The sequence below is a fragment of the Bradyrhizobium sp. LHD-71 genome, from assembly GCF_031157255.1.
Classification (GTDB): domain Bacteria; phylum Pseudomonadota; class Alphaproteobacteria; order Rhizobiales; family Xanthobacteraceae; genus P52-10.
The window spans coordinates 1-44,627 of sequence record NZ_JAVIFX010000047.1 but is presented as its reverse complement, the minus strand read 5'-3'; the positions used below and the strand labels follow the sequence as shown (position 1 = coordinate 44,627).

38 protein-coding genes are annotated in these 44,627 nt (G+C 61.1%); 16 read left to right on the top strand and 22 right to left on the bottom strand.

Going from position 1 to position 44,627, the window contains the following annotated elements; translation table 11 throughout:
- Positions 1-303 precede the first annotated feature (303 nt).
- Together RCO31_RS32945 and RCO31_RS32940 are read right to left on the bottom strand one after the other, a co-directional pair.
- Positions 304-1,416 carry a polysaccharide biosynthesis/export family protein gene (locus RCO31_RS32945; protein ID WP_308972614.1) on the bottom strand — a complete coding sequence of 371 codons (1,113 nt, stop codon included), beginning with the start codon at positions 1,414-1,416 and terminating at the stop codon, positions 304-306.
- Positions 1,417-1,667: 251 nt separating this feature from the next.
- Positions 1,668-3,014, bottom strand: a complete 1,347-nt coding sequence (locus tag RCO31_RS32940; protein ID WP_308972613.1) for an undecaprenyl-phosphate glucose phosphotransferase — start codon at positions 3,012-3,014, stop codon at positions 1,668-1,670.
- 200 nt (positions 3,015-3,214) lie between these two features.
- Between RCO31_RS32940 and RCO31_RS32935 the strand changes: the two genes are divergently transcribed.
- The 4 genes from RCO31_RS32935 to RCO31_RS32920 all read left to right on the top strand — a co-directional run bounded on the left by RCO31_RS32935 (position 3,215) and on the right by RCO31_RS32920 (position 6,513).
- On the top strand, positions 3,215-3,898 hold the full coding sequence (locus tag RCO31_RS32935; protein ID WP_308972612.1) for a hypothetical protein: 684 nt from the start codon (positions 3,215-3,217) through the stop codon (positions 3,896-3,898).
- Positions 3,899-4,018: 120 nt separating this feature from the next.
- On the top strand, positions 4,019-5,494 hold the full coding sequence (locus RCO31_RS32930; RefSeq protein WP_308972611.1) for a hypothetical protein: 1,476 nt from the start codon (positions 4,019-4,021) through the stop codon (positions 5,492-5,494).
- Positions 5,495-5,500: 6 nt separating this feature from the next.
- Positions 5,501-6,145, top strand: a complete 645-nt coding sequence (locus RCO31_RS32925; RefSeq protein ID WP_308972610.1) for a hypothetical protein — start codon at positions 5,501-5,503, stop codon at positions 6,143-6,145.
- Between the two features lie 71 nt (positions 6,146-6,216).
- Entirely contained in the window at positions 6,217-6,513 is a 297-nt protein-coding gene (locus tag RCO31_RS32920) for a hypothetical protein (RefSeq protein WP_308972609.1), read from the top strand.
- Positions 6,514-7,095: 582 nt separating this feature from the next.
- Here the strand turns inward: RCO31_RS32920 and RCO31_RS32915 are convergent.
- The 5 genes from RCO31_RS32915 to RCO31_RS32895 are packed head-to-tail and all read right to left on the bottom strand — an operon-like array spanning position 7,096 to position 12,367.
- Complete coding sequence (locus RCO31_RS32915) at positions 7,096-7,863, bottom strand: amino acid ABC transporter ATP-binding protein (protein WP_308972608.1); 768 nt, start codon at positions 7,861-7,863, stop codon at positions 7,096-7,098.
- A complete protein-coding gene (locus RCO31_RS32910) occupies positions 7,860-8,963 on the bottom strand; it encodes an amino acid ABC transporter permease (protein ID WP_308972607.1) in 1,104 nt (367 codons plus the stop codon). Before RCO31_RS32910 ends, RCO31_RS32915 begins: the two co-directional genes overlap by 4 nt.
- Complete coding sequence (locus RCO31_RS32905) at positions 8,960-10,099, bottom strand: ABC transporter permease subunit (RefSeq protein WP_308972606.1); 1,140 nt, start codon at positions 10,097-10,099, stop codon at positions 8,960-8,962. Before RCO31_RS32905 ends, RCO31_RS32910 begins: the two co-directional genes overlap by 4 nt.
- A gap of 21 nt (positions 10,100-10,120) precedes the next feature.
- Positions 10,121-11,152, bottom strand: a complete 1,032-nt coding sequence (locus RCO31_RS32900) for an amino acid ABC transporter substrate-binding protein (RefSeq protein WP_308972605.1) — start codon at positions 11,150-11,152, stop codon at positions 10,121-10,123.
- 9 nt (positions 11,153-11,161) lie between these two features.
- Positions 11,162-12,367: a PLP-dependent transferase gene (locus tag RCO31_RS32895; protein ID WP_308972604.1), complete on the bottom strand. Its 1,206-nt coding sequence runs from the start codon at positions 12,365-12,367 to the stop codon at positions 11,162-11,164.
- A gap of 110 nt (positions 12,368-12,477) precedes the next feature.
- Between RCO31_RS32895 and RCO31_RS32890 the strand changes: the two genes are divergently transcribed.
- Positions 12,478-13,377, top strand: a complete 900-nt coding sequence (locus RCO31_RS32890) for a LysR substrate-binding domain-containing protein (protein WP_308972603.1) — start codon at positions 12,478-12,480, stop codon at positions 13,375-13,377.
- Positions 13,378-13,443: 66 nt separating this feature from the next.
- Here the strand turns inward: RCO31_RS32890 and RCO31_RS32885 are convergent, their stop codons facing one another.
- The 5 genes from RCO31_RS32885 to RCO31_RS32865 form a co-directional block, all read right to left on the bottom strand.
- Entirely contained in the window at positions 13,444-15,792 is a 2,349-nt protein-coding gene (locus RCO31_RS32885; protein ID WP_308972602.1) for a Tex family protein, read from the bottom strand.
- Between the two features lie 226 nt (positions 15,793-16,018).
- Positions 16,019-17,308 carry a siderophore utilization protein FsrB gene (fsrB, locus tag RCO31_RS32880; protein WP_308972601.1) on the bottom strand — a complete coding sequence of 430 codons (1,290 nt, stop codon included), beginning with the start codon at positions 17,306-17,308 and terminating at the stop codon, positions 16,019-16,021.
- Between the two features lie 97 nt (positions 17,309-17,405).
- A complete protein-coding gene (locus tag RCO31_RS32875; RefSeq protein WP_308972616.1) occupies positions 17,406-19,397 on the bottom strand; it encodes a TonB-dependent siderophore receptor in 1,992 nt (663 codons plus the stop codon).
- A 583-nt stretch (positions 19,398-19,980) separates the two neighbouring features.
- Positions 19,981-20,568, bottom strand: a complete 588-nt coding sequence (locus RCO31_RS32870) for an ANTAR domain-containing protein (RefSeq protein WP_308972600.1) — start codon at positions 20,566-20,568, stop codon at positions 19,981-19,983.
- Positions 20,565-21,737: a transporter substrate-binding domain-containing protein gene (locus RCO31_RS32865; RefSeq protein ID WP_308972599.1), complete on the bottom strand. Its 1,173-nt coding sequence runs from the start codon at positions 21,735-21,737 to the stop codon at positions 20,565-20,567. The genes RCO31_RS32870 and RCO31_RS32865 overlap by 4 nt, the downstream gene beginning before the upstream one ends.
- Positions 21,738-22,154: 417 nt before the next feature.
- Here RCO31_RS32865 and RCO31_RS32860 point away from each other — a divergent pair, with 417 nt between their 5' ends.
- The 8 genes from RCO31_RS32860 (at position 22,155) to RCO31_RS32825 (ending at position 30,440) form a co-directional block, all read left to right on the top strand.
- On the top strand, positions 22,155-23,555 hold the full coding sequence (locus RCO31_RS32860) for an amidase (protein WP_308972598.1): 1,401 nt from the start codon (positions 22,155-22,157) through the stop codon (positions 23,553-23,555).
- A gap of 18 nt (positions 23,556-23,573) precedes the next feature.
- The gene (locus tag RCO31_RS32855; protein ID WP_308972597.1) at positions 23,574-24,572 is read left to right on the top strand and encodes an acetamidase/formamidase family protein; all 999 of its coding nucleotides are present in this window, start codon (positions 23,574-23,576) and stop codon (positions 24,570-24,572) included.
- 30 nt (positions 24,573-24,602) lie between these two features.
- On the top strand, positions 24,603-25,841 hold the full coding sequence (locus RCO31_RS32850; RefSeq protein WP_308972596.1) for an urea ABC transporter substrate-binding protein: 1,239 nt from the start codon (positions 24,603-24,605) through the stop codon (positions 25,839-25,841).
- 366 nt (positions 25,842-26,207) lie between these two features.
- On the top strand, positions 26,208-27,074 hold the full coding sequence (locus tag RCO31_RS32845) for a branched-chain amino acid ABC transporter permease (RefSeq protein ID WP_308972595.1): 867 nt from the start codon (positions 26,208-26,210) through the stop codon (positions 27,072-27,074).
- A 12-nt stretch (positions 27,075-27,086) separates the two neighbouring features.
- A complete protein-coding gene (locus RCO31_RS32840) occupies positions 27,087-28,160 on the top strand; it encodes a branched-chain amino acid ABC transporter permease (RefSeq protein WP_308972594.1) in 1,074 nt (357 codons plus the stop codon).
- A gap of 2 nt (positions 28,161-28,162) precedes the next feature.
- Entirely contained in the window at positions 28,163-28,882 is a 720-nt protein-coding gene (locus tag RCO31_RS32835; RefSeq protein WP_308972593.1) for an ABC transporter ATP-binding protein, read from the top strand.
- The gene (locus RCO31_RS32830) at positions 28,872-29,597 is read left to right on the top strand and encodes an ABC transporter ATP-binding protein (RefSeq protein WP_308972592.1); all 726 of its coding nucleotides are present in this window, start codon (positions 28,872-28,874) and stop codon (positions 29,595-29,597) included. Before RCO31_RS32835 ends, RCO31_RS32830 begins: the two co-directional genes overlap by 11 nt.
- A gap of 81 nt (positions 29,598-29,678) precedes the next feature.
- Positions 29,679-30,440, top strand: coding sequence for an SDR family NAD(P)-dependent oxidoreductase (locus tag RCO31_RS32825; protein WP_308972591.1), 762 nt, complete (start codon positions 29,679-29,681; stop codon positions 30,438-30,440).
- Between the two features lie 314 nt (positions 30,441-30,754).
- Here RCO31_RS32825 and RCO31_RS32820 read toward each other — a convergent pair whose 3' ends face one another.
- The 9 genes from RCO31_RS32820 to RCO31_RS32780 all read right to left on the bottom strand — a co-directional run bounded on the left by RCO31_RS32820 (position 30,755) and on the right by RCO31_RS32780 (position 40,562).
- A complete protein-coding gene (locus RCO31_RS32820) occupies positions 30,755-31,729 on the bottom strand; it encodes a tripartite tricarboxylate transporter substrate-binding protein (RefSeq protein ID WP_308972590.1) in 975 nt (324 codons plus the stop codon).
- 52 nt (positions 31,730-31,781) lie between these two features.
- Positions 31,782-32,495 (bottom strand): GntR family transcriptional regulator, encoded by a 714-nt coding sequence (locus RCO31_RS32815; protein ID WP_308972589.1) that lies wholly within the window; start codon positions 32,493-32,495, stop codon positions 31,782-31,784.
- Positions 32,496-32,591: 96 nt separating this feature from the next.
- A complete protein-coding gene (locus RCO31_RS32810; RefSeq protein WP_308972615.1) occupies positions 32,592-33,365 on the bottom strand; it encodes an SDR family oxidoreductase in 774 nt (257 codons plus the stop codon).
- Positions 33,366-33,377: 12 nt separating this feature from the next.
- On the bottom strand, positions 33,378-34,613 hold the full coding sequence (locus RCO31_RS32805) for an ABC transporter substrate-binding protein (RefSeq protein WP_308972588.1): 1,236 nt from the start codon (positions 34,611-34,613) through the stop codon (positions 33,378-33,380).
- Positions 34,614-34,648: 35 nt separating this feature from the next.
- On the bottom strand, positions 34,649-35,893 hold the full coding sequence (locus tag RCO31_RS32800) for an ABC transporter substrate-binding protein (RefSeq protein ID WP_308972587.1): 1,245 nt from the start codon (positions 35,891-35,893) through the stop codon (positions 34,649-34,651).
- Between the two features lie 39 nt (positions 35,894-35,932).
- Positions 35,933-36,640: an ABC transporter ATP-binding protein gene (locus RCO31_RS32795; RefSeq protein ID WP_308972586.1), complete on the bottom strand. Its 708-nt coding sequence runs from the start codon at positions 36,638-36,640 to the stop codon at positions 35,933-35,935.
- Positions 36,627-38,414 carry an ATP-binding cassette domain-containing protein gene (locus tag RCO31_RS32790; RefSeq protein WP_374991569.1) on the bottom strand — a complete coding sequence of 596 codons (1,788 nt, stop codon included), beginning with the start codon at positions 38,412-38,414 and terminating at the stop codon, positions 36,627-36,629. Before RCO31_RS32790 ends, RCO31_RS32795 begins: the two co-directional genes overlap by 14 nt.
- Positions 38,411-39,358 carry a branched-chain amino acid ABC transporter permease gene (locus tag RCO31_RS32785; RefSeq protein WP_308972584.1) on the bottom strand — a complete coding sequence of 316 codons (948 nt, stop codon included), beginning with the start codon at positions 39,356-39,358 and terminating at the stop codon, positions 38,411-38,413. Before RCO31_RS32785 ends, RCO31_RS32790 begins: the two co-directional genes overlap by 4 nt.
- A 247-nt stretch (positions 39,359-39,605) precedes the next feature.
- Positions 39,606-40,562: an NAD(P)-dependent oxidoreductase gene (locus RCO31_RS32780; RefSeq protein WP_308972583.1), complete on the bottom strand. Its 957-nt coding sequence runs from the start codon at positions 40,560-40,562 to the stop codon at positions 39,606-39,608.
- Positions 40,563-40,691: 129 nt separating this feature from the next.
- Here RCO31_RS32780 and RCO31_RS32775 point away from each other — a divergent pair, with 129 nt between their 5' ends.
- The 3 genes from RCO31_RS32775 to RCO31_RS32765 are packed head-to-tail and all read left to right on the top strand — an operon-like array spanning position 40,692 to position 43,314.
- Complete coding sequence (locus tag RCO31_RS32775) at positions 40,692-42,041, top strand: MmgE/PrpD family protein (RefSeq protein WP_308972582.1); 1,350 nt, start codon at positions 40,692-40,694, stop codon at positions 42,039-42,041.
- Positions 42,042-42,075: 34 nt separating this feature from the next.
- Entirely contained in the window at positions 42,076-42,453 is a 378-nt protein-coding gene (locus RCO31_RS32770) for a carboxymuconolactone decarboxylase family protein (RefSeq protein WP_308972581.1), read from the top strand.
- Positions 42,454-42,480: 27 nt separating this feature from the next.
- On the top strand, positions 42,481-43,314 hold the full coding sequence (locus RCO31_RS32765; RefSeq protein WP_308972580.1) for an N-acyl homoserine lactonase family protein: 834 nt from the start codon (positions 42,481-42,483) through the stop codon (positions 43,312-43,314).
- 61 nt (positions 43,315-43,375) lie between these two features.
- Here the strand turns inward: RCO31_RS32765 and RCO31_RS32760 are convergent, their stop codons facing one another.
- Positions 43,376-44,347 carry a tripartite tricarboxylate transporter substrate-binding protein gene (locus RCO31_RS32760; protein ID WP_308972579.1) on the bottom strand — a complete coding sequence of 324 codons (972 nt, stop codon included), beginning with the start codon at positions 44,345-44,347 and terminating at the stop codon, positions 43,376-43,378.
- Positions 44,348-44,627 lie beyond the last annotated feature (280 nt).

The window sequence follows — 44,627 nt, the reverse complement described above, 5'->3', positions numbered from 1 at the left end:
TTGCAGCGAGCTCAGAGCGAACTTCGGATTCGATCAGGACACTAGCAAGTTTATGATTCTAGTGTCGTTTATGGATCAGAAATTCGCACGATGGACTCGCGGCAATGATGGTGCGAATTTCTGATCCACGATACTAGAGCGCTTTCCGATTAGTTTTGAATCGGAAAGCGCTCTAGATTCGTTTGTCTGGTCGCATTTTCTGCGAAAAACCGGTGTCCACTTTTCCGGAAAATGCTCTAGCCTGGTTGTTCTTCAGCCATTGGCAAGCCGAGAGCGCTTAAGCTCCCAGCGCTCTCATGAGTTTTACGGCACGCGCAGATTAAGCTTGAGGATGTGAGCCTGGTTGGCTGCGATGGCGCCGTCCGCGGCCGTTGCAACGATCAGGCGGACGAACTGCAGGAATTTGCCGGTTTCAACCGTCGACGCATTAGCGGCAAAGACAATGTCTCGGTCCTGCATCTGGAACTTCGTCGCGAGAAAGTATCCCGCTGGATCTCTCAAATCAGCGTTGTAGATCACAGGAACCGTCGGACCGCTGAAACGGGAGCAATCCACGCCGAGTTTCTCGGCAAGCTCACGCGGCTCGCGGCGGTACACAAACAGCGACGACGGCTCCGCCGCGCTGTCCAGAAGCCCGCCGGCCTTCGCCACGGCCTGCGCGAGGTTGATCCGCCACATGTCGAACGGGAATTGGCCCTGCTGGCCAGCCGCGCCAAAGGCGAGGAACACCTGCGGCTCGCGATAGACGTAGATGGTATCGTCGGGATGGGCCCAGATGTTGTTCGCTGGCTCGTAGACGATCGCGCCAAACGGAACCGTGACACGGCGGCCGCCGCGCTCCACCGTGACCCAGGTCTCAAAGCCCTGTCCCCGGATGCCGCCGGCGCGGGTGATAACGTCGAGAATGCGCTCGCCCGCGGCATTGGCTTGCAGGCGCGTCGGCACATTGACTTCTCCGAGCACGCTGATCAGCGACGTTCTCTGGTCCGCCAGAACAACCACGGCCTGCGGGTCGATGGCCCGATTCTGGATCGACGCGACGATATCCGCCTGAACCTGGGTCGGCGTCCGGCCCAGGGCCCGGATCGCGCCGCCGTAAGGAACGGTGATGTTTCCGGACGAGTCCACATGCTGATTGGGCAGCGTCACGAAATTTCCGGGCCGCACGCCGGCCTCGGACGGAATGAACAGGCCGCCCGCGGCCGCCTCGAAGATCGTCACGCCGACGGCATCACCAATACCGAAGCGAATGGTTTGCGGTGGCCGGCGGTCGGGAAAATAGCCCGACAGCACCTTGGGTCCGAACTCTCCCAGAACTCCCAGCGTCGCTGGCGTCAGCTTCACTAGTCCGTATTCCGGTCCTTCGGTCGTGGAGCCGGTTTTGACGCGGATCTCGGAGGGACCCGCTGTGGGCATGATGCAACCGCCACACAGCAAGCAGGCCATGACCCCAATGACGCGCCAGAAATTACTCAATTTAATCCCCACGCAACTCTAATTAATGGCCATTTCAACCAAAGACGTGCCCGCAGATAAACCGGCTGTCAATTATCACGAAACTTTCAGGCACGGTTTAGCGGAGGAGCGTGGCAATTCAGCCACGTGATTCAGCCAGTTCGCTAGGTTGAGTTTGCAGGCTGTGATGCAGGCATGAGATTCCCCCCTCATTAATAGGCATTCTGCGACCGAATGACCGCCACGCATGTTCGTACGAGAATGGTCAGATCGAGCATCAGGCTCCAGTTATTGATGTACCAGAGATCGTGCGCCACGCGCTGGCGCATCTGCTCAATTTGGGCCGTCTCGCCACGGTAACCATTCACCTGCGCCCAGCCGGTAATCCCTGGCTTCACGTGGTGCCGAAAAGCGTACTCAGCGACAATCTCGCTGTAGTGACTGTCATGGGCCAGCGCATGCGGACGCGGCCCGACCAGCGACATGTCACCCTTCAGAACGTTCAGGAGTTGCGGCAACTCATCAATGCTCGTCTGGCGCAAAATGCGACCGATCGTCGTAATCCTCGGATCCGATCTCCTCGCCTGGATCAGCTTGGCGTCGTCTTCCATGACTCTCATGCTGCGGAACTTGAATATGAAAAACTCCTTCCGATTGAATCCATTGCGACGCTGCCGAAACAGAACCGGACCTGGCGAGTCGAGCTTAATGGCAATAGCGGTGACGGCCATGAGCGGCGCAAACAGCAACAGGCCGATCAAGGCGCCGGCGATGTCCAGCGCCCGTTTTGACGCCTTCTCCACCGTCGATAGTGGTGCGCGCTGCACTTCAACCGCGAAAGAGGACCCGACGCGGAACGAGGGGTTGAACGCAAAATTGCGGATGCGACGGTCTGGCAGCAGCTGAACCGGCAGCGGCGACGTGCGCAGGGTCTCGCGGAACAGCTCGATCTGACGTGTCTCGCTCCAGGGCAAGGCAAGCACGATCTCGGTGGCCCCTCCCTGGCGCGCCGCGATAAGGGCCTGGCTCAGCACCGCCTGACTGGCGGCCGAAAGGGAGAAGCCATTGCCCTTGTCCGTCGGCACCTGGCTTCGGGCGATCTCCGTCAGTCCATAGTGCCGCAACAATGCGACGCTATCGACGGAGGCAAGCTCTTCGCGTGCGCCAATGACGACCACGCGCCGACCTTCGATCCACTGCTGGGCCATCGCGAAGACGATGAACGCACGCAGCGCTGCTCGCCCCGCCAGCAGCAGGATGAGCGCGAGCACCGAGAAACAAACGATCGAGCCTCGCGAATACTGCGCTCCCACCTTGAACAGAAACGCCATAAGCGTCAGCAAGAGCAACACCAGTACCCAGTTGCCGATGACAAGTCTGCGCGACCGCGCCGGAGACAGGATGTTGGCGAGCTGGTACAGACCGAGCGTCTTCGCGCTGAACCCGAACAAAACCGCCGCCAGCACCCCGGCGGCAAGGAATTGATTAGCCTGCCCAAGCGTATCGTTCGCGAGCAACTGATAGGCGCCGCCCCCCAGGACACTCGCCGAGACGATCATCAAGCCGTCCGCAAGCCCGCAAAGCACGTTCAACGCATAAAATGGAACATGAAAGCGATGGCGACTCGACGGGAACGGTTCCTGCGCCGAGCTTGCATCCGCCTCAAGTGTCAATGAACGCCCGAACCCCACGGTTTTCGACATGACGATCCGCGAACCCTTTCGGCCACCCTATTGGCAATTGGGCAAGGATAAATCCATTGAATGATATTAATCTGAAAATAATGATCATTCTTGGTCCGTTGCTGGTCTTAAAAATGTCACATAAAATATATCGCGCCGCAACATGGATCGGCACATTTAATACCCTGGGTTGGCTGATCATCGCGAGCGCTGCCCTTGCGCAGCCCTCGACCAATCCGCCCTCTTTGCAATCATGCGGGGCACTGCCGACCGAAGCATTGCGCCTGGAGTGTGCAAACCGACTGGCCGGCAAGGCTGCATCTGCGACACCATTGAGCGGGGGCTGGCGGCTCTCACGCACCTCGGACCCGCACAGCGGCACGCCGCAGACAGCGGTCACGCGCACAGCCGATCTCCAGGCATCGGATGCCGGCTTCGCCGGATTGATGTTTCGCTGCACGGCTTCGCGCCTGGAAGCCTTGCTGGTCATGCTCGATCCCGTCCCGCCGGGCTCCAAACCAAAGGTGACGATCCGCGTCCACGGAAAAGAGACGCCGTTCGTCGCCCAAGTGCTTCAGCTTGGCGAATTGCTCCTGTTGCCGGATCCGGCGATAAGCTTGGCGGCCACGACATGGTCGACCGCACCGGACATTTCCGTCGAAATCGACAATGGCGCGTCGACCGTGCGGGGTGTTGTTCCTGCGAGCGGGCTTGCCGGGGCCCTTCAGCTGCTCCGGTCAAGCTGCGGCGCATCGCCATAGCGCCGTAGCGAGCCTTCTCGGGGCCCGTCCGGACCAATCCGATGCAAATCGCCGATTGCGGACACGAGGCGTTCAACATAAGGATTAATTCGCCAGACCCTATTAAATCAGCTTCCGAGATTGTCGATCGCGTTCAACCTTATCATTGCGCTTGTCGCCACAGCGCCGATCCTTGTGCTGATGCAGGGACCGACTGAACTGGCGTTCGTTGCATTGATTTCCGCGCTGGCACTCGTGCTCGGCGCCTCGACAACTCCGGTCGTCGAGTTCGAAGCACTGGCCAAGACCTTGCGGCGCATCGGGGTGCTGCTTGCCGTACCAGCTGGATGGATGGTCGTTCAGCTCCTGCCGCTTCCGCTTGCCCCTCCATCGCACCAGATCTGGACCAGCGCCGCCGCCGCGATGCCGGACTTGTCGTTCGGACATATTACGGTGAACGTCATCGATACAGTTCGCGCATTGGCTCTCTATTGCAGCTGGATCGTCCTTGCGCTGGCAACGATGGTGGCGACCACCGAAAGACGGCGCGCAGAGCTCTGTCTTGTCACGCTCGTGCTGGTGACGACCGTCATCGCGGCCGCAGGCATTGCCTTCAGCTTCGATCCGAGCACGCTTACTGTCGAGGCGAAAGAAACTTTCAGCGCGGCAGCTTCAGCCGCTGTATTCGGCTGCGTGCTCAGCCTCGCGGCTGTTCAGCGGTTGATCGAACGGCGCGAGGCTCAGCGGCCAAGCACCCGTCGTCAAGCGGTATCGAGCATACTGTTGACGATCTGCAACGTATCGGCATTCGCGATTTGTTTTGCGGCAGCCGCGCTGCTTTCGCCGGCGGCGTGGATCGCGGCATCGCTCGGCAGTCTGACGTTTGCAGCCATTGCGCTGACGAACCGTCTCCGTTCCTTCAAAGGTGCTCAGTACGTAATCATGACAGTGTTCGCCCTGACGGCCGCCATCGTTCTTCTGGCGAAGTCAGCAGGCACGCCAACCGGCGCCATTCTGACAGATGTTGTCTCGTCAGCGTCAGCCGAATCCATCGCCGCGGCGGAAAGGATGCTGAAGGACACCACCTGGCTCGGTAGCGGAGCCGGCACCTATCAAACGATGATTCCCGTTTACGAGGAACTGGGTCGACCGCCGCCGGCCATCGCACCGTCGCTCGCATTGAAGCTCGCCATCGAGCTGGGATGGGTTTTTGCCGCGGTGCTGACATTTGGCACGCTTCTGCTGGCCGCCAAGCTCATTGACGCAGCCATGACGCGCAGGCGGGATTCGTTCTACCCGGCAGCTGCCGCGGCCTGTCTCGCAAGCCTCACATTACAGGCATTTGGCGATGCCAGCCTTTTGAATCCTGCAATCGGCTTGTTGTGCGCAGTCATCGTTGGCTTGGCTCTCGCTCAAGCGGCCCGAACGACCGTCAGCCGAACTACGCGCCAGACGGCAGAAGGTTACCGTTCGCGATCAAGCGGCGGCAGGTCGAGATCCCTCGTTGGCATCCAGTGCTTCGCCCTCGCCTTTCTGACGGCCGTCACCTGTGATTTGTTCAACAACCAAAGCAGTCAGTTGCTCGTCAACTTAGCGATCACGGTAGGGAAAGGCTGATATTCAATGACCGCCGCCGCAGGGTTGAGATCTATCCTCCTTACCGTCGGTCTTATGGCAGGCTTCATCTCGCTGAGTGTCCTGACGACGGAACTCGCGGCCACTGTCATCGAACCGACCAACAGATCGTCCGAGGTACCGCTGGCACTCGTCGCACCGTTGGCCTTGATCAATCCGTCCTATGCGCGCCAGCAAACGCTTGCTGCTGTTCCGGACCCACGGCTTCCCGCCGGATCACGACCATCAAGAGCGGAGATTGAACAGACGAAAGCCATGATCTCGACATTGTCGGCGTTGTCACCGACCAATCCAGAACTTTGGATCATACAGGCACAATTGGCCGCTTCGCTGCGCGCTGACGACCAGCGGATCGCCGAGATGCTGAAGATGGCTTATCTTACCGCGCCGAGCAATTTCGCGCTGATGCCCTCGCGCCTGGAGATCGCCATGACGACAAGCGCCGTGTCCGATCCGGTGCTTGAGGTCCTGGCCGAAGGAGACATTCGCGCCATTCTGCTGAAAAGAATCGAGTTGTCTGATGATCTCCTTGCAATCTACCAGCGCGCTACCGAGCCCGGCAAGGCGTTCCTCATGCGCGCTGCCGCGAGTGACACGCCACTCTCCGCGCGGCTGACCGCGGCGAACCGTTAGCCTTTAAATTCATCTTTGCCATCGCCACCGTTGGCGCTACAAATGCGACCTGAAGAACGGAGCCGGATGAAATGAGGCGACGACCGATTTCTTTCACGCTTGCATGCGTCACTCTCATCATCGGCGCCGTAGCCGGCTCGGCTGAGGCAGCCGAGCTCGCAGTCCCGCTCAAAGCACCTGCCGTGGTTTCACCAGCAGGCCCATGGTGCGGCCGCTGTGGAGAGCTGATCGTCACGCGTGTTCGCCACCGCCAGCTTGCGATGACCTACGGACCGTATTTCGATCCGCGAGAGCGTGACGAGCCTCGCTATTACTGGGGAGCGGTCCGTTCGTTTCCGCGCTATCAAACCGTTTATCCGGTTCGCTAGCGAATACCCATTTAAATCAATCATTTCTGTCGACCGCGCCGCGGTTGAAGGCTGCGGCCTGTCGTGTTCCGGAGCCCGACGCCAAATTGAACTCCAAAGGTTCCCCGACGTGCGACGCTCAGCCGAGAAAACCAACAAATTAAATAACATTAGGCCAAGCTTCTTGGTTTTGTCGCAAGCTTGGTTAAAATCTTCGAAAGGGGCGCAAAACGAGGTTCACCGATGGCAGGACTCGTTCTCTTGGTGCTGATGCTCGCGGCCAGTTTTGGCGCAGGCTATGCATTTCGTGCCGATATCTCTCGAAGGCGTCGCGCAAAGTATCTCGAGCGCATGGCCTATCGGCAGGCGACGGGCCAGACATCGGAGCCGCGTGAGCGAAGCCGCGCGGCAAGCCCGGCTCCAGCCTTGTTGTCAAATCTGACGCCGCCAGGACGACCTCAGAGTTCGGCGGCTAGCGCATCACCGATGCGTCCATCCATACGACAGGCTGGTACCCAGTATGCCCGCTCGACCGCCGGCTGACCTTTAGGGAATGCGCCGCTGACGGGCCGGACAGTGCTCGTCGATAACGGCTGTGCGTCGCTAATGAAGAATTTGCCGAAGGAAAGCCTTCGTTCGTTCATTACGCGGATGCGAGAAGAATTCGTCGGGCACAGCGCTCTCGACGATCTTGCCATGGTCCATGAAGACCACGCGATCCGCGACGCGTCGTGCGAAGCCCATCTCGTGCGTCACCACGATCATGGTCATACCGTCATCTGCCAGGGCGACCATGGTGTCCAGGACCTCCTTGACCATTTCGGGATCGAGCGCCGAGGTCGGCTCGTCGAAGAGCATGATGCTCGGTTGCATGCATAGCGCCCGCGCGATGGCGACACGCTGCTGCTGTCCGCCAGAGAGTTGACCCGGAAACTTGTCGGCCTGTTCGGGTATGCGCACGCGCGTGAGGAAGTGCCTGGCCTTGGCTACGGCCTCCGCACGCGGCGTTCCTCGCGCGAGCACGAGCGGCGTGACGCAGTTTTCCAGCACACTGAGATGCGGAAAAAGATTGAACTGCTGAAAGACCATGCCGACTTCGCGCCGGACTGCATCGATGTTGCGCAAGTTTCCCGTAAGCTCGACGCCGTTCACCGTGATGCGTCCCCGCTGGTGCGCCTCCAAGCGATTGACGCAGCGGATGAGCGTCGATTTCCCGGAACCGGAAGGACCGCAGATGACAATTCTTTCGCCGCGCCGGATCGCGAGGTCGATGCCCTTCAAGGCCTGATACTCGCCAAACCATTTGTGGACGTCCTCGATCAGCACGGCCGTATTGTCAGGCGCATCCTGCAAGCGATGTGCAGTCGTCATTGATAGTCCTTCTCGCGCACGCGACGCTCGAGCCAGAGTGAGTACCGCGAAATACCGTAGCAGATGACGAAATAGATCGAGGCGACAAACAGGTAGATTTCCGGATAGGGCGCCGGCCAGGCTGGATCCGTCGCCGCGGAGCGGCCGGCGCCGAGCATGTCAAAGACGCCGACGATCATGACAAGGCTGGTATTCTTGACCATGATGATGGCGGTGTTTGTGAGCGGCGGAATAACCTTCTGGATGGCTTGCGGCAGAACGATGTAGCAAACCGTCTTCCAGTAGGGGATTCCGAGCGCCCGCGCCGCCTCCTGCTGTCCGACCGGCACGCCTTGCAGACCACCGCGCACGACCTCGGCAAGATATGCCGCAGCAAACACCGTGAGCGCTGCAACAGTCCGGCCGAGCTTGTCGATGGTCCAGTCCGCCGGCAGCAGCAGCGGCAACAGGATCGAGGCAACGAACAACAGTCCGACCAGCGGCAGACCGCGCACGATTTCGATCGTGAAGACGGACAAGAATCGCGTGACGGGCCAGGCCGAACGCCTGCCGAGCGCGAGCAGCACGGCGAACGGAAAACCGAGGCCAAGCGACACCACTGCCAGCAGCAGAGTGACCGGCAGTCCACCCCAGCGACTCGTGGGCACGAACGAAAGCCCAAGGAACCCGCCCCACATCAGGGCAAGCATAACCGCGACGAGAACGGTCCACCCAATAATGAGTCGGCGCCCCCAGAGTGCCGGCGCCAAGGTCATGAGCACGCCTAAGAGAACGAGCCCGATGACAACCAGCGGACGCCACTGCTGCTCCGGTGGATAGACCCCGAAAAGAATGAAACGCAGCTTGTCTGCGATGAAGGCCCAACATGCACCCGCCTGCTGGCAAGCGCTTGGATTGCCCGTCGTCCAGACCGCGTCGATGATCGCCCATTTGGCAATTGCGGGCGCTGCGAGCAGGATCAGCCCGCCGGTCACAATCGTCAGCAGCGCGCTGGTAAGATCACCAAACAGGATTCCGGCGGTGGATCGCCGCGGCACCGGCGGCGGACGCGTCGCCCGCCTGTCGACGAGCAGAGACGGCGTGAACTCAATCGGCGTCATGGCTGCACGAGCGCGATCTTGCGATTGTACCGGTTCATAACCAGTGAAACCGCAATACTGATGGTGAGAAAGACAGCAAGCATGATGACGATGCTTTCGATCGCCTGACCCGTCTGGTTGATCACCGTGCCGACGATCAATCCGAGCTCCGGATAGCCGACTGCAAGAGCAAGCGTCGTATTCTTCACGGTGGAAAGGTATTGCGTCGTCAGCGGCGGAATAATGATGCGAAGGGCTTGCGGGATGATGATCCTGCTCAGTGTTTTTCGCTCATTTAATCCGAGCGCCCTCGCCGCCTCCCACTGACCCTTGCCGATCGCGTCGATCCCACCGCGAATGATTTCACCGATGAAGGCCGACGTATAAATGACGAGGCCGAGCATGAGTGCCGTGAATTCGGAGGACAGTCTGAAGCCACCGACGAAATTGAGGCCACGCAGCTCTGGCGTCGAAACGGAGATGCGTATGTCATTGACGGCGGCCACAGCGCCTAATGCCGTGACAACGGCGATCATGACGAGCGCCCCGCGCAGAGGAACGTTCCACCGTCGGGCGATACCGACCATCATCGTCGTCACGACGATGATCGACAGCGCCAATGCCGCGAACGTCGTGGTGTCGCCGCTCAGATGCACTTGAGGCAGGAATATACCGCGCAGCGAGATGAAAACGCCGTCGATCGGATTAAAGGCATTGCGCGGCGCGGGCAGAGCCGTCGTCGCCAGCGCGTACCAGAAGAGGAGCTGGACAATGAGTGGCGTGTTCCGAACTGCCGTGACGTAGCCACCTGTGATGCCAGCCAGGAGTGGATTTCCCGAGCGCCGGGCCAGGGCGACGAGCAATCCGACGACGGTGGACGAGACGATGGCGAGAAGAGAGATGAACAGCGTGTTGGCGATCCCGACGACGAAGGCCCAGAGAAACGTGTCAGCCGGGCTGTACGGAATGACGCTCTCCGAGATTGGAAAACGCGCAGTCCGCCACAAGAACTCGTAACCAACGCGGATACCCCGCGCGGCAAGGTTCGCAGCCGTATTCCCGCAAACCCAATAGAGGAAGCAGGCGACACCTCCTAGCAACAAGCCCTGGATCAACCAGCTGCGCGCCCGCTCGCTGTACCAAAGGTGGGTGAGCATGAGGTCGCCTTCCTCGAGCCGCTATTGAAAGTCGAGCGGAAACATCAGGCCGCCATCCCGGAACAGCCGGTTCGGTCCTCGCTCTATTTTCAGCGGGCTGCCCTTGCCGAGGTTTCGGTCGAAAATCTCGGCGTAGTTTCCGAGTTGCTTGACGATGTTGTAGGCGAATTTTTCATCGAGCCGGAGTGCCGTACCGTTGCCTGGCTCGACGCCGAGGAAGCGCCTGATGCGCGGATCGGACGAGGTCAGCATCTGGTCGGCATTGGCTTGCGTAATGCCGTACATCTCGGCGGCCAGCAATGCCTGGATGGACCATTTGACGGTGTCGAACCACTGGTCGTCGCCGTGCCGAACGGCAGGAGCCAACGCATCCATGTACTGCGTCGCCGGGAAGATCACGTAGTCATCCGCGTTCTTGGCCTGAGTGGCTCGCACCGACGCGAGCGCAGCCGCATCCGTGATGAGGGCGTCACAGCGGCCGGAGAAGAATGCCTGGCGCGTCGCCGCGACGTTATCGAAGATCACAGGCTTCAGCCCAAGGTTATGCTTCGTCGAGACATCATTGACCACGACCTCAGTCGTCGAACCGGTCTGCACGCAGACCGAGGCTCCAGCCATCTCGTCGACCTTGGTGACACCGAGCGCCTTGGGCATCATGAAGCCCGTGTACTCATAGTAGTTGGCGAACGTCGGATTGATGCCATTGCCGTCCCGGCGCAGCGTCCAGGTGAGTGTCCGTGGCAGCACATCGATTTCGCCGGTCTGCAAGGCGGGAATGCGCTGCTGGCCACTGAGCGGCACGAACTCGATCTTGTCCCTGTCGTTGAAGATCGCGACCGCGATCGCACGGCAGGTCTCGACATCGAGACCGCGCCAATAGCCGTTGCTATCAGGCGCACCGAAACCGACGGTGCCCTGGCTCGCACCGCAGATCACATGGCCGCGCTTCTTGACGGTCTCGATCGTCGACTGTGCCTGCCCCGGCGTGCTGATCGTAGTACCGACCAGCAGCGCGCCGGCGAAAACAAGGATGGTCCAATCGTTTCCTCGCATTGTCCCCTCTCAGGTGGATCGAATGGCGGTCCGCTGTGCAGGCGCCTGCGCAGCGTCGGCTATCGTCGCGACGATCGGCGCAAGATCGGCCCAAAGGTCCTCAGGATCCTCCAGCCCTATGCTGATGCGCAGGATGGTGCCGGCATGCACGTTGGCGGTGACGGATCGATCGGAGACGACGTTCATAGGGGCCAGGAGACTGCGCGTTCCACCCCAGGAGGCACCAATCGCAAAGACTTTTGCCGCCGTGAGCAGCCCCGGAAGTGCGGCTTCCGCTCCCGACGGTACAACGACGCTGAACACGCCGCTGGAGCCGGCAAAATCGCGCTTCCAGACTGCATGGCCGGGACAGTGCGGCAACGCAGGATGCAGGACCAGTTCGGCAGGCGCGATCTTGGCCATCCGCTCGGCGAACGCGGTCGCCACGCGCGACATATGAGCGAGGCGTACACCCATGGTTTCGAGTCCGCGCACCGCGAGGCTCGCCTCATCAGGCGAGATGCCGATGCCCAGCATACGCAACGTATCCTTAAGCCGCCGGTGCAGGGCAAGCTCGCGTACGCTGATCGCCCCCATGAGCAGGTCGGAATGGCCTCCGACGTATTTCGTCAGCGCTTCGGCGACGAAGTCGACGCCATGCACAAGCGGCTTGAACAACAGCGGCGTGGCCCACGTATTGTCGCAGCCGACCAGCGCTCCATTCTTGTGGGCAGCCGCGACGATGGCGGGAATGTCCTGTACTTCCATCGTTGTCGATCCCGGTGACTCGGTCCAGATCAGCTTGACCGTCGAGTCCATCAGCGTCGCGATGCCGGCTCCGACCATGGGATCGTAGATGCGATAGTTGATGCCGCGCGGCTTGAGGAAGTTCTCACAGAAGCCTGTGACGGGCGGATAGACCGTATCCGGAATCAGCACGGTGTCACCGGGCATGAGTGCGGTCAGCATCACGACGGCGACTGCCGCCTGACCGGAGGGAACCAACGCCGTGCGAACACCCTGCTGCAGCTCCGTCAATGCCGCTTCCAGCGTGCGGGTCGTCGGCGTGCCGTGCAGGCCATAGGAATAGCCGTCCGGCCCACGATACTTGCGGTCGGCGTAGCTCTGCGCGTCGGGGAAGACGATGGTCGAGGCCCGATAGGTCGGTACGGAGAGACTCGCGAAGCCCTCCTGAGATACGGACGGACGGACAACGCAGAGTGTTTGGTCGCGCATAGAGTCTCCTGCAGTCAGCACTTGCAACTGCATTAACTCGCGAACACAGTAGAAGCACAATTGACAGGAAGACCGCAGACTATGCTCAAACCTTATAGGATGTACGGACCGTGAACTTGCGACAGGTCGAGGCGTTTCGCGCAGTCATGATCAGCGGCACCGTTTCGCGAGCAGCAGAACTGATGGGCATCACCCAGCCGGCGGTCAGCCGCAGCATCGGCGAACTCGAGGCCCATGTCGGATTTTCCCTGTTCGACCGAATCAAAGGTCGCCTCGTACCGACACCGGAAGGACAGCTCTTCTTTCGCGATGTGGACGCGAGCTTTGTCGGTCTCGACCGGCTGCGTGCCTCAGCCGCGCGCATTCGCGACTTCGGCTCAGGCAGTTTGAAGGTCGCAAGCCTTGCCGCGCTCGGTTCAACCCTGGTGCCGCGCGCCATCAAGCTGTTTCGCAAGGAGCATCCGTCCGCCACGATTACGTTGACGGTGATGTCGTCCTCTGCCGTCCGCAACCATGTCGCGGATGGGCAGTACGATCTCGGGCTGGCTGCGGACGAAGTGGACCTTTCAGGCGTCGACCATCAGCTCTTTGGCAGTTTCGCCGGCGTCTGCGCCATCCCGCCCGGCCACCCGCTAGCAAAGCGCGACGTCATCCGGCCCGCCGATCTTGATGGACGCGACTATATCGCCCTTTCACCGGAAGATCGGGCTCGTCTTCGGTTGCATCAGATCTGCGAGATGGTCGGCGCAAGACCACGGCTCGTAACGGAAACGCCAAACTCGGCAACCGTGTGCGCGCTGGCGCTCGAAGGCGTCGGCATTGGAATCGTCAATCCGCTCGCCACCGACGGCTTCCCACAGCGTGGACTGATCTTCCGCCCATTCAAGCCCGAGGTGCTTTTCAAGAGTCACCTCCTGTTTCGACCGGACATGCAGAGGGGCCGCATCGTCCGCTCGTTCGTCGCGGCACTCTTCAAGGCGCGCAATCGTCGTCCTGCGTTGATCCGTTGAGCGCAGCTGTCGAAAGGGCCGAGCCTCGCGCTAGGCTGCTCCAAAGCACAACTCGACCAGCCTCAACTAAACCCCGGTCTTGCCGTTCGCGCTCTTCTCTTGCGCGCGGCGTAACGCTTCGGCCAGCGCTCCCCCACTGCCCGAGGGCCGTTGCGGCGGGCGGGATGCCGACGATTTCATCGGCGCACGAGAATTGTCATGCGACTTGCCCTGCACCGGTCGCTCGCTCCGGTTGCCGCCGGCTTCGTCGTCGAGGCGCAGCGTCAGCGCAATGCGTTTGCGTTCGACCTCGACGTCCAACACCTTCACCTTGACGATATCGCCCGGCTTCACCACCTCACGCGGATCCTTGATAAAGGACTTCGACATCGCAGAAATGTGCACAAGGCCATCCTGATGCACGCCGATGTCGACGAAGGCGCCAAAGGCCGCAACATTGGTGACCGTGCCTTCAAGGATCATTCCCTGTCGGAGATCCTTCAGCGTTTCAACGCCCTCTTTAAACACTGCGGCCTTGAAGGCCGGGCGTGGATCACGACCGGGCTTCTCCAGTTCGCGTAGAATGTCGGTCACAGTCGGCAGACCAAACGTCTCGTCCACGAAATTCTGTGGCCTGACCTGCCGCAGAATCTCTGTATTGCCGATCAGCGCCTTGATGTCGCTTTTGGTCGCCGCAAGAATTTTTCGCACGATTGGATAGGCCTCCGGATGAACACCGGAGGCATCGAGGGGGTCCTCGCCGCCCGTGATGCGCAGGAAGCCGGCGCATTGCTCGAACGCCTTTGGCCCAAGCCTCGGCACCTGTTTCAGCGCCTTGCGCGATGTGAATGGCCCGTTGGCGTCGCGGTACTGGACGATCGCCTGCGCAAGCCCTGTGCCGATGCCTGAAACCCGCGCCAGCAGTGGTGTGGAGGCGATGTTGACATCGACACCGACCGCGTTCACGCAATCCTCCACCACGGCATCAAGCGAACGCGCCAGTTTGGTTTCTCCAAGATCATGCTGGTACTGGCCGACGCCAATGGCCTTCGGATCGATCTTGACCAATTCGGCCAGCGGGTCCTGCAACCGGCGCGCGATCGACACCGCACCGCGCAATGTGACGTCGAGTTCGGGCAACTCCTCCGAGGCGAAGGCGGAGGCCGAGTAGACCGAGGCACCGGCTTCCGACACCACGATCTTCGACATCTTCGGATCCGGCAGCAGCTTCACCAGATCCATGGCAAGCTTGTCGGTCTCGCGCGAAGCCGTTCCATTGCCGATCGCGATCAACTCGACGCGATGTTGCACGGCGAGCTTGCCCAAAATCGCCAGCGCTTCGTCCCAACGCCGCGCCGGCTCGTGCGGATAGATCGTCGTAGTCGCAACCACCTTGCCGGTCGTGTCGACGACGGCGACCTTGACGCCGGAGCGGTAGCCAGGATCGAGGCCCATGGTGACGCGGGCGCCCGCCGGCGCGGCAAGCAGGAGGTCGCGCAGGTTGGAGGCGAACACGCGCACCGCCTCCTGCTCGGCCGCCGTCCACAGCCGCATGCGCAAATCCAGGTTGAGATGCAGCTGGATCTTGGTACGCCACGCCCAGCGTACGGTCTCGGTCAACCATTTATCGCCGGCGCGCCCGCGATCGGAGATCGCGAAGCGCTGCATGATCTTCAGTTCATACGAACTGGCCGCGGTCGGGTTGGCGTTAAGCGGCTCGGGTAGCATCTTGAGATCGAGGATCTCTTCTTTCTCGCCGCGGAACATGGCCAGGATGCGGTGCGAGGGCAGTTTGACGAACGGCTCGCTGAAGTCGAAATAATCCTTGAACTTTTCGCCCTCGCCCTTCTTGCCGGTGCGCACAGTGGAGGTCATCAGCCCGTTCGACCACATCTGTTCGCGCAGCGCACCGATCAAATCGGCGTCCTCGGCGAAACGTTCGACCAAAATGGCGCGAGCGCCCTCGAGCGCGTCAGCGGCGCTGGCCACTTGCTTCTCCGCGTCGACGAAGCCTGCAGCCACGGCTTGCGGATCGTTCTCGGGCTGCGTCAGCAGCAAATCGGCAAGCGGCTCCAGTCCAGCCTCCTTGGCAATCTCAGCCTTGGTGCGGCGCTTCGGCTTGAACGGGAGATAGATGTCTTCCAAACGTCCTTTGCTGTCGGCCGCGAGGATTGTCGCCTCGAGCGCCGCGTCCAGCTTGCCCTGCTCGCGGATCGAGTTGAGTACAGAGGTACGACGCTCTTCCAGCTCACGAAGGTAGGTGACACGCCCCTCCAGCGTGCGCAGTTGGGCATCGTCGAGTCCGCCGGTTGCTTCCTTGCGGTATCGCGCGACGAACGGAACAGTGGCGCCGCCGTCGAGCAGTCCTACCGCCGCGTCGACCTGCTGTTCACGAATGCCCAGTTCTTCCGCGATCTGTCGGTTGATGTTTGCCACGTGCGATCTCTACTGAAGCGGCGGGCGAAACGCCCGCCGCGGGAAGGAGCTTATGGACCATCGCCGATTGATTCATCAACCCGCAGCGCGAAACAAATAATCTGCGGATAAGATCCCGCTCCTCCGCAGATCTCGAACGAATCGGCCGAGAAGTTCGATGAACGCGCCGGACGGGCGCAGCGGCCGCCTGCTTCCTGACAAGCCGAGCGCGACAAGATCGACTGAGCTACTCTGCGGGGGCGAGGTATCCGCTCGAGCGTGTTGCTGCGGTCTCACGCACCCGGAGACGAGCGCGGCGCTTGCGCCACCAGATCACGACGCCTGTCACCGACAACGCAGCAACCACCAACCCCATGATCGAGATCAGAATACGGCCGGGCAACCCGAGGATGCGACCGGAATGCACGGGGAACTGCGCCTGCACGAAGACGTCCGCCGCAGTGCCGACCCAGGGCAGTCTCTCGCCGATCGGGCGCCCGTCCTCGCTGTCAAAATAAAGCTGCGCCGGACCGACCCCGCCGGCGCCATGATCGTCGCCGGGATGGAAGAAGGCTGCGGCATAGACGCCGTGGGCCGGGCCGTAATTGATCGAGCCGACAGGTGTGGTCCACCCGCGGCTCCTGCCGTCGGCCGCCGCACGCGCGGCAATATCCGCATATGTAACCTTGGGTTCGATTGGATTGTCCAGATGGCGGTACGGGCGCTGTTCATAGGGCGTCGGGGTGTAGTCCGACACCGTCTTCATCAGCGGCGAGAACACTTCAAAATACAGGTTGAGCGAGAACGCCGTGAAGGCGATGACGAACAGCAACGCCCAGGTCCACAGGCTGAAGGCGCGATGGATGTCGAAATTGATTCGGTAAGCGCTGCCTGACGTCTTGATTTTCCAGGCCGGTGCCCAACGTGCCCAGAAACCGCGCCCGAGCTCACGCGCAACGGCTGGCGCCCTCTCCGCTCGAGCGCGACGCCGCGACGGCAGCGTCAGATAGAATCCGACGAAGCAGTCGATGGTCCAGATGATGGCGATGATGCCAAGCACCCGCATGCCCCAGCGATCGCTGCCCCAGAACTCCGGAATGTGCATCGTGTAGTGAAGCTTGTAGAGAAACGAGACGAAGTTCTCCCGCGTCACCGGCCATACGGCGCCCCAGTACCGACGCCCCAGCTCCTCGCCTGTGTTTGGATCGAGGAAGATCTGATTGTAGTCGATCTCAAAGCGCTTGCCGGTGGCAGGATCGATCCGCGGCAGCACGAAAAACCACAGCGAATGGCCTTCCTCCGGCGTCATGAACATGTGAATGACGCGCGCCCGCGGATCACGCTGCTCGATCAACTTCACAAGCTCGACTGAGGGCATCGCCGGGCCGCTGCTGCTCACGTCGAACAGATCCTTGTTCAACACGTCGTCAATCTCGTGATCCCACGAGATGATCGCGCCGGTAACGCCGGAAAAGAACAGAAAGGCGGCGGTGAGAAGGCCCACCCAGCGATGCAGCCGCCCGAAGATCGATCTCATGGTATACGCCCGTGCTGTTGGGGTTCCCTCAACCGTCACACCATCGGCGCCCGGTGGACCGACGGTGATATAGCCATCGCACCGTGTCGCTGTCCATTCACCACCGATAGGTCAGCTTCGCGACCGCCTTGCGACCTTCGGCATAGAAACAGCTCGTGGTCCCATAGCAGGCCGCGACATAGCGGGTGTCAGCGATGTTGGTAATGTTCAGAGCCAGGCGAAAGTTGTCCCTGGTGTAGGCAACCAGCGCATCGACCACCGTCGACGCCGGCACTTTGAACGTGTTGGCATCGTCGCCGAAGGTTGAGCCGACATAACGAATACCGCCACCGACCTGCACGCCGGCAAGCGGTCCATCCTGCAGCGTGTAGTCGGCCCACAGCGAGAACCGGTTGTACGGCACCGTGGTGGGCACCTTGCCGACGTTCACGGGATCCTGCGTCACGCGGGCATCGATGTAGGCGTAGGCGCCGCGAACGTTGAAGCCTTCCGTAAGCGTGGCAGTGCCTTCCAGCTCGACGCCCCGCGATCTCACCTCTCCTGTCTGCTCGGAAAAAATCGAACCTGGCACGAAGGTAACGACATTTGACCGCGTCAGATCGAACGCCGCCAGGGTGAACAACGCGTTGACGCCGACGGGCTGATACTTCACGCCGACTTCATACTGGACGCCGGTTTCCGGCTTCAGCAGCTCGTGCGCAGCGTTGATGCTGAGCACCGGCAAAAATGATTCAGAGTAGCTGAAGTACGGGGCGACACCGTTGTCGAAATTGTACATCACCGCCGCGCGAGTGGTGAACGCGGAGGCATCCGTACTCGTGACACGTCCGGCGATGTGATCGTCAAGGTCGGTGGTCGCGAAGTCCTGACGGCCGCCCAGCAGAAAGGAGAGTCGGCCGAGCTTGATCTGATCCTGCAGGTAGATCCCGAGCTGCGACTGCCTGACGTCCTTGTCGTCATACGAACCCTCATCGGTCCAGGCGTTCGTGTAGACCGGCGCAAACACGTTGATCTTGCCGGTGCTGTAGAATGAAGCCATATCCCGGAACGACGTGTTGCGGTAGTCGATGCCGAACAGCGCGGTGTGGCTCAGGATGCCGGTGACGAACTTGCCCTGCAGCTGATTGTCGACAGCGAAGGAGTTGATCGTCGATCCACCGGCGCTACCGCCGCGCGACATCACGCCTGCGGCCTGGTCGGCCGCCGAGTCATAGCCGGTGCCGTAGAAGCTCTTCTGCTCGTTCGACATCCACGAGTAGCGCAGGTTCTGCCGGAAGGTGATGGCCTCACTGATGTCGTGCGAAAGCAGATAGCCGGCATTCGCCAGCTCGGTGTTGAACTGGTTGAAATTCGGCTCACCGCCGAAGAACGTGTTCGGAATGTAGCGGCCAAGATTGGAATATGCCGTGCCCGCAGCCGGCAGGAACTGCAGGCCCCAGCCCGCGGTATCCTTTTGATAGTTGGCCAGCAGCGTGATGGTGGTCGCGTCATTGGGCTTGAACGTCACCGCAGGCGCGATGAAAATGCGGTTGTCCTTGGTGAAATCGACCTGGGTTTCGCCGTCGCGGACAACACCGGTCAGGCGCCACAGGACCGTGCCCTCCTTGTTGGCGGGACCGCCGATATCAAATTCGCCCTGGTAGCGATTGAAGCTGCCGCCTGCCACCGAAAGCTCGCCGAACTGATGGGCCGTTGGCAGCTTGCTGACATAATTGAGGATGCCGCCGGTGCCGCTGCCGCCATACATCACCGAGGATGGCCCCTTCAGCACTTCGAGACGCTCGGCGCCATAGGGCTCAAGCCCGAGAAAGTGAACGTAGGTGCTGCTGGGCACGCGCAGGCCATCGAGATAGAGGCCCGGCATGGTCATGTCGAAGCCGCGGATCTGCAGGCCACCGAAGCGGGTGTCGGAGCCACCGTTCACGTCGCCGCTGACGCCTGCGGTGTAGCGCAGCGCAGCGCCGACCGATTCAGCGCCCTGGTTTCTGACCTGGTCCGTGGTGACCACGGAAATCGACTGCGGGGTTTCAATGATCGGCGTGTCGGTCTTGGTTGCGGTGCCGGTGCGCGTCGCGACGAACCCCCGCACGGGACCATTGGCGCGCTCGCCGGCGCCAGGGCCCGATGCGGCCACAGCCGGTTCCGCCTGTGGCGCTTCAGTTGCACGATTGACGCGTGCGCCGCGCGTGGTTGCTGCGCGGCGTGATGGCCGGGCCGCAGCCGGACGCTCGCGCTGCTGCGGCGCATCCACAGTGACTGCAGGGAGCGACGTTTGCGCCAGCGCAACACCAGTTGGCAGGAGGAAGCTAAATCCACTGACGGACCCGAGGCAGATCGTTCGCAAGAGGAGTAGTCGATTGGCGGAGAGCGAAGGGAACTTTGTTCGTGTCAATCTGCGATACCCGAGGTCTGCCAGCTTGGCTGCATGATTCTTAAGGGTTCGCTCTAACGCAGGCATCCGCGCAGTTCGATGGGCGCTCGCTAGAATTGCTCCAGATTAGGTGTTCCAGCGCGGGCGAGTGACCCGCGCTTGTGGACGGCACCACGTGGGATCACACAGCCTTAATCATGCGATGTGCTTACGATTGAGATCGATCGATTCGACGATCTGCGCGGCGCCCGGGTGTTAACGGCCATCGCGCTCGGCCCCACGACTTCGCGAACGAAGCGCGCTATCCAGTCGCGCGAGGCAAGCTTCCATTTGCAGCGATCTCAGCTGACATCTGCTCGATGGTCTTGCGCTGTTCCATGGCAGCGCGCCGGATCAGGGCAAAAGCGGCCGGCTCCGCAACGGAATGCGAGTGCATCACGTGAAGCACGGCAGCGAGCACGACCCGACGCGATCGAAGACGTTCCTCCAGCTTGACGATCTGTTGCTTCAGCTCGTTCGTGCGCTCGGCCCCCTCGAACGCGATGACCAGCGCCGCGTAGATACCTGCGGACCGTAGCGGCTTGACGAGAAACGACGCCGGATTGAGCTCGAGCACCAGCTTCAGCCGGCTTGGCGTCTCTGTGCCCAGCAGCGCGATGACGGGGCATCGTGCAGGCAGCGTGCGCTGCGTCGCCGACGCGAGCGGTAAGAACTCATCGTCGATCAGCATCACGTCTGGACGGCACGGGAGGGAGCAACCCGGCTGCCATATGCAGATCTCGATGCCTAAGCGCTCGAACTGCCGCCTGACGATCGATAAGTCGCGCTCGTCCTTGATGGCGACAAGTGCTCTGCGCCCGCGGAGGGAAAATGAAGACGGCTTGCTCATTTCACAATCCGCAGGTGGGGCGGATTCGACGAGGATCTCTTCCTTGACGTTTCGCGTGCCGGTCCGGCGACATCGAGCTGCGTCAGGTAGGGATCCGGCTTCACGGGCGCGTCGGCTTCCCAGAAAAGGTCAAACTGCCCCTTCGCATTGGAGATGGCCAGACGCGGCGTCAGAACACAATGGTTATTGTCGCCATCGATCCAGACCGGTCCTTGCGGCGAATTGTAGCGGTAGCCGGCCGCTGCGCGCCGCACCTCGCCAACATTGGAAGTGCCAGCCCGACGCAGCGCGCGTGCCAGAAGATAGACTGCGACGTAGACGGACTGCCCGTCGACGGAAGGGCTGCTCGCCTCTCCGTACCTCGCCTTCCAGCGCCGAACGAACGCCCGGTTCTCTGGCAGGCGAATACTCTCGAAGTAGGCCGACGAGGTAATGCATCCAGCAGACGCCGGTCCGACGATCTTGAGCTCCGGTTCGCACAGGCTGCAGCTCAACATCGGAATGTCGAGGTTCGCGGCGGTGGTCGCAGCACGAAAGGCACGGATGAAATCGTAGCTGGAACTTCCGACGAGCGTGTTGAAGACGACCGGTGGCCTGCGTCGGACGATTTCGTCGACGATGTGTTCGACCGCGCTCTCGCCCAGCTCGAGCAGCCGTTCGGCGACAATGCTGCCTTGGGTCGCCGTCACCAGCTCACGGGTGACGCGATTGGTCTCCCATGTCCAAACGTAGTTGGATCCAACGCAGAAAACGTGCTGCGACACGTTGTCGAGCATGTAGCGCACGAGCGGCAAGACGTTGTGGTTGGGTGACGCGCCCACATAGATGACGTTGTCGGAGCATTCGAATCCTTCGTAGCGGGCGGGATACCAGAGCAGGCGATCGGTCCGCTCGACGATCGGCAGCACTTGCTTGCGCGATGCCGATGTGTAGCAGCCGATGATATGCTCGACCCCTGTGTTGCGAATAAGATCGTCGCAAGCCGTGTGGTATTCTGAAATGACACCCCGCGGATCACGAACATGCGCAACGAGCGCGAAGTCAAAGTCACGATGGCTGTTGATTTCGTCGACCGCCATCAAGGCGCTCTTGAGCATCTCGCGTCCCATGGCCTGGTAGGGCCCGGACTGCGAACATATGATGCCAACGGAAACCGACGGCTTCGCCATGGATGACTTTCGATGAAGCTGCGCCCTTGAGAAGATCATCATCGCCGACGCCTGGCTAGGAAGTCTTGCTCATTTGCTACGCATGAGGCCTGCGAAATTTGTGCATGCTCTCTCGTTGACAATGAGCAGGGCGCGAACCTAGACTTTTCTACGATAGGGCTGCCTGTCGAACCTTGCTTGCTTCGGTCGGGCCGATGACGTCCCGATCCCTGCACTGAGCGCTTCGTTCGATTTTAGCCCATGCGATAGATCATAGTTGCGGCATCAGAGCCATTCGTCGCCTCGCTCTAGGGGGACGGGTGGCTTTTTTCTTTTTTGCCGCAGGACGTGGGCGGTGCATGTCGCTAAGCCAGCGACGCAGACGCGGCGATGAAGCGCGCCTGTACTTCACAAGAGACGACGCGGGGGACGAGAGCAATGCCGACGACAGATCTTTGTTATCTCGGATTGGTTGAGGTTGGGCAGCGGATTCACGCCAAAAAGCTTTCGCCGATCGAAGTGACGAAGGCGATGCTCGAGCGGATCGAGCGGCTCGATGGCGCACTTAAGAGCTACGCTTACGTCATGGCGGAGCCCGCGCTCGCGGAAGCGGCCCTTGCCGAAAAGGAAATCGCAGCCGGCAAGGTCAGGGGACCGCTGCATGGCGTTCCGGTTGCGATCAAGGACCTGTGTTGGGTCAAGGGTGCCCCGGCCGCGCACGGAATGACCATCCATCGCGATTTCCGTCCGAGTGAGGATGCCACAGTCGTCGCGCGCCTGAGAGATGCAGGCGCGATCATCCTCGGCAAGCTTCAGCAGACCGAAGGCGCCTACGCCGATCATCACCCGAAAATCGACCCACCGAAAAATCCGTGGAACGCCGACCTGTGGTCGGGAGCGTCATCGAGCGGCTCCGGTTCGGCGACGGCGGCCGGCCTCTGTTTCGGATCTCTCGGAACCGATACCGGCGGATCGATCAGATTTCCTTCGGCAGCCAACGGCATCACTGGGCTGAAGCCGACCTGGGGACGCGTCAGCCGCTACGGCGCATTCGAACTCGCGGCAACGCTCGATCATATTGGACCGATGGCGCGTAGCGCAGTCGATTGCGGTGCGGTGCTTGGCGCCATAGCCGGCCAGGACCCCAACGATACGACCGCCGTACCGCTGCCCGTGCCCGACTATCTTGCCGGTCTGTCCGGCAATCTGCGGGGAATTACGATCGGCGTCGATCGTCGCTGGGTCAGCGAAGGCACGGATGAGGCTGCGACCAAGGTCTTCAACGAGGGCCTGCGCGCCGCGACCGAGCTCGGCGCAAAGATCAGTGAGATCACTTTTCCAAACTCCAGCGCCGTCGTCGACGACTGGTTTCCACTTTGCGGCATCGAAGCAGCGGTTGCACACGAAGCGACCTATCCGTCGCGCAAGGCCGAGTATGGTCCCGGACTTGCAGGGCTTCTCGACCTTGGTCTCGCACAATCCGGCACTGGCTATCAGAAGATCGTGTTGCGACGCGAGGCCTTCCGCGGAGCGGTACGGCTCCTCTTCGAGACGGTTGATCTGATCGCCGTGCCGGCCCAGGCTTTCGCCGCTCCCACCCTCGCCAAGATGGCGACGCTGGGCGAGGACGCTTCGCTGATTGGCGGGCTGTTGCGCTTCACCTGCCCGTTCGACATGACCGGGAGCCCAACCATTACGCTGCCCGGCGGCTTTGCCGCGAACGGCGGCCCTGTCGCCTTCCAGTTTGTCGGCCGCCATTTCGATGAGGCGAACCTTGTTCGCGCGGGCGACGCATTCCAGCGCGTGACTGACTGGCACACGCGTCACCCGGCTCTTTGATCCAAAGGACCTGCCCGCATGCAAGCAGCAGATTGGTTGAAGAGCTCGATCATGGCAAAACGCGCCATCGCCGGCGGCAAGACCGGCCCGCGCCATAGTCTGACGATCGAGCAGCAGGGCCGCTTTCATTATGTCTACGGGCCCTACGCAAAACCTACCCTGTCGATTGATCCTGGCGGGGTGGTCGTCGTCGAAACGGAAGACGCTTTCGGTGGCGTGCTCACAAGCGAAAGCGACAGCCCGACGGCGAAGCTGAATTTTCCGTACCTGAACCCGCAGTGCGGGCCGATTGCGGTCAAGGGCGCCAAGAAGGGAGATTGCCTCGCCGTCTATATCCACGACGTCGAAACGCGCGGCGAGCAGCCGGCTGGGACGACCTGCATCATCCCTGAGTTCGGCGGGCTCGTTTCGACCGGCTCTACCGCGATGCTAAATCCACCGCTGCCCGAGCGCGTTCGAAAGCTTCACGTGGACCGAAACGGCGTACGCTGGAACGACAAGATTACGCTGCCATACGAGCCCTTCATCGGCACGATCGGCGTGTCGCCCGAGATCGAGGCCATCTCTTCGCTGCAGCCTGATTATCACGGCGGCAATATGGATCTGCCCGACGTCGCACCTGGCGCCATTCTCTACCTGCCGGTGCATACCGAGGGTGCGCTTCTCTACGTCGGTGATTGCCACGCGACACAAGGTGACGGCGAACTTTCCGGCGTCGCGCTCGAGCAGCGCGCCACTGTCACGCTCCAGATCGATCTGATCAAGAACTGGAGCTTTGCATGGCCGCGCCTGGAGACCAGAGACTTCATCATGACGATCGGCAGCGCACGCCCGCTCGAGGATGCTGCGCGGATCGCCTATCGCGAGCTCACGCGATGGATGAGTGCCGACTACGGCTTCGATGAGATCGACGCGTACATGCTGCTCAGCCAGGCCGGTCGAATGCGGCTCGGCAACATGGTCGACCCCAAATACACGATGGGTGCATCCATCCTGAAAAGCTACCTCAAGACCTAAGTTCAACCACTTTCGACGAGGGGCACTTAAATGACACCAGGACATCTGCTGAGAATTGCGCTTCTTGGCGCCGCGCTGGCGCCGGTGACGCTTGGCGTCGCTTACGGAGCTGAGCCACCATTGAAGGTCGGCCTGCTCGAGGATGTCTCAGGCGACCTCGCCTTCATGGGCATGCCGAAACTCCGCGGCTCGCAACTTGCCGTCGAGGAAATCAACAAGAGCGGCGGCATTCTTGGACGACAGATCGAACTTATTCATCTCGACCCGCAGGGCGACAACGCCCGCTATCAGGAGTTCGCGCGACGCCTGCTCAACCGCGACAAGGTCGATGTCCTGATCGGCGGAATAACATCTGCTTCGCGTGAAGCTATCCGACCGATCATCGATCGTACGACCACACCGTATTTCTATACGAACCAATATGAAGGCGGCGTGTGCGATGCAAGCATGATCAGTATGGGGGCGGTGCCCGAACAGCAGTTCTCGACCCTGATTCCCTGGATGGTCGAGAAGTTTGGCAAGAAGGTCTACGTCATCGCCGCCGACTACAACTTCGGCCAGATCTCGGCGGAATGGAACCGGAAGATCATGAAGGATCTCGGCGGCGAGGTCGTCGGCGAAGAGTTCATCCCGCTTGGCGTCTCGCAGTTCGCGCAAACGATCCAGAATATCCAGAAGGCCAAGCCGGACTGGATTCTAACGATCAACGTCGGGGCCGCCCAGGACTCGTTCTTCGAGCAGGCGGCCGCTGCAAAACTCAACCTGCCGATGGGATCGTCGATCAAGGTCATGCTCGGCTTTGAGCACAAGCGTTTCAAGCCACCGGCACTCAACAACATGCATGCGACCGCGAACTGGTTCGAGGAGATCGACACGCCCGAAGCCGACGACTTCAAGAAGCGCTGGCGAGCGAAGTTTGCCGACGAGCTCTACATCAACGATATGGGCTACAACGCCTATAATGCCCTCTACATGTACAAAACGCTTGTCGAGAAAGGGAAATCGATCAAGCTCGAAGACATGCGCAAGGTGATCGCAACAGGTGAGGCCTGTATCGACGCGCCGGAGGGCAAGGTCTGCATCGACCCGAAAAGCCAGCATACGTCTCATCGCATGCGTTTGATCTCCGTCGGCCCCCAACATGAGGTCAAGGTCGAAAAGGACTACGGAACGATCCAACCGTACTGGCTCGGCGAGATCGGTTGCGATCTCACCAAGAAGAACGACAAGGACCAGTATACGCCAAGCCACCTCCCCAAGAAGTCGTGACAGATTCGGCACGAATGCTGCTTCCGTGGTCGTGCATGATGGACCCTGGGTTGCCCGGGTGCCTCAAGATGCGGCGCCCGTGGAGGGAAAGCCATTGAGCAAACACTCCGTCATTGCGAGGAGCGAAGCGACGAAGCAATCCAGTGCAGCATTTGCCGCAACCTCAGACTGGATTGCTTCGCCATAGGCGAGCAAAGACGCCGTTCTTCGAACGGCTATAGGCGAGCAAAGCGACGCCGTTCTTCGAACGGCTATAGGCGAGCAAAGCGACGCCGTTCTTCGAACGGCTATAGGCGAGCGAAGCGACGCCGTTCTTCGAACGGCTATGGCTCGCAATGACGATAGCTGCGCACCGAAGGAGCTTAAATGTCGGCCGAACTATTTTCCGTATTCTATCAGTTCGCCGACGTCTTTGCGTTTTTGATCCTGTCGGCGGCAGGCCTTGCCATCGTGTTCGGCATGATGGGCGTCATCAACATGGCGCACGGCGAATTTATCATGTGCGGCGCCTACGTGACGGTCGGACTCGTCAAGCTCGGCGTGCCGCTTGCGATTGCTCAGTTGCTTGCGGCGTTGACTGCAGGCCTCGTCGGCGTAGCCGTCGAGTATCTCGTGGTCCGGCGCTTCTACAAGCGACCGCTGGATTCCCTGCTCGCAACATGGGGCCTCAGCCTGATCGTCACGCAATCGATGCTGCTGATCGTCGGATCGTCGATCACCGGCATCGGCACGCCCGAGGGCAGCTTTGCGATTGGCTACTACACCTTCTCGACGTATCGCCTGGTGCTCTTCGCCTGCGCGGTTGCGGTTCTGATCGGCCTCTATGTGATCTTCATGAAAACGCGCTTCGGCGTGATGGCGCGTGCGACGATGCAGAATGCGGCGATGGCCAGAGCGCTCGGCGCGCGTACCGGGCGCATCTATGCGATCAGCTTCGGGATCGGCACCGGGCTTGCGGGTCTCTGTGGCGCGCTTTACGCGCCGACAATGACTTTGATTCCGACGATGGGAGCGACGTTCGTGGTGGAGAGCTTCGTCACCGTCGTCGTTGGCGGAGCGAATGTACTGCTCGGCACGGCACCGGCCGCCGTCTTCCTGGCAATGATCCGCATGGTCTTGAATGCGAGCTACGGGCAGATCATCGGCCAGATCGGCATGCTGTTTGCAGTGATCTTGATCATTCGCGTGCTGCCCGAAGGCCTTTCTAGCGTGCTGGTTCGCCGTGGACGTTGATCGGGAGAGCTGATGTTCAAGCTGCTTGATGGTTCGCAAACCTTGGGACGGGGCCGGACGTTCTGGTCCTGCTTTCTCGCTGTGCTGGCAGCCGCGTTGATCTATCCGGTCTTTGCGGATTCCTATGACGTCGGCAACTTCTCCTATTTCCTGATCTGGATCTTCATGGCGCTCGGTCTCTGCCTGATGTGGGGGTATGGCGGCATGCTGTCGTTCGGCCAGACGTTCTTCTTCGGCATCGCCGGTTATGCCTACGGCGTGCTTGCCATCAACATGGGAGGAGGTTCGGCGACGATCGCCGCGCTCGTCTTGTCGATCGTCATCGCGATGATGGCGGCAGGCATCCTCGGCTACTTCATGATCTGGGGCGGTATCAGTGGCATCTTCTTCGGCATCGTGACCCTGTCGGCAACGCTGGTGCTGGCGTTTTTCCTTGGGCAGACGGCCGGGCCGGAATGGCGCATCGGCACCGCAAGGCTGAACGGCTTCAACGGCATGAAAGGCATGGATCCGCTCACCGTGGGCGATTTCTATATCGAGGGCTCCGCGCTTTACTACGTCATGGTGGCATTGATCGTCGCCGTCTACATCGGTCTGCGCATTCTCCTGAACTCGCGTATCGGGAATGTGATCGTTGCTACGCGTGAGAATCCGCAACGGGCAGAGATGCTCGGTTACGACATCCGCAAGTATCAGTTGCTCACCTTCACCATTGGAAGCGGGCTCGCCGGCCTCAGTGGCGCGCTTTACACGTCCTGGGGCCAGTTCATCACCCCATCCAGCATCGGCTTGCCGGCAGCCGCCATGCCGATCGTGTGGGTGGCTTTCTCGGGACGAAGCGATCTGACGGCGACGCTCGTCGGTTCGTTCCTTCTGCTGTTCGGCTTCCAGACCATTACCGTCTATAGTCAGCAGGCAGCCCTCGTGTTGATGGGCGCCCTCCTCCTCGCCACCGTCATGCTGGCACCGCAGGGATTTGTGCTTGGAGTTGGCAAGCTCGTCGCTGACCGATGGACGGGTCGCCGGCGGCGCGGCGCGAACCCTGCTTTGGGCCAAGCCAATGGCCTGCAATCGAACGAGACGTGACCATGGCGCTGGTCGACGTGAAAGGTGTGACGAAGCGCTTTGGCGGATTGACCGCCGTTTCCGACGTCGATCTGACGGTGAAAGCGGGGGAGATCCATTGCCTGATCGGCCCGAACGGCGCCGGGAAAAGCACGCTGTTCAAGCTGATCGTCGGTCTTTATCCGCCGACCAACGGCACCATTCTGTTCGACTCGGTCGATGTCACCGAAGAGAGGCCCTTTGCGCGCGTGCAGCGGGGCATGAGCATCAAGATGCAGGCGCCGAGCGTCTTCAAGGAACTGCCGGTCCGGCAGAACATCCAGATCGCGCTCCAGAAACGCGTTTCAGGCGCAAAGCGCGACCTCGAGGAGGACCGCCTGCTCGCGCTTCTCAACCTTGAGGCCGATAGCAACAAGCCCGCCGGGGTCCTCTCGCATGGGCAACAGCAGTGGCTCGAGATCGGGATGGCGCTGGCGTTGCAGCCGCAGCTCTTACTGCTGGACGAGCCCACAGCCGGGATGTCGCCGGAAGAAACGTTCAAGACCGGAGAACTCATCAAATCCTTCAATGCTGAAGGCATGACCGTTCTGGTCGTCGAGCATGACATGGCATTCGTGCGCCAGGTCGCGCAACGCGTCACCGTGCTGCACCTCGGCAAGATCTTTGCGCGAGGCAGCCTGGAAGCCATCATTCAGGACGAGAAAGTCGCTGAAATCTACCTTGGCAGGACACATGGTCACTGAACATATGGCCACTGACCAGATTCTCGAAGTATCGGGCCTCTGGGCAGGCTACGGCGCTACGCCGATCCTCCAGGGCGTCAGCATGTCGATCTCCCGCGGAGAAATCGTCGGCGTGATCGGCCGCAACGGCGTGGGTAAATCCACGCTGATGCGATGCCTCATTGGACTTCTCGATACATGGCGGGGGACGATTACCTTCATGGAGCGGGATGTGACGCCGCTGCAGGCAGACGCGCGGGCGCGCGCCGGCTTCGGCTATATCCCGCAAGGGCGAGACGTTTTTCCCCAGATGAGCGTCGAAGAAAACCTGCAGGTTGGCGAACTGATCGGCGGGCCAAAGGGAAAGAAGCTGCCTGAACTCGTGTACGAGTATTTTCCGAGATTGAAGGAACGTCGGCGGCAGATTGCAGGCACGATGTCGGGAGGCGAGCAGCAGCAACTCGCCATTGGGCGAGCGCTCATCGGCAATCCATCATTGATGATCCTGGACGAGCCATCAGAGGGCATCCAGCCGTCGATCGTCCAGCACATCTGCGACGCCCTGAAATCATTCAGGAGCGAGCTCGGGACGACAATCATTTTCGTCGAGCAGAATCTCGATACGATCCTGGCGATCGCCGAGAGATGCTACATCATGGAGAAGGGAAAGATTACCCGATCACTGACCGGCGAAGACGTCAACGCGGATACGGTGCGCGCGCAACTGCTGCTGTGACGTCGGATGTCGCTAATGAGCAGTTTCAGCGGATGGCGGCGCACGTCGCTCGGTATCGACTGACAAGGGGAGGAGTCGAACATGGATCTGGGACTTAAAGGAGCCAAGGTTCTGGTCACGGGCAGCACCAAGGGGATCGGCAGGGCGATCGCCGAAACCTTCGCGGCAGAAGGCGCCGATGTGGGCGTTTGCTCGCGCAACCAGGCGGACGTGGATAAAGCCGTCGCCGCGCTCACAGCAAAGGGCATAGCGGCCTTTGGTGGCTCACTCGATGTCGCCGATGCTGCCGCTCTCAAGGCCTGGGTCAACGATATGGCATCCAAGCTCGGCGGCATCGATGTCGTCGTCGCCAATGTCAGCGCCTTGTCCATCGGGCAGGACGAGGAAAGCTGGGAGAAGGAATTCTCCACTGACATGATGGGCACGGTGCGGCTGGTGAACGCCGCGATGCCGCACCTAGAAAGAAGCCGCGCCGGTGCGATCGTGACGATCTCAAGCGTGTCAGGACGCGAGATCGACTTTGCGAGCGGTCCGTACGGCACTTTCAAGGCCGCGATCATCCATTACACGCAGGGCCTGGCCTACCAGTTGGCCAGCAAGGGCATCCGGGCCAACTCCGTGTCTCCGGGCAACACCTACTTCGAGGGCGGAGTCTGGAACATGATCAAGGACAGCAATCCCGAACTGTACAACAGCGCGCTGGCGCTCAATCCGACCGGTCGCATGGGCACGCCGCAGGAGATGGCGAACGGCGTCGTGTTTCTTGCCAGCCGCGCCGCGAGCTTCATCACCGGAACGAACCTCGTCGTCGACGGCGCCCTGACACGCGGCGTCCAGTTCTAGAGCCCTTTCCGATTAGTTTGAATCGGAAAGCGCTCTAGTGTCGTGGATCAGAAATTCGCACCATCGTTGCCGCGAGTCCGTCGTGCGAATTTCTGATCCATAAACGACACTAGAATCATAAACTTGCTAGTGTCCTGATCGAATCCGAAGTTCGCTCTGAGCTCGCTGCAAAGTATGGCGAACTTCGGATTCGATCAGGACACTAGATTCGTTTGTTTGGTCGCATTTTCTGCGGAGAACCGGTGTCCACTTTTCCGGAAAATGCTCTGGGCGAGGCTGCGACCTTCGAATGCGATGTTCCGCCGGCTGCGCCCTCATTGGGGCTCAATGCCTGCCTGCTTGATGATGCGTGACCATTTGTCCGTTTCGGCGCGGAGGAAAGCATCGAGCGCCGCCGGCGTCGCCCGCTCCTCCTCAACCGGCGCCATGCTCAGTTCGGCGAACCGGCTGACCAGCGGCGGGTCCTTGAGCGCCTTCTTCAGAGCGTCCACCAGTGCATCGACAACCGCCTTCGGCGTGTTGCGCGGCGCATACAGCCCGTACCACGTCGTGACATCGAATGCCGGGACGCCGGCCTCCGCCGAAGTCGGCAGATTTGGCAGTGTCGCAACTCGCTTTTTGCTGGTGATGGCATAGCCTGGGATGGTACCGGCCTGAATATACGGCGTCGGCCCGGTTGCCGGATCGCAGTAAACGTCGATGTGCCCGGCGATGATATCGTTCAGCGCCGGTCCCCCGCCTTTGTAATAGATTGGCGTGAGCTTGGCTTCGATTGCGCTCATGAACATCAGCCCGCAGAGATGCGAGGCGGACCCAAGGCCGACATTGCCGTAGGTAACTTTGTCGCCCTGCGCGCGTATGTGGGCGACAAGCTCTTTCAGATCCTTGGCGGGGAAGTTCGGACGCGCGACGAGAATCATCGGAACATCCGTCACGAGGCCGATCGGCGCGAAATCCCCGATCGGATCGAACGGCAGCTTCGCATAGAGCGCAGGTGCAGTCGCCTGCCCTACATGCATCAGCAGCAGTGTGTAGCCATCAGATGGTGCCTTGGCGACACGATTGGTGCCGATGGTGCCGCCGGCGCCCACGACATTCTCGATCACCACGGGTTGCTTCAGCGTTGCGCTCATCGAGCTGCCGAGCAGACGCGCGATGACATCGCCAGGCCCGCCGGCGGAAAATGGAACGATAAGCGTGACCGGCCGGGTCGGAAATTGCTGCGCGAACGCTGGCTGAAACGGCAGCAGCAGCAGCAGCGGCAGCAACAGGTGTTTTGCAAACGTCATGGCAGGCTCCCGTCGGCCTCGTGGACTTGGAAACACTCAGGATAAGAATCGCTCATTCATCTGCATCCGCCTTCTTCGCCGCGGATGATCGCTCGATCATGCTGAGTGCAGCCACGGCAGCGGCCTTCACATGGTCAACGCAGCACTGCTCGGCGAGGTCGGGATCGCCGCTCTGGATCGCGCGCCAGATCGCGGTGACTTCGCGGAGGCTCTTGTTGATCCGCTTCGGCTGCGACATCGAGGTAATTCGCAACAGCGTAATGCGATCATGCAAGGGCCGAAGCATGCGCTCGACGAAGGCATTCTGACAGCCGCCGATCAGCGCCGCATAGAAGTCGGTCTTGGCTTCAAGCGCTGCCGTCATATCGGATTTGGCGAAGGCGGCCTTCAACCTGGCCAAAGCCTCCCCGATCCTGCGCACGACATCGGGATCGCGCAGACGCGCGCATTCGCGGCCGGCAAATCCTTCCAGGAGGGCGCGTGCCGCATAAAGCTGCTTCGCTTCCTCGAGGCTGATGGTGCTGACCACCGGACCGCGATGCGGGACGGTCGTGACGAGCCCGTCGGCCTCCAGCGCCCGGAGCGCCTCGCGAATCGATGGTCGGCTGACACCGGTCATTTCGCAGAGGTCTCGCTCCACCAGCCGCTGGCCCGGCTTCAATGTTCCCGACATGATTGCCTCACGCAGTTTTTGCGCGACCATCGCGCGGACGGTCGGAACGTCCTCGATCCGCAGGGTGGATTGCAGTTCAGCGCGTTTTTCCATGTCTCTATCGCCTCGTGTCGGCACCGCTCACGTACCGATTTGCCGGCAGAATCAGCATCTTCGCAATCGCTGAAGTTGCGCCCTGGGCGATAATGCTCATGCGATAGACCAGCCTCCGTCGATAGGAAGCGCCGCCCCTGTGATGTCCTGCGCCGCCGGACTGCACAGGAAGGCAGCCATCGCGCCGACGCCTTCCATGGCGACAAACCGTCCGGTGGGCTGCCGGCTCGACAGGTAATCGCTTCTCGTCTCGTCGACCGAACGGCCTTGGCTAACAGCGATTTCGGCGATTTTGCGTTCAATAGCCGGTGTGGGCAGCGTGCCGGGACAGAGCGCATTGCAGGTTACTCCGCTCCTGGTCGTCTCGATCGCCACGGCACGAGTCATGCCGAGGATCGCTGTCTTGGTGGTCACGTAGTCGACGCGGTCCGCCACGGCGCGTGTTGAATAGATGGAAGCCATATTGAGGATGCGTCCCCAGCGCCGCTCCTTCATTGCAGGCAGCAAGAGACGGATCAGGTGAAAAGGGGCCGACAGATTGACGGCCAGTGCTTCCTCCCACCGTTCAGGAGAGAAGTGTTCAATCGGCGAGAAATGCCGAACCACCGCGTTGTTGACCAGGATATCGACGGCACCGACGCGCCCGAGCAACTCGGCCGCCATCGCCTCGATCGAAGCCCGCTGCGACAGGTCGGCAGCGACGCTGATCACGTCGCCGCCAGACTGCGAACGAAGGCGGTCTGCCGCATGCACCGGTTCGACCAGATCATGCAGCACAATGTTGGCGCCCGCGCTGCCCAGGCTTTCGGCCACGGCCAGTCCGAGGCCGGCCCCTGCCCCGGTCACGAGAGCCCATTTGCCCTTCAGCATCACGTCTCGCTCCTAGCTTTTCGGCCAGAGCGGCTGGACAAGCGCCAGCTCCGGGGGAAAGACTGTCACCGGCACACCGCTTTGCCACTGCACGATGGTCATGCCGGCGCCGATCCGACGCCCCTTTTCGTCGAACTTGATTTCGCCGAGCGGATAATACTTGGACGGCCCGGCATCCATGGACCGCAGCGCCTCAGCAACCGCGACCCGGTCAGCTTTGCCCGCCTTTTCAAGCGCGTCCTTGATCACCCACATGTCGCCATAGGTGGAGATCGCGTTCTGCGTCATCCAGGGCTCCCTGTAGCGGGTCTTGAGCTCAGCGATCAGCGCCTCGTGGCCCTTGGCACCCCAACTCGCAACACAGGTGAGCAGACCCTGCAGCAGCTCCGGGCTTACCGTCTGCAACATGTCGGGCTCGGCAATGGCGATCCCGAACGAGATGGTTGGGATCTTGCCCTGGCCAAGCCCGAACTCGTTCATCTTCTCAAGCAGCAGCTTGGCATCGGAGATCACGGTCGGCAGGAAGAACAGAAGATCAGGCCTCGCCGACCGGACTTTTTGAACGAGAGAGGTGGCGTCGGCGAGCGGCGGAGTAAACGTTTCGTCGACGATCAGTTGCAATCCGTTTTCCGCAAGCAGGCCATCTCGCATCGCCTTCGCAGAGGAAACGGATGCCGCGGTGTTGTCGGTGACGATTGCAACGGTCTTTGGCCTTTTGCCGGACGCGGTTTCTGCCAGCTTCACGATCTGCGGCAGAGCCTGTCTTGCCTGCGACCCCGCCGTCGCCGAGGTCTGGAAGATGTATTTGAAGCCGCGATCGGTAATGAGGTCGGAGTAAGACAACGTCAGGACCGGAAGATTGGCGCGCTCCGTGACCTCGGTGACCGCCAGCGTGAATGAACTGAGATAGGCGCCGCTCGCCGCCACCAGGCCCGGCTCCTGGGCGACCATGCGCTGCGCGGCGTTCTTGGCTTTCTCCGTGGTGTCTCCGGAATCAAGCACGACCAGCTTGAGCTTGGCGCCGCCGAGCGCCCTGACGCCGCCTTGCGCGTTGATGTGCTCCACCGCCATCTCGGCGCCGTGGCGCATGACTGTGCCGGGACGCGCATAGAGGCCCGAGACCGGCACCAGCAGTCCGACCTTGACCTCGGAAGGTTGCTGCGCCCACACACGAGACGAGACCAGTCCGGCGGACGCGCCGGCGAGCAGGCTGCGCCGCGTCAATGCGGCCCGGTTAGTCTTTGGCATGACGAGTCCTCCCTGAGAGTGCGAGATGCGTTACATCAGGATTTCTTCGGCCAGAATGGAGCCGCCAGAGCGAGATCGGTCGGATAGACGGTGACCGGCACGCCGGATTGCCACTGCACGATGACGACACCGGCACCGACGCGGCGGCCCTTTTCATCGAACTTGAGCTGACCGCCAGGATAATATTTCGAAGGACCGTCATCCATGGTGCGAAACGCCTGCGCAACGGCAAGGCGGTCGGCCTTTCCAGCCTGTTCCAGCGCTGCCTTCATCAGCCACATATCGCCATAGGTCGAGATGACGTTCTGCGTCATCCAGGGCTCTTTGTATTTTGCCTTCAGTTCTTCGATCAGGGCTTCGTGCCCCTTTGAACCCCAGTTGGCGACGACCGTCATGATACCTTGCACCGCGTCGGTACTGACGCTTTGCAGCATGTCGGGCTCGGCGATCGTGATGCTGAAGGAGACGGTCGGAATCTTGCCCTGACCAAGACCGAACTCGTTGATCTTTTCCAGGCCGAGCTTGGCGTCCGATACGGCGTTAGGCATGAACAACAGCATGTCCGGACGGGCCGATCTGACCTTCTGGATCAGGGGTGTCGCGTCGGACAGCGGCGGCGTCCACACTTCCTCGACGACCAGTTGAAGACCCTCCTGCGCGAAAATCTTTTCCTTCAGCGCCTTGGCGGTCGCAACCGAGGTGGCCGTATTATCCATCAGCATTGCCACCGTCTTCGGGCGCTTGCCGGAGGCTGTCTCGGCGAGCTTCATCAGCTCGGGCAGACCAAGCTCGGACTGCCGGCTCGCCGGCGCGGCGGTCTGGAAGATGAATTTGAAACCACGCTCGGTCAGCAGGTCTGAATAAGAAAGCGTCAGCATCGGCAGTTCGGCGCGTTCGGTCACCTCAGTCACGGCCAGCGTGAAAGAGCTGAGATATGCGCCGGTTGCCGCAACCAGATCGGACTCCTGAGCCACCATGCGCTGTGCAGCGTTCTTGGCCTTCTCCGTGGTGTCGCCGCAATCGATGACGACGAGCTTCAGTTTGGCGCCGCCGAGCGCCTTGATGCCGCCCTGCGCATTTATGTGCTCGACGCCCATCTCCGCACCCATGCGCATTACCTGACCAGGGCGCGTGTAGATGCCCGACAACGGCACGATCAGCCCGACCTTGACCTCGGCCAGTTGCTGCGCGCGTGCCACTGTCGACAGGCCCAGTGCGGCAGCGCCTGAGAGCACGGTTCGCCGCGTCAGTGAAGTCTTTGGTCGATTGTCCTGCCCCATCTTCGTCCTCCCGATGGCGTTGTTGATCGCTTGCAAGGGTTACATGCCGAGGTAGGCCTTGCGGATGCGGTCATCGGCCCGCAAGGTCTGATTGTTGCCTTCGAGTGCGACACGGCCCGCCTCGATCACGTAACCGTGGTCGGCTGATTCAAGCGCCTCGGCCACGCGCTGCTCGACCAGCAGGATCGTCAGGCGCGACTGCCGCCGGATTTCGATCAGCCGTTCGAAGATGAAATCCGCAATCGTGGGAGCGAGGCCCATCGACGGTTCATCCAGCATCAGAAGCTTGGGCGACGACGCGAGGCCACGGCCGATTGCCAGCATCTGCTGCTGTCCGCCCGACAGCGTGCCCGCGAACTGGCCACGACGCTCCGCCAGCACGGGCAGCCACTCGAAGATGCGCTCGATGTTGTGCTTCCAGTCGCGCTGGCCGGCCTCGGTCATCGCGCCCATTTCAAGGTTCTCCATCACGGTGAGCGAGGGAAAAACCTGTCGGCCTTCCGGAACGTGGGCAATGCCCAGATGCGCTCGCTGCGCCGGCGGGACCGACAGCAAATCTCGGTCCTCGAACATGATGCTGCCCGCGCTCGGCTGCACGATGCCGGAAATCGTCTTGAAGAGCGTGGTCTTGCCAGCCCCGTTCGGCCCGACGATCGCGACGAACTGCCCCTGCTCGACGTCGATCGAAACGCCGTTCAAGACCGGGATCGCGGAGTAGCCGGCGGTCAGTGCCTCAATGCGGAGCATGAGCCATCCACTTTTTGCCGAGATAGGCTTCGATAACGCGGTTGTCGCGGGTGACCACCTCCGGTTCGCCTTCCACGATCACGGCCCCGTGGTCGAGCACGAGGAAACTGTCGACCAGGCGAACCATGGCCTGCATCGTGTGCTCGATGATGGCGATCGTCATGCCGTCGCGGGCAAGCCGTTGAATGACCGCCACGACCTCATTGGCTTCGTCATGACCGAGGCCTGCGAGCGTCTCGTCCAGCAACAGGATGCGCGGCTGTCCGGCCAGCGCGCGGGCAAGCTCCATCAGCCGCAACTCCTTGGTGGTAAGTTCGCCGGCAATGCGGTCGGCGATCTCCGACAAACCGACGCGGGCTATGGCGTCGGCTGCCAGCCGCCTTGCTTCGACATCCGTCGAGGCCCGGACATAGGCGCCGACGACCACATTGTCCGAGATCGACATGCGCTGAAACGGACGCATGATCTGGAAGGTTCGGCCGATGCCGGCTTCGCAGAGCTCATGCGGCTTGTGTCCCGACATCTCGCGTCCGTTGAGAAGGATTTCACCGCTATCCGGTCGCAGAAAGCCATTGAGCAGATTGAACAGCGTCGTCTTGCCTGCGCCATTGGGGCCGATGATCCCGAGGATCTCGTTCTGCCGCAGCTTGAAACTGACATCCTGAACCGCCTTCAATCCGCCGAACGAGCGCGACAGGTGACGCACCTCAAGGACGACATCGCCCTTTCCTTGTGATCGTTCGCGAGGTGACGGTGCCGCCGCAAGAGTGCTCCCGGCAATCGGCAGATCAGGCGCAGTCTGCGTTGCCATCTTCTGTGGCCCTGACCGTTTGCGCAGAAAGTCGCGAACCTTCCAGAACAAGCCCTCCGGCGCGACAAGAATGACGCACACGATCGCCAGCCCGAAGATCACGCCCTGAATGCCCGGGAAGCGAGAGCCCGCCTCGGCATTGAGCGTTTCGGCCAGCGGGATCAGGATCGCCGAGCCGATCACAGGCCCCCAGACGGTGCCGACGCCGCCAAACATGGCCACCGTCAACGCCTGCGCAGACACCAGCATCCCGAACACCGACTGGGGAGTCACCACCAGCAGCACGACGGCGTAAAATCCGCCAACCGCTCCGGCAATGGCCCCACTCAGAGTGATGGCGCGCAGCTTCCAGGCCAGCGTGTTGATGCCGGCGGCTTCGGCGGCCGCCTCGTTCTGCTTGATCGCGAGCAACGCCATGCCGAAGCGCGATCGTTCGATCGCACGTGTCAGCAGGATGGTGGCGAGCATCATCGCCAGCGCCAGCAATGTATAAAAGCGGTGATCGCTGAATTGCATGTAGGCGATCGGCGCGTCGCGCTTGATCGGTAGTGTGATCTCCTGAAACCCGAGCCACTCGAACACATAGAGGATGGCGAGCGGGTAAGCGAGCATCGCCAGCGCGAAGTAATGCCCCTGCAGGCGAAAGGTCGGAAAGCCAATCAGCAGCCCGGCGATGCCTCCGATGATGGCAGCAAGCGGGATCAGTACCCAGGGCGACAGATCAAAGTAGATCTGACCGAGCGCGACTGCGTAGGCACCGAGCCCGAAGAACGCGGCATGGCCAAATGAGATCAGCCCCGTGTAGCCGCTGAGCAGGTTCCAGGACAGGCCGAAGATCGCCCACACCGGGACCAGTGTCATGACGAGCTGGTAGTATGAGTTGGTGACACTCAGCGACAGCGCCGCATAAAGCACTGTGAAAACAAGAATTGGCAGGAGTGATCGCAATCCTTGCATCATCATGTCCTCTCGACCACACGCCCGAAGAAGCCTTGGGGACGGAAAAAGATGATCAGGAGAAACACGACGAAGATTGCAGCGTTCTGCAACTGCGTCGGGAGTATCAGCGTCGACATCTGCTGGACGAGGCCGATCGTCATGCCGCCCCAGAATGCGCCGATAATGCTGCCCATGCCGCCGAGCACGACGCCCGCATACATGACGATGACGTATTCCACGCCGACGAAGGGATGGAACGGATAGTTGGTGGCGAGCAGGCCGCCGGCGATCGCGGTGATGCCGCTGCCAAGCGCGAATGCCACGCGATGCGCACGGTCGACGTCGATTCCCATGTAGGTCGCCGCGGTGGGATTATCGGCCGCAGCACGCAAGGATTTGCCGATCCGCGACCGCGTGATCAAAAGCGTCAGCAGTATCATTGCGATGAAGGACACGACAGCGTCGATGCCGCGCGCCTTGTTGATGAAGATGCTGATGTCGAAGAATGGCCCGAGCACCCAGGCGGAGCTCGACAGGGGCGTGCGGATGGAGGCAAGCACGGAACCGAACACGATCAACCCGCCGTTCTGCAGGATCAGCGCGATGCCGAGCGTCAGAATGAGTTGGGCGTAGTGCCCTTCGCCCTCGAGCGCGGAGGTGCGCGTTCCCGATACACGCGAGATCAGCGCAAGATGTATCGCGTAACCAAACAACGCCAGGATCGGACCGGCCAGCAGGATGGCAACGAATGGTCCGAAGGCGTTGCCGAACGCCGCCTGCACGCCGAGGGCGGTGAAGAGATAAAACGCGGCATACATGCCGAGCATCATGAAATCGCCATGGGCGAAATTGATCACCCGCATGACGCCGAAGATCAGCCCGAGCCCGACGCACATCAGGCCATAGACTGCGCCGATCAGGATGCCAGCGCTCAATGCCTGCAGAAATCCTTCGAGCGCCTGGGTCACCGGCCGCCCCGCACCGCGCGACGGTTCATAGCCCCCCGTCCGGTCATCACACCCTCCCCTGCCCGTTCGCCGTTACCGGTCATGATGCCGGCCGCAAACGGCCGGCACACTTTATTGCCGTGAAAAAGATTCTCGGAGCCCACCGGAGCGGTGCGACTTGCGGCAAGCGCTGCGTGCACCGCTTTTGCGCCGAGGATGCCTCGCCTGATCCGGTCAATGGCGACCATCCGCGCGAGAGTGACCTGATCTAGCCGCGCATTTCCACGCCGGCCCATTCCTCCAGCACCTTGGCGATCGACGTGAAATCGGAGGACGCGCCGTATTTTGCGTTTGTGATCGCCAGCATCTGCCGGACCACTGAGCCGCAAACCATCGGAACGCCCATGGCTTCGGCCTCATCGAGACAGAGGCGCACATCCTTGTATGAGAGGCCGGTGGTAAACCCGAAATCGAAGGTACCGGGGAGAACAGCGCGGGGAAATTTGTCTTCGGACGCGCTGTTGCGGCCGCTGCTGGCATTGATGATGTCGATCAGGACCTTCGCATCGACGCCGCCCTTGACGCCCATCGCCACCGCTTCAGAGGTGATCACCAGGGCCGCCGCGGCCATCAGATTGTTGGCGAGTTTCGCGGTCTGCGCCGTGCCGGGCTTGTCGCCGGTATAAAACAACTTTCCAAAGTGCTTCAGGATCGGTTGAACCTTCTCATAGGTCGCCTGCGGACAGGACACCATCACCGCAAGCGTGCCGTTCACCGCGCCTTTGATACCGCCGCTGACAGGTGCGTCGACCAGCGTCAGCTGTCTCGCCTCGAACCCCTCGGCGATCGCCTTGGCGGCGCCCGGCCCGGTGGTGGATAGATCGATCAGGATAGTGGCGCGATTTCCGGCAACGATCCCGTCTGGACCGAGCGCGACTGTCTTGACGATGTCCGGCGTTGGCAGGCTGGCCAGCACGATGTCGGCGCTGGATGCGACTTCAGCCGGTGACTTCGCCAGCCGCGCACCGCGCGCAACCAGCGACTTTGTCGCTTCGCTCTGCGTATCATAGACGCAGAGTGAATAACCGGCGTCGAGCAGACGGCCGGCCATCGGTCCGCCCATGCGGCCCGTTCCGACAAAGCCGATCGTTTCTGCCATTGGCTTGCTCCCTGTTACGCCGCAGACGCAGGCGCTTCTTTGTTCTTGGTTTCTTGGTGCCGCCATGTTTTTCCCCTGGCCGCTCCGACCAAATGTCCAGATTGTCAGGCAATCTGTCAAGCAGAAGATTTCTGTCGACATGGTTCGATGGCTCGGACTAGGATCGGACAAAACTAGCCTCGAGGAATTCGCTCAGTGCGGCATGATGAAGCGCAAGGCGCCGCCCAAACGCTTGCTGACTTCGTCGCCAGCACGACGTGGGCGGACGTCGCAGGACAAAGTCACGAAGCGAAACGCTCGATCCTGAACTTCTTCGCAACCGCGCTCGGTTCTGCGCATGATCTAACCGTCACCGCGGCATTGCGCGCATTGTCGCCGTACAGCGGAGCCGCGACGTCCGCGATCATCGGCCGCACGGAACGGCTCGACGCGCAGAGCGCCGCGTTCATCAACGCGATTTCAGCGAACCTGCTCGATTTCGACGACACCCACCTCGATACGATCATTCATCCGGCGGCACCGGTTGCCGCGCCGGTTCTGGCATTGGCACAGGCGCGGGGATTCCCAGGCCACGCGGTTCTCACGGCTTTCATTCTCGGCGTGGAGATCGAATGCCGCGTGGGCAACGCGGTCTCCCCCGGTCATTATGCGCGCGGCTGGCACATCACATCGACCTGCGGTGTCTTCGGCGCCGCTGTGGCCTGCGGCAAGCTGCTCGCGCTCTCGGCAGATCAGATTTCGAACGCGATCGGAATTGCCGCGAGTCAGTCGGCCGGGATCGTCGAAAATCTCCCGAGTGCCGCCAAGAATGTCAGCGTCGGCAACGCGGCACGCAATGGCCTTTTTGCGGCGGTTCTCGCCGCTGAAGGCTATTCCGCTTCCCCACGGGCCATTGAAGGACGGCTCGGCTGGGCCCGTGCCATGGGTGACGAACCCGACCTTGTGCGCTTGACGGGCGGTCTCGGCGAGACTTGGGAGATAGCGAAGAATACATACAAGCCCTACCCGGCCGGCATCGTCTTTCATGCCGTCATCGACGCGTGTTTCAGATTGCGCGCCAAACTCGACCAGCGCATCGGCAACATCGAGACGATCACGGTGCAGGGCTCGGCGTTGCTGCTGGCGCGCGGGGACCGAACGGTTCGCAATGAACGCGACGCACGAGTCAGCATTCATCATTGTGTCGCCTGCGCGCTGCTGCTCGGCGCGGCGGGCGTGACGGAATTCTCGGACGCCGCTGTATCTCGGCCTGATCTCATGTCCTTGCGCCAAAAGGTGCGAGCGGAGCTTGACGCTTCGCTCCCCGATGGTGCAGCGCGCGTGACGATCCGATTGACGACAGGAGAAATGTTGCGCGAGACCGTGACGGACGCAAAGGGCAGTCTTGCTGATCCGCTGTCAGACGGCGATATCGAAGCAAAGCTGCGTGATTGTGCCCGGCTCGGCAAAAGCGATTGGGATGTCGATCGCGTTATCGACCGTGTCTGGCATCTCGATTCGCTTACCGACGTCACAAGCCTGATGAAGGCTGGTGTCCAACACTGACTTGAACCGCACTCAAACATGAAAGGAACAAGAGATGAGCGAGCTGTTCGATAAGGGATTGAAGGTCCGCAAGGAAGTGCTCGGCGAAGACTACGTCAACAAGTCGCTCGCGGGCGCCGACGAATTCACCCGGACCATGGCGGAATGGTCGACCGAGTTTTGCTGGGGCGCCTTGTGGACGCGGCCCGGCCTTGACCGTCGGACCCGCAGCATTGTCAATCTGGCGATGCTGGGGGCCCTCAACCGCCCTCATGAACTGAAGTTGCACGTCAAGGGCGCCTTGAAGAACGGCCTCACCAAGGACGAGATCAAGGAAATCTTGCTTCAGGTCGCCGTCTATTGCGGCGTGCCGGCAGGCGTCGATGCCTTCCGCAACGCACGCGAGGCCTTCAAGGAAGCCGAAGGCAAGTGACCGGCCATCGATCCCTCAGGAGCTAGCATGGCCGACCAGGAGTACGAACTGTTCGCTATCCGCTATGCCACCCGCGACGCGCGGCGTAGCGAGCATTTCATCGGCGGTGATCCGCATGACGGCCCGATGCCCATGGATTACTTCATGTGGCTGGCAAAGGGTGGAGGTCGCACCTTTGTCATCGACACCGGGTTCAACGCCGACGTATCGAAGAAGCGACAGCGCACATTCCTGCGCTGTCCGGTCGAGACGCTCAAATCCTTCGGCGTCGATCCGAACTCGGTCGAGGACGTCATCCTCACCCATTTGCACTACGACCATGCGGGCAATTTCGACAGATTCCCGAAGGCGCGCTTTCATCTCCAGGAACGCGAACTTGCATACGCCACCGGGCGCTTCATGCGATATCCAAGGTTATCGCATTCGTTCGAGGTCGAGGACATTTGCGGGATCGTGCGGCTGAACTATGCGCGTCGCGTCCTGTTCTACGATGGCGATGCCGAACTCGCTCCCGGCCTCACGGTGCATGCGGCGGGTGGTCATTCGGCCGGACTGCAGTTCGTTCGCGTCAGGACCCGCCGCGGATTTGTCGTGCTGGCTTCCGATGTCAGCCATTTTTACGAGAACATGGCGAGCGAACGCCCGTTTACGACTGCTTTGCATATCGGTGAAATGCTGGAGGGCTTCGACCGGCTCATGGCATTCGCACCGGACGAGAGCCATATCGTCCCGGGGCATGATCCACTCGTCATGAAGCTCTATCCGGCTCCAAGCGCTGAACTGAAGGACATCGCCGTTCGCCTCGACGTGCCGCCATCCGAGGCTGCGCCTGTTCGCGCCGATTTTTTCGCGCACCGATAGCCTAACCTTCGGCGTCCCTCGCGATCTCCGTGCGCGGTCGGCGGCTGCACCGACCGCGTGCTCATTTCTCCGCCGCCGCCTTTAGAATCGGCATCAACCGGTTGGACTCGCTTTTAATCAGTTCCGCGAGAGCTCTTGGTCCCCGGCGGCCGGGCTCGATGGTCTCAGCGCCCAGATCGGCCAACCGCTTTTGCACCGCCTCCTCGTTGAGGCCCTTGTTCAACGCTTCCGCAAGCTTCTCAACAACCGCCTGCGGCGTGCCACTTGGCGCGAACAGGCCATAGAATGGAGAGCAGTCGAATTCAGGAAGACCCTGCTCGTAGGAGGTCGGCACATCCGGAAGTATCGGGCTGCGCTTCTTGGCGGCGATCGCAAGCGCCTTGACGTTGCCTGCCTGCACCTGGCTCAAGGTTCCGAGCACGGGATCACACTCATAATCGATTTGACCCGCCAACATCGCATTCAACACCGGTGCCGTGCCGGTAAACGGAATCAGGGTCGGCTTGATGCCAATCGCCGAGTTGAGAAGAAGACAGCCGACATACGAAACCGAGCCGAGCCCGGCGTGCCCGACGTTGAGCTTGCTCGCGTTGGATTTCGCGTAGGCGACAAACTCTTTGAGATTGTTGGCGGGGAAGTCTTTGCGGACGACCAGCAACTCGGGATACTCGGCCGTCAGCCCGATCGGTTGGAAATCCTTCTGCGGATCGTAACCCAAATTTGGATAGAACGCCGGCGCCAGCGCGTTGGTACCAAGGTGACCGGACACAAGAGTATAGCCATCCGCAGGGGCGCGAGCTGCGCGAAGCGTCCCCGTAGTGCCGCCGGCCCCTCCGACATTCTCCACCAGGAACTTCTGGCCGAGATGACGGCTGAGAATGTCAGCGACGATTCTGCCGGTTATGTCGGCAGGTCCACCGGCTGCAAATGGAACGATGATGGTCACCGGTCTTGCGGGATAGTCCTGGGCCTGAGCGTGATTAATTGCAGCGGCCATCAGAAGAGCAGCCACCGCCGTCAAAAGCCTTGCCATCCATCGCCTCCCTGACACTATTCTATTTGTGGATGTGACAATATCCCGATTTCGCCGGCAGGCAATTGCGATGGCAGAGCGGACCGTTTGACGGACCGATCGCCGGACAAGACGCACGATCGAGAGTCTCAGTTCATACTAGTGTCGTGGATCAGAAATTCGCGCCATCGTTGCCGCGAGTCCAACGTGCGAATTTCTGATCCATAAACGACACTAGAATCATAAACTTGCTAGTGTCCTGATCGAATCCGAAGTTCGCTCTGAGCTCGCTGCAAAGTAC

Coding starts and splice junctions, on each gene's coding strand:
- RCO31_RS32945 (WP_308972614.1), bottom strand. CDS start 1,416: ATGCCCACAGCGGGTCCCTCCGAGATCCGCGTCAAAACCGGCTCCACG.
- RCO31_RS32940 (WP_308972613.1), bottom strand. CDS start 3,014: ATGATCGTCTCGGCGAGTGTCCTGGGGGGCGGCGCCTATCAGTTGCTC.
- RCO31_RS32925 (WP_308972610.1), top strand. CDS start 5,501: ATGACCGCCGCCGCAGGGTTGAGATCTATCCTCCTTACCGTCGGTCTT.
- RCO31_RS32920 (WP_308972609.1), top strand. CDS start 6,217: ATGAGGCGACGACCGATTTCTTTCACGCTTGCATGCGTCACTCTCATC.
- RCO31_RS32915 (WP_308972608.1), bottom strand. CDS start 7,863: ATGACGACTGCACATCGCTTGCAGGATGCGCCTGACAATACGGCCGTG.
- RCO31_RS32910 (WP_308972607.1), bottom strand. CDS start 8,963: ATGACGCCGATTGAGTTCACGCCGTCTCTGCTCGTCGACAGGCGGGCG.
- RCO31_RS32905 (WP_308972606.1), bottom strand. CDS start 10,099: ATGCTCACCCACCTTTGGTACAGCGAGCGGGCGCGCAGCTGGTTGATC.
- RCO31_RS32900 (WP_308972605.1), bottom strand. CDS start 11,152: ATGCGAGGAAACGATTGGACCATCCTTGTTTTCGCCGGCGCGCTGCTG.
- RCO31_RS32895 (WP_308972604.1), bottom strand. CDS start 12,367: ATGCGCGACCAAACACTCTGCGTTGTCCGTCCGTCCGTATCTCAGGAG.
- fsrB (WP_308972601.1), bottom strand. CDS start 17,308: ATGAGATCGATCTTCGGGCGGCTGCATCGCTGGGTGGGCCTTCTCACC.
- RCO31_RS32870 (WP_308972600.1), bottom strand. CDS start 20,568: ATGAGCAAGCCGTCTTCATTTTCCCTCCGCGGGCGCAGAGCACTTGTC.
- RCO31_RS32865 (WP_308972599.1), bottom strand. CDS start 21,737: ATGGCGAAGCCGTCGGTTTCCGTTGGCATCATATGTTCGCAGTCCGGG.
- RCO31_RS32860 (WP_308972598.1), top strand. CDS start 22,155: ATGCCGACGACAGATCTTTGTTATCTCGGATTGGTTGAGGTTGGGCAG.
- RCO31_RS32855 (WP_308972597.1), top strand. CDS start 23,574: ATGCAAGCAGCAGATTGGTTGAAGAGCTCGATCATGGCAAAACGCGCC.
- RCO31_RS32850 (WP_308972596.1), top strand. CDS start 24,603: ATGACACCAGGACATCTGCTGAGAATTGCGCTTCTTGGCGCCGCGCTG.
- RCO31_RS32845 (WP_308972595.1), top strand. CDS start 26,208: ATGTCGGCCGAACTATTTTCCGTATTCTATCAGTTCGCCGACGTCTTT.
- RCO31_RS32840 (WP_308972594.1), top strand. CDS start 27,087: ATGTTCAAGCTGCTTGATGGTTCGCAAACCTTGGGACGGGGCCGGACG.
- RCO31_RS32835 (WP_308972593.1), top strand. CDS start 28,163: ATGGCGCTGGTCGACGTGAAAGGTGTGACGAAGCGCTTTGGCGGATTG.
- RCO31_RS32830 (WP_308972592.1), top strand. CDS start 28,872: ATGGTCACTGAACATATGGCCACTGACCAGATTCTCGAAGTATCGGGC.
- RCO31_RS32825 (WP_308972591.1), top strand. CDS start 29,679: ATGGATCTGGGACTTAAAGGAGCCAAGGTTCTGGTCACGGGCAGCACC.
- RCO31_RS32820 (WP_308972590.1), bottom strand. CDS start 31,729: ATGACGTTTGCAAAACACCTGTTGCTGCCGCTGCTGCTGCTGCTGCCG.
- RCO31_RS32815 (WP_308972589.1), bottom strand. CDS start 32,495: ATGGAAAAACGCGCTGAACTGCAATCCACCCTGCGGATCGAGGACGTT.
- RCO31_RS32810 (WP_308972615.1), bottom strand. CDS start 33,365: ATGCTGAAGGGCAAATGGGCTCTCGTGACCGGGGCAGGGGCCGGCCTC.
- RCO31_RS32805 (WP_308972588.1), bottom strand. CDS start 34,613: ATGCCAAAGACTAACCGGGCCGCATTGACGCGGCGCAGCCTGCTCGCC.
- RCO31_RS32800 (WP_308972587.1), bottom strand. CDS start 35,893: ATGGGGCAGGACAATCGACCAAAGACTTCACTGACGCGGCGAACCGTG.
- RCO31_RS32795 (WP_308972586.1), bottom strand. CDS start 36,640: ATGCTCCGCATTGAGGCACTGACCGCCGGCTACTCCGCGATCCCGGTC.
- RCO31_RS32790 (WP_374991569.1), bottom strand. CDS start 38,414: ATGATGATGCAAGGATTGCGATCACTCCTGCCAATTCTTGTTTTCACA.
- RCO31_RS32780 (WP_308972583.1), bottom strand. CDS start 40,562: ATGGCGGCACCAAGAAACCAAGAACAAAGAAGCGCCTGCGTCTGCGGC.
- RCO31_RS32770 (WP_308972581.1), top strand. CDS start 42,076: ATGAGCGAGCTGTTCGATAAGGGATTGAAGGTCCGCAAGGAAGTGCTC.
- RCO31_RS32765 (WP_308972580.1), top strand. CDS start 42,481: ATGGCCGACCAGGAGTACGAACTGTTCGCTATCCGCTATGCCACCCGC.
- RCO31_RS32760 (WP_308972579.1), bottom strand. CDS start 44,347: ATGGCAAGGCTTTTGACGGCGGTGGCTGCTCTTCTGATGGCCGCTGCA.